Origin of the sequence: Pedobacter sp. D749 (genome assembly GCF_019317285.1) — a bacterium.
GTDB lineage: Bacteria > Bacteroidota > Bacteroidia > Sphingobacteriales > Sphingobacteriaceae > Pedobacter.
Map to the genome: position 1 here is coordinate 2,537,538 of NZ_CP079218.1, position 57,671 is coordinate 2,595,208.

A 57,671-nucleotide genomic window follows, 5' to 3' on the forward strand; every position below is an offset into this window, starting at 1 on the left:
GTAAGCGGTTGGTAAAGCATAAAAACCGCCCAAAATCAAAATCACGATAGGAAAAACGTACAAGCCTTTCCTCAACTTCTTAAAATCCATTTTCTGGACAAGTGAAAGTAAAGCATCGAGTATAATTGCCAACAAAGCGGCTGGAATGGCTCCAGCCAAAATCATATTGGTATTGTTGAGCGAAATACCGCCAAAAATAAACTCGCCCAAGCCTCCTGCGGCAATAAATGAGGCCAAAGTGGCCACGCCCACATTTATTACGGTTGCAGTACGGATGCCTGCCAGAATAACGGGCATAGCCAAAGGTAATTCTACTTTTAATAGTATCTGGCTCTTGCTCATTCCCATTGCCCTGGCGGCTTCTTTAACATGCTGATCAATACCAATAATACCGGTATAGGTATTGCGGATAATCGGTAACAAGGCATAAATGAGCAGTGCAACGATAGCCGGCTTGGCACCAATCCCTAAAACCGGGATCATAAATCCCAATAAGGCAATGCTTGGTATGGTTTGCAACACCCCTGCAATGCCCAAAACTGTTCCTGAAAGTTTTCTCTTTCTCGCAATCAATATACCTAGGGGTAAACCGATTGCAATAGCGAGGATTAAAGAAATAAAGGTTAAACCTACATGCTGTAAAGTTTGACTGAGCAGTTTATCAGACTGCCCTGACATAAATTGCCATAAGGTTTGCTGTTGCTCATTCATGCAGCTGTGCGTTTTGGTATTGGTTAAATCCTTTGGTTAACTGCTCGAAATTGATCGATTTGATTGCCTGATCAGCGCCTGAAACAAAAAGCTCAGACCGGTCATTATTCCTTAATAATTCCATGGCTTCCCATATACTTAAATCAGCAGATTCACTTTCTCCTTCATAAATGGTTTCTTCAGGTAAATAAGTCCAAATATCCTGGATATTAATTACTTTAAACTCTAGTGCCAGCCTTTGTCCAGCGAGAAAATTCCTTGCAAAATCATTTATGGGCCGATATAATAATTCTTTGGGTGTTCCAATCTGAACTACCTCACCTTTATCCATTAAACAGATCCGGTCTGCCAGTTCAAAGGCTTCCTGAACATCATGTGTAACCATTACAATGGTTTTCCTTTTCAACTCTTCGAGTGCTTTAAATTCTTTTTGGATACTGGTACGGGTAACGTTATCTAAGGCTCCAAAGGGCTCATCCATTAACAATACCGATGGATCGATAACCAACGCACGGGCTAGCCCTACACGCTGCTGTTGTCCGCCACTTAACTCATGCGGATACATCGCCAACGTGCTTTCCGGTAGATGAAGTTTTTGGATCAATTCCTGCGTACGGCTTTTAATTTTTTCCTTATCCCATTTCAAAAGTTTAGGTACAAGTGCAATGTTCTCCGCAATGGTATAATGCGGAAAAAGACCAATATTCTGCATCACGTAACCTATCCCCTTGCGCAATACATCAGGATCCTGGTCGGTGATGTTTTCATTATTAATAAAAATCTGGCCTCCATCAGGCTCAATTAAACGATTGATCATTTTTAAAGTGGTGGTTTTACCACATCCACTGGTACCTAACAATACCAATGTTTCCTTTTCGGCAACTTTAAAAGAGACTTGCTTTACCGCCTGGGTATCTCCAAATTTCTTGCTTATCCCTTTTAATTCGATCATATTATTTATAGAGTTTCATAAATAAGTTATTCAGCGATTCGGTATAGGTAGGGTGCGCAAAAACGCAATACCTGATCCTATCGTAAGTAATACCGCCCTCCATTGCCATTTGCAGAACAGACATAATTTCTCCGCCTTCTGAGGCAAGGATAGCAGCACCCAAAATCTCTTTAGTGTCAGCATCTACAACTGCTTTCATCAGCCCCAAAGTTTCGTTGGTTTCGATACCACGCGCAACATTCGAAATTGGCAGAACGGCAACTTTATAATTCAATTTCTTTTCTTTAGCTTCTTTTTCTGAAATGCCAATCCGCCCAAGCTGAGGGTCGGTAAACATGCAGTATGGTACCGGCCGATCGTGAATAGAATATTTCGTTCCTTCAATCAGGTTACGGTAAACAATGGTATAGTCATTATAGGCGATATGGGTAAAGGCAGGCCCACCTTTTACATCACCCAATGCATAAATTCCTTTAATATTGGTTTCCAACTTTTCGTTCACGATTACATGTCCTTTATCATCTAATTTAACACCACAATTTTCGAGGCCTAAATCAGCGGTTTGCGGTGTGCGTCCGGCTGCGATTAATACATGACTTGCCGTAATGTTCTTTTTTGTTTTACCCGATTGGATTGAAAGATGAAGCTGTTTTTTATCCTGACTGATTTTATCAATCTTCACATCCGTAATGATTTCAATCTTTTCATCCGTTAAGATTTCGGTAAGGGCTGATGAAATATCCTGGTCTTCTTTAGCTAAAATACCTGATGATTTTTCCAAAACGGTTACTTTACTGCCAAATCGATTAAACATTTGTCCAAACTCCAGCCCGATGTAATTGCCGCCGATCACCACCAAATGCTCTGGAACGGTTTCTATATCTAAAATTGTTGTGGATGTAAGATAATCAATTTCATCAAGTCCTTCTATATCAGGTATGGCAGTTTTTGCTCCGGTATTGATAAAAATCAAATCAGCAGTTACTTTTTCTTCACCACCATCGTTAAGGGCAATGGTTAACTCTTTTTCAGCGCTGAATTTTGCTGTTCCGAAAATGAGCCGGAGCCCTTTGGTATTGTTAATTCCCTTTTCTGACGATGTCCTAAACTGTTCTACAATATCATCTTTGCGCTGTTTTATCTTCTTGAAATCAATTTTAATGTCTCCTACTTCTACGCCAAGTTCAGTTGCTTTTCTGGCTTGATAAACTGCCCTTGCAGAAGCAATCATGGCTTTTGTTGGTGTACAACCATCGTTGATACAGGTACCCCCAACCAATCTTTTTTCAATTATGACTGTTTTTTTACCTGCTTCAGCAAGTTTTTTAGCCAATGGTGTGCCCGCCTGCCCCGCTCCGATAATTATCGCGTCGTAATGTTTCATTGATAGGATTTGTTTTGTTGTAATGATAACCTGAATAAGTAGATCAATGTTTGACCAGGAATAATTTATTCTTTAACTGGAATATTATTAAATTTTAAATAAAAAAGTTACAAACTATATTCAAAAATCTACGTTAAATAATCATAGACATTAAATTGACAAACATAAATCCCTAATTCATGCAAACTCAAACAACAGAAAATACGAACCTTACTGTTTTTATTCAGGATGATGCTTCTATTGAAGATAAAAGAGATATTTTATTAAACAGTTTGTTAGACGATCTGAACAATCAAACAGAATCTTTCAATTAATAACCATTATTTCTTACTTTTCAGATTAAAAACCTGACCATTAAGAAGTTAAGGTCATTTTAAATTTTGGTTTGTTAAGGTGATGTGAAATTTGAACCTTATCAAGATATTTTCTTAATTCCCTTAAACTCTTAATGGTGGAGAATTACCTGAAATTAATTACGTACAACTCAAAGAAAAGGGCAAACAAATTAATGCTTACCCTTTTCAAATCTAAATTAACGCTCTCGCGACGAAAAGTATAAATTCTCCGTAAACCTGTTTGTAACAAATTTATTTAATTAAACGTTAATGCATGATGATCTGCGCCCGTCTAAGGTTATCGGTAGCCTGCAAAATTTTATCCTTTAGTTTTGGATTGTAATCAGGATGTGATTTTAAGAAATCTTGCAAGATTGCATTTGCTTCTTTTTTATTGTAAGCCGCGAAGGTAGCAGCTAGCCAGGATTGCGGAAAGAATATATCTCCGGTTTGCTGTATTTCTGCTAATAAGTCTAAGCTTTCTTTCAAATAATGAATAGATGTTTTTTGCCTGATGGGGTGATGCAAATAAGATAAAGCCGTAGTTACCCAAGCTTCTTTCTGTCGGTTTTTCCGATTTTTTAAACCATTAAAGAAACGATCTCTTTCCTTAACATTTAGAGATAATGCGGGCATTAAATAAATTAACCGGTTTTTACGGTCTTCATTTTTGGTCCGTTCCAGCTGATCTTTTAAGATCGTATTAGCCGTATCTGTTTTAAGCGCCAACGTTAAGGCTAATGCACTATAATCATCTTCTAACAATTTAATTCCAGTTGGCGCAGTTTGCTTAAGCCAGATATCATACATTCTTTTTCCAGCTTCGGCACTCAGATACACATTTTGATAAGCATTGAACAAAATTTTCCTGTTGTTTTGCATTTGCTGTTGCTCCATTGCGTCCCAAATTGTTTTTTCCATCAACGCATGGATATCCCTTCGTTTTTCGTCAGTTAAAAATGTCCAGTAAATATTGGTCATGTACCCTGTGATCAACCTAAGGTTCATCTCATTCTTTTCCGTTGCTAAACCTTTAAGCAATACATTTAAAAGTGCCTCAGGTTGATTACTTTTATCCGAAAGCATATTTTCATAAGCATTAATATAAGCTGATGCACGTTCTAAAGGATCAGTGATATTATAAAGATTTGCCATCATCTCTTTCTCAATCGGGAAAAGGCCATATCCCGCACCATTTGCATTAAACAAAATATACAGCGGTTTTGGAAGACCTTTCGCTTCATTTAAAACAGTTTGTGCATTCACTGCGTTTACTACCAAAAACTTATTATAGGTTGGATAAACCAGCTTAATTGTAAAAGATTGTGGCCACACCCGGGCCTGCCCCATTTCACTGTTCTGACTTAAGCTTAAGTTACTTATTTTGTCTCCACTGTATTTAATATCATAACTAAAAACAGGTCGGCCTGGTTCATTTACCCAAACTTTATTCCAACTCAGTAGATCACTTTTACTGTATTTACTTAAAATGGCAATCAAATCGTTCCAGGTAGCGTTGCCATAACTGTATTTTTTCAGGTATTCCCTGATCCCTTTTTGAAAGTTTTCTTTGCCCATTAACAGCTCCAATTGACGCATCATAATTGGTGCTTTATGGTAAATAATATTTCCATACATTGATCCAGCTTCTTGTAAGTTATCCAATTGCTGGCGAATGGGATTAGCGCCCAATGTCCTGTCTACGCCGTAAGCTGCCGGATAATGGTCTTGTAAAAACTTAAGATCAAAAGTGTTTTTGCCCATTAACTTTTCAGTTACCTTATCGGCCATAAAATTGGCAAAAACCTCTTTCATCCAAACATCATTAAACCACTTCATGGTTACCAGATCGCCAAACCACATATGCGCCGTTTCATGCGAAATCAGATTTGAACGGGAAATGAATTGATCTTTGGTTGCACCCTGATCTAAAAACAATGCAGATGCTTTATATTGTACCTCACCAGGGTGCTCCATACCGCCAAACTGAAAATCTGGAATGCTGACAAAACCTATTTTCTGAAAAGGGTATTTTATCGCTGTCCAGTTTTCCAAAAAATCGATGGCGTCGCGATGAGCTATAAAAACAGAATCTACACTGAGTTTAATTTTAGCTGAATCAGTTTCTCGGTGAAGAAATTCCATCTCTCGGGTTTTCATTTTCTGATTAACAAGCGTGTATTTCCCTGCAGTAAAAGAGAATAAATAGGTAGGCAATTTATCTGAATGATTAAAATGATAGGTGGTAAAATTATCTTGTACCAACGAATCTCTTTTTACGGCATTAGCCATTACTTTCCAATCGGTTGGAACAGTTAATGAAAGTAAAAAGTTAGCTTTTAAATCAGGCTGATCAAAGCAAGGAAATACCGTTCTCGCATGATCAGGAACAAAAAGGGCATATAAAAAATCTTTATTTCTGTTTAGCGATTCGTTACCGGCAATAAATTCGATTTCGATATGGTTATTACCAACCTTTAAATACGCTTGCTTAATTAAAATATGTTCTGCTTTAAAATCGATAGGTATGGTTTTTCCATTCACCGATACTCGTTTTATGTGGTCTGCATTTTGTTTAAAGTCAACTTGCAGATAAATTAATTTATTTATTTTAAAATCAATGCTTTCAGTCGATTTAATTGATTCTGATTGCGCTGCTGGTATTCTAAAATGAAGCTGATACTGAATGTTACTTATCGCGGCACTTCTGGAGTTTGCCAGGGCAAGAGAAACACCGGGTTCAACAGCAACAGCCTGTGCGGCATGCTGCGCGAAACAGGTGGAATTCAATAGTAAGAAAAGGCAAAGATATTTCGTAATTGTAGTCATGTAAATAAAGATTTATTCTCCTTTAATCATCTGTAAAATGGTTCCGTAACTCATCCAAACCATGGTGATTACCACAGCTAAACCTGTTAGTGTTAACCAAAGTGGTTGTTTATAATTTGCGATAATTTTAGTTCTATAAGCCGCAATAAGCATAATCCCCAATGCAATGGGTAAAATAAAACCATTAATAGCACCCACAGTAAGCAATATTTTTACGGGTTTACCGATCAGGATAAAAATAACACAGGATATGGATATAAAGGCAATGATAATCTCTCTGTTAAACTTTAAGATCAGTGGGTGAAAACTTTTAATAAAAGAGATGGAGGTATATGCCGAGCCCACAACAGAAGAAATTCCCGCAGCCCAGATCACTACACCAAAAATTTTATATCCTATTTCTCCGCTGGCCAATTTAAAAACCGAGGCGGCCGGATTGGATGGATCTAAGGTAAAACCTTTACTTACTACACCCAAAGCAGCAATAAATAATAATAAGCGCATGATAGATGCAAGTCCGATGGCACTTAATGCACCTTTATTTACGGCACCCAAATTTTGGATTCCGGTTTGCTTGGCATCTAATAAGCGATGAGCGCCCGAAAAAGTAATATAACCACCAACGGTTCCACCGACAATGGTTAATACGGCGGTAAAACTAAACTGCGTAGGGTTTACAGCCCTTAATGCGGCTTCTGCCAATGGTGGCGAACTGGTATAGGCAATAATTAAAGCCAGTACAATCTTAATCAACCCCATGGTTTTGGCAAAAACATCCATTGCTTTGCCCGCTTCTTTGTAAATAAAGATCCCTATTGCCATAATAGCGCTGATTACAGCACCCTGCCCTACACTAATGCCAAATAACACATTTAATCCTAAGCCAGCACCAGCAATATTACCAATGTTAAAAGCCAAACCACCTAAAAAAACCAGGAATGAAATAAAGTAACCCAAGCCCGGAAAAACCTTATTGGCTATATCCTGAGCAGGTTTATCAGCAACTGCAATAATCCGCCAAACGTTTAACTGTGCGATGGCATCTAATATGATGGATAGCAATATGACAAAGGCAAAACTAGCACCTAATTGTTGGGTAAAAACTGCTGTTTGTGTTAAAAATCCAGGACCAATGGCCGAAGAAGCCATTAAAAATGCAGCTCCTAAAAGTACACTCCAATTGTATTTAGGCTTCATATTGATGGAGCTTTAATTAAGATGCCTTCTTTTTTTAGTCTTTCAACTATCAATTTAGCAAAAGCAACAGCGTGTTCACCATCACCATGCAAACAAATGGTCTCTGCTCTTACAGCGATACGATTTCCGTTTGCACTCCTTACTTCCTGCTTTAGCGCAAATCCCAAAACCTGATTTACAGCATCTTCTTCGTTGGTAATTAAAGCGTTGTTTGCTGAGCGTGGAGTAAGTAAACCATCATCCTGATAACTACGGTCGGCAAAAACTTCTGATGCGGTAACTATGCCTATTTTTTCAGCTTCAGCTATCATCTTACTTCCTGCTAAGGCATACAAGATCAAACCTGGATCAAAATCGTAAACAGCCTGCACAATCGCTTTTGCTAAAGTGCTATCTTTTGCAGCCATATTATATAGTGCACCATGCGCTTTAACATGATGTAATTTACCACCTGCAGCTTTTACAAAAGCACTTAATGCACCAATTTGATATAAAGTTAGCTGATAAGCTTCATTTGGGCTAATCTTCACTTCTCTTCGACCAAAGCCCTGCAGATCGGGCAAACCAGGGTGTGCACCAATGGCTACTCCTTTTTTTAAGGCTAAAGCTACAGTTCGCTGCATTACAGCCGGATCGCCGGCATGAAAACCGCAGGCAATATTTGCCGATGTAATATAATCCATCAGTTTTTCATCATTGGGCATGGCATAATTTCCGAATGCTTCCCCCATGTCGCAATTAAGATCGATTATTTTCATGTTTTGATATATTTAAGGCTTATTGCAGTGGTAATTAATGATAAATCGTGTTCACGTTCCAGGAAAAGTTCTTCTGCTTCGTCTCTCGAAATTTCAGAAAAATGAATGGTGTCACCGGGTTTTAACTGGGCACATAAAGGCAAATCGACCGCTGCAACATGGGCAATGCGGGGATAACCGCCAGTTGTTTGACAGTCGGCCATGAGTATAATCAAGTCGCCACTTCCGGTGACCTGAATAATCCCGGGAGTTACTGCTGTACTGAGCAATTCCTTTTTAACCTTCCTCACCAATGGTTTTCCAGATAAATGATAACCCATGCGATTACTTCTTCTATCGACGGTGTAAGAATTGGTTAAAAATGAAATAATGGATGCTGCATCAAACCAGCCGATTTCATTGCCCAGCACAACTCTGATGTTTTGCCTTTTCTCTGGCAGCAAACTTTCGCGCGAAATGCGCCAATTTGGATAGCTTAACGACCTATGAATTAATTTGTCTAATATCTCTTTTGATACTTCGCTAATAGTGGTACCACCGATCAAAACATCTGCTTTTTGCAATGCTCTTCCCTTAAAGCCACCAAAAGCAGCAGCAAGAAATGTACTTTTACTTTCCATTAGATCTGGCACATTCCATCCACCGGCAACAGCCAGATAGGTACGCACACCAATTGCATTATGGATCAGCTTTATAACGGAACCAGCCGAAAAAAACAATGGCTTTTCTGCAGGCATTACTTGATCATTATAAACCAGGAAAGCTCCATCACCGGAATAAGCTACTAAAATATCAGTTTCAGCTTTAAACGAAGCATCGGCATAGGTAAATTCTATGGTCGCATTATCATCATTGTTACCAACTGCTTTATTGGCTAAACGGTGAGCCAACTCATCCATAGCGCCAGAAACAGGTACAGCCTGCGAGAGGTATCGGTACCTGCCCAGATCCTGAATAGTACTTAACAAACCCGGCTTAATGATGCTGATTTTCATACTCATATTTCAGCATATGCATTAAACTCATCTATACCAATGGATTTAAAAGTAACAAGGTCACCTCCCTTTAAAAGTGATGGTTGCGAACGGTTTACATCAAATATCTTTAATGGTGTTTTTCCAATAATTTGCCAGCCTCCGGGTGTTTCCATTGGATAAATACCGGTTTGATTGCCTGCAATACCTACTGATCCTGCGGGTGTTTTAGCATTAGGAACTTCTTTTCTAGGCGTTGATAATCTGGTGTCCATCCCGCCCATATAAGCGAAACCTGGCACAAAACCGATCATAAATACAACGCATTCGCCGTCCGTATGGATATCGATTACCTCAGTTTCACTAAGGTTATTGGTGCGGGCTACTATTGAAAGATCCGGACCAAAATTGCCTCCATAACATACCGGAATAACCAGGTTATCAGCTATTACCTTTGATTTTTCTCTTTTTATTTGTGCAATTTTATTTAAATGAGCGGATACCTTTTCGAAGCAAACCTCCCCCGGAAGATCTGATAACATCACACTTAACGGATCAAAGAAAACAGTTAAGGTAGTGTAAGCAGGAACGGTAGTAATAAAACCAGAAAAAGGATTTTGCAACAGCAATTGATTAAAATCAGTAATCAGAAGTAACAAATCGTTATCGATAGCCATTCCGAACGTTATTGTAACTGATTTTTCGCTCAATCCGTAAATTTCTATGGGAATACCTGTTTCAAAACACCCTAACTGCTCATTCATACAAAAACAGTAAGATTTAATAATAAATATTCTTCATCATACGAAACTGACAGCTAAACTGCCGCTATAAAAATGAATATATATTATTAAAATAACAAAGATTTTGAGAATAGGATAAAAAAGCAGAACTATCAGCTTGAAATTACTAAATCACCGATAAAATGTTAATCTAATTTTTCGTCGCTTCAAGGCCTTTTATCAATTTCAATAACTCATCCTGCTCTTCGGCTTCTAATTCGATTATGCCATTAAACATTTCAAAAATTTCATCACGGAGGTTAGAACGCATTAAAAGATCGGTAAGACGTACAATGGTTTTCTTTTGATCGGTATTTAAACTACTAAACAATTTAGGCTCCACTTCATATAATGACTTAATTAAACTAACCAACTCCGGTTTCCTTAATTCTTGCTCTCTTTCGCTGGCATAAACAGGAAATATCTCATCCTCTTCGTAAGTTTCAATCAGGCGGTTGGCATATTCTTTTAAAAACGGTTTACGTTTACTTTTAAGATATTCCGTTAGTGCTTTAATCAAAAATCTATATTCTGCCGAAGATTTAGCTGCACCAAATATGGCCACCTGCCCTTCATTTTCGAAACTCTTAAAATCGAAATCACGAAAAAAATCACTATCAATGTAAACACTATGAAAATAATCGTCGCTCTTTTTATTTAAGGTGGTGTAATCTTTATAAATTTCTTCTCCACTAGCCGAGAAATAGTATTTAGAGAGTTCTTTGTGGAGATTTTCTTTCCAATGGACATATTTAATCTTAAAATTAACGGCAGTATCGGGATAAAAAAGATTAAACTCTTCTACAGTTTTAATATTGCTGCTAAAATCCAATGCTTCACCATTTACAATAATCGAGTAATTTTTGTGTTTATTCAATTCAATAAACCAACAGAATTCGTTTATCAAAAAAGGAATTACTGTTTCTTCTAAATCCTGTTGACTGATCTTCAAATTAGTAAATGAAACGGTTGTTCCAGTTTCTCCAGTATTCTCCGGAACGCTGGAAAAATCATGGCTGTAACTATTTAAAGCACCAGTGTTAATGTGTATTTCGCCAGAACAAAATCCTTTTTCGGATTGGTAAGTGGTTTGCCAAACAGCATTATGCGCAAAGGTAAAAAAGGTAAGTCTCCCCACCCCATTGCGGCCATGCATTTTAGAGGTGTGCTTTGGTGCTACAATCTGAATAGATTTTTCAGATTCGAAAAACGGATCGAATTTTTGTTGTAAGCGATCAAAATTAATTCCATAACCATTATCAGCAATAGTTAACTGCTCCAAAAGGCCAAGCGCATTGGCTACATAATCTATACGGATGGTATTCGCATTGGCGTCAAAACCATTCCATATATACTCCGCAATAGCCTGCTTTTCATTATAGTTCTTAAGTACTTTTTGTATTCCCTTTGAAGTGATATTAACGTTTACCGACATACTTACTAAATTAATTAGCAAATATATCATTATATTTTAATCATTCAGGATGTTAATATAGTAAGTTTATACACGCACATTAAACGGCTTCTTTTAGCGTATTTAAATATACTATCAGCCAGCCATTTATCATTAAACGATTGCCAGACTTGTATGAGATGATTTCTCTAATCCAGCTTCTCTTCTATCAATAATTTAATAATCCCATCAGCCATTCCAACTTTAGGTACATAAATCTGTTTTATACCCGTCCACTTCATTAAAGTTAAATAAATTTCGCAAGCGGGGATAATTACATCCGCACGATCGGGATTTAAGCCCAAGGTATTGATCCTTTCTTTCAATGAATAACTGGTTAATTTATTATACATCGAATTTAATTTCTGTAACGATAAAGGCGCATTTTCCTTCTCATCCGACATGCGGAACAATTTATTAATATTGCCACCGGTGCCTATACCAGCTAAGTGTTTATATTCTTTTGTATGCTCTTTTACCCAATCTTTCATCTCTTCCCAGGTTTCTTCCTTATCCTGATTGTCGAGCATTCTGATTGTACCAATATTAAATGATCTTGATACTTCCGGAGTACCCTTTACAAAAACAGATAATTCGGTGCTACCCCCACCCACATCAATATACAGGTAGTTTTTATTTTCGTCTAATTCTTCTTCAATATGGTTGGCATAAATAATATTCGCTTCCCGTTGTCCCTCGATAATTTCCAGGGTAACGTCTGTTTGCTCCTTAATCAGTTTTACAATATCCTGTCCGTTGCTGGCTTCACGCATGGCTGATGTTGCACAAGCCAAATATTCAGAAACATGATACACATCCATCAGGTTTTTAAAAGCTGTCATGGTTTTTACCAGGTCTGCAGATTTTTTCTCCGAAATATATTGATCCAGGAACGCATCATCTCCCAAACGGAGTGGCACACGTATCAGGGTGTTCTTTTTGTATTTATATTTTCCGTCCTGTTTGCTAATATCTGCAATGAGTAACCTCACCGCATTCGAACCGATATCTATAGCTGCGTATCTTAACATTATGATTGATGCTTGGTTTTTAAATAGTTGTAGATGTCTACCTGTGCCCTTATTTTTTTACTTAATCTGTTTTTATGGTATTTGTTATTGTTTAAGGCATTAATTTGCCTCGATTTGGTATTGTCTTGCAGCTGCAGGTCAATAATGTCTTGGATCTCCTGTTTAACATCATGATCCAGAACTGGAAAACCTACTTCCACGCGGTGCTCGAAATTTCTGCTCATTAAATCTGCAGAGGATAAATACATATCGTTTTTACCATTATTACCGAAGATATAAACCCGGGCATGCTCCAAAAACTTATCGATAATACTAATAGCAGTGATATTTTCGCTAAAACCTTTCACGCCTGGCACCAGGCAGCAGATACCGCGTATAATAAGCTGAATTTTAACCCCGGCATTGCTCGCATCGTAAAGTTTGGAAATAATGCCTTCATCAGCTAAACTGTTTACCTTTAACATGATATATGCAAGTTTACCTTGTTTAGCATTTCTGATTTCGCGGTTGATAAAATTAACCAGTTTAGAGCGGCTCTCCAGTGGAGAAACAATTAAGTGCCTGAAGCCTTTGGTTACCGTACGCTTGCTCAATGCATCAAAAAGTTTGACCAGATCATTGGTAATCTCTTTCTTTGCCGTAAAAATGCTATGATCGCAGTATAAACCTGCAGTTTTCTCATTAAAATTCCCCGTAGCTAAATTGGCGTAGTAAACCGGCTTATCCTTTTCAATCCGTTTAACCAGACAAATTTTAGAGTGTACTTTGTAATCTGTTAAACCGTAATTTACTTTAACCCCCTCTTCCATTAAACGGCTTGTCCAGTAAATGTTGGCCTGTTCATCAAAGCGGGCCTTAAGTTCTAATAAAACAGAAACAGCCTTTCCATTTTTAGCAGCGTTAATTAAGGCATTGATTACTTTCGAGTTTTCAGCTAAGCGATATAAAGTAATCTGTATCTCCGTAACCTTTGGATCAAGGGCTGCCTCACGCAAAAATAAAATGATATAATCGTACGATTGGTATGGCAAATTCACCAAATAATCGCGCTGAGCAACTTTATTGAACATGCTTTGGGTTCTATGCAGATCGTGCACCTTAAGCGGTACGTTCGGTGCATATTCCAATTCTTTTTTACCCACATTCGGGAAAGCGATAAAATCGCCAAACTTATGGTAACGGTTACCTGGGATTAAACTATCTGCCTCTAGCTTGAGTTTGTTTACCAAAACGGTAAGCATATTAAGTGGCATGGCCGAATCATAAAGCAGGCGCATTGGTTTGCCTTTTTTGCGTTTCTCTAAACTGCTTTTTAAATCTTCGATAAACTTATCATTAATGTTTTTATCAATATCCAGTTCGGCATCCCGTGTTAACTGGATCGAATAAGCCTCTAAATTATCGTAAGTAAAAACATAGAAGATATCATCTAAACAATACCTGATGATATCTTCAGCAAGAATAATAAACTTTAGGTCGTTTGTTTCCGGCAGCACCAAAAACCGGGGTAAATTAGGCGGAATTTCTATTAATGCATACTTTTCTCTAACTTTTGTATCCTTTTTAGAAAGTTTAACAAAGAAATATAGATACCGGTCTTTCAGTTCTGGAAATGGTTTATCCATATCCAGCATAATCGGAACCACATTTGATAAAATCTTATCCCTGAAATGATTTTTAACGAATTCTCCCCTGCTTACATTCAGTTGAGTATCGTTTAAAATAAAAATCCTGTTTTGAGCAAGTTCGTTAATTAAAGTAGCCTGAAAAAGCTGGTCGAACTTTCTTTCCTGTTTTACAACAATATTTTTAATCTCATTCAGAATTTTCTTTGGATTAAATCCCAAAAGTGCCTTAGCCTTATCGTTCAGATTGGTTAACCGGGTCATGGTAGCCACCCTAACACGATAAAACTCTTCTAAATTGGAAGAAAATATAGATAGAAATTTAATCCGTTCAATCAGCGGAACTGTTTCATCGGCCGCTTCTTGCAATACACGTTCATTAAAGTAAAGCCAACTGATTTCGCGGTTAAAAAATGGAATCTTCTTATTACTCATTTAAAAAAATAAAAAATCCCTGCCAAACAGGGATGTTCAAAACTGCACATTAATTTGTTAAATCGATGTTAATTCATTTACATGTTAACGTTAACAAATTTATTTTCCGGCAGGATTTTTTACTACTTTCTTAACCGCAGGGGCAGCTTTCGCAACCGTTTTTTTAACAACCTCATTAGCCGTTTCCGGCGCTTTACTTACTGCTTTTTTAGCTACTTTAGTGGCTTCTTTAACAGCCTCTTTTGCTGTCACCACTGATTTTGCCAATACCTTTTCTGCTTTTTCTTCAGTTTCTATTGCGGCAACTTTAATGCTTTGCACTACTGGTTTTGCCTTCGCAACAGCTTTTTTAACTACTTTTTCAGCAGATTTTTCAGATTTACTTATCGCTTTGGCAGCAGGTTTTTCCGCTGCTTTTGCTTTCTCTTTAGATGCATGTAACAAATCATCAATTTTTTGTCCCACATCTGCTTTTACAATGGTAAATTTTTTGGTTAATTTTTTAGCCACCCGCTTACTTGCCTTCCCAACCTCCGTACTAATTTCCGATACATCATGACCTAAACTTTTAATTACTTCTAAAAACTTATCCGTGATAGACTGCTCAAGTTGTTTTTTAACTTCTTTTTTCGTGATCTTTTTTTGAGAATTTGGTTTAGTGGTTTTCATATTATTTTTCGTTTTTTTGTGAGGATGGATTAATTTCTATTAAATCTACTTATTTTTTTACTTTAAAGCTAAAACCATGCCTTCTTTTGATATTGTAAGTAAAGTTGATGCGCAAACATTAGACAACGCCATTAACAATGCTAAAAAAGAAATCCTTAACCGATTCGACTTTAACGGATCGAAAAGCACCATCGATCTGGATAAAAAAACAAATGTGGTAACCATTGTTACTGAAGATGATATGCGATTAAAAGCAATCGAAGATTCCATTATTTCGCGGATGATGAAACAGAATTTAGATCCAAAAAGTTTAGACTTTGGCGACGAGCATCAGGCCTCAGGCAACATGATCAGAAAAGAAATCAGCATAAAAGAAGGATTGGATAAAGAAGCAGCGAAAAAAGTGGTGGCGAAAATCAAAGCCAGCGGCTTAAAAGTTCAACCATCTATTATGGATGATCAGGTTCGGGTTACCGCAAAGAAAATTGATGACTTGCAGGCCGTGATCAGCCTTTGTAGAAATGAAGATTTTGATCAGCCACTGCAGTTTATTAATATGCGTAACTAGAAAGGCTTAATTATCTGAACTGGTTAATCGGTTAACTGCGGAAGAAGCTTAGAAAACTTAGCTAATTCTTAAAGTGAATTTGAAAGAATTCACTCCTTTAATCATTCAAAACGCAATCATTAATCAAAATGGAAATCAGCGAAAACGGTTTTATATTTTCAGATAAAAAGGAGCTTTTAGATCCTGAAGCCATACATCATTATTTAAGTGTAGAATCTTATTGGGCAAAGGGCATTCCGCTGGATACGGTAAAACGTTCTATAGAAAATTCGCTATGTTTTGGAATTTATAAAGACCAGGAACAGGTAGGTTTTGCGCGATGGATAACCGATAAGGCTACTTTTGCATGGCTTTGTGATGTTTATGTCAAAGAAAACTACCGCGGCTTGGGTCTATCGAAAAAACTGATGTCGTTTATGATTTTTCATCCTGATTTACAGGGATTGAGGTCATATCGCTTAGGCACTTTGGATGCACATGGATTGTACAAGCAATTTGGTTTTGAACCAGTGGAAAATCCGGAGCGTTTAATGGCTATTGTTATCAAAAATCCATATGGAGTAGCACAATAACCCTTACAACAAAAACCTTTTTCCAATGCTCTTGTTTCTAATCTATTAAATATAGAGAAAACATGAAAAAGATATTTTTATTGTCAACAGCTTTTGCCTTGGCACTTTCCTTTCAGGCTTGTCAAACTGCAGATAAAAAATCGGCTACTACAAAAGACAGCGTTTCTGGCGATACCACCATGGTAAATGGTAACCACGTTGCTGGTTCCGAAAGTACTGAATCTGGCATTGATGAGGCAGGCGCTACCTTTTTAAGAAAAGCAGCTGTAGGTGGTATTATGGAAGTTGAAGCAGCGAAGATTGCAGCAAAAAATGCGAAAAGTACCGAAGTAAAAGATTTCGCGGCTAAAATGCTTGCCGACCATACCAAAGCGAATGCAGAATTAAAAGCGTTGGCAGTAAACAAAAAAGTGATTACTCCTGATGCACTGCCTGCCGATGAGCAGATCCATTTGGATGGAATGAAAAAAATGACCGGTACAGCATTTGATAAACATTATATGGCTATGATGGTTACCGATCATGAAAAAACAGTGGCATTATTTAAACAGGGGATTGAAAACCGTGACCAAAGCATTAAAGAATGGGCTACGAATACTTTAAAAGTAATTGAATCACATGATGAAATGGCTAAGAAGATTGCAGCCGGATTAAAATAGAGTAAGGTAATTTTTTTTAGATCGGTCGTCATTTCGAGCGGAGTGCAATAAGGTCGAGGAATCTGTTCAGATAGATCTCCCCACTCTTTGGTGCTCGGATCGAGGTGACGGCTTTTTTTATTAAAAACTGCTAATAAAGCTCAGCAATAAAATAGCTGGAAAGCATTAAATTTTAATAGAATTTCTTTCAATAAAAAAATTAAAATTAACTTTCACCGTTTAATACAAAAATACATAAATGAATAAGAGTAGAATTTTTAGCGCGCTATTAAGCATTGCGTTCGTAAGTGCAGTACCAACTTTGGCCAATGCGCAAAAAGCCAATTGGCAAAACCTTGATCTTAAAAGTGATAGCACTTTCGGAATCAGCACCGAAAAAGCATATAAAGAACTTTTAAAAGGTAAAAAATCTGTTAAAGTAATTGTAGCCGTAAATGATGGCGGTGTAGAAGCTACACACGAGGATTTAAAACGGATTATGTGGGTAAATACCAAAGAGATAGCTGGCAATGGTAAGGATGATGACAAGAATGGCTATATCGATGATATTAATGGCTGGAACTTTATTGGTGGCCCTAAAGAATCTGTAAACTTCGAAACTTTAGAATTAACCCGTTTAGTTCGTCGCGACCAGGTACGTTTTGCCAATACCACAGATGCGAATGTAGCAGAAAAAGATAAAAAAGATTTCGAGGTTTTTAAAGCAGAAAGAGCCGATTTAGAAAAACAATTAGCGGAAGCTAAAGGAAATTTGGCAGGTATTACTGGTTTTAAAAATGCTTTAGATGCAGTAGTAAAGAAAATCGGTAAAGAAAATCCAACCGCAGAAGATTTTAAAAACTTTAAACCAGCTACTGAGGTTGAGGGCAGGATCCAAAATGTACTAAGTCAACAATTAGAAAAAGGCAGTTTTAAAGATTTTTACGAAGATCAAATTGTAGAAGGATTCGATTATTATACACGCCAGGCCAAATACAACTTAAATATTGATTATGATCCACGCTCCATAGTTGGCGATGATCCAAACAACCCTAAGGAAAAATTTTATGGCAATAACGATGTTGCAGGTCCTGATGCTATGCACGGCACGCACGTTGCTGGTATTATTGCAGCTGACAGAACCAACAAACTTGGTATTTTAGGTGTAGCAGATAATGTTGCCATTATGGGAGTTCGTTGTACGCCAAATGGTGATGAAAGAGATAAAGATGTGGCAAATGCAATCCGTTATGCGGTTGATAATGGCGCAAAAGTAATTAACATGAGTTTTGGTAAAGCTTATAGCTGGGATAAAGCTATCGTTAACGAAGCGATGAAATATGCTGCATCTAAAGATGTACTGATTGTTCAGGCTGCAGGTAACGAAAACAAAAATATCGATGTCGAAAATAATTTCCCTAACCATAAAGATTTAGATGAAAAAACCATTGCTTCATGGATTACCGTTGGTGCTTCAGGTCCTCAAGACGATGAAACACTAAAAGCCAGTTTCTCTAACTTTGGTAAAACACAGGTTGATGTTTTCGCTCCTGGTGTTCAGATTTACTCTACCGTACCGGGTTCTAAATACAAAAACTTAGATGGAACGAGTATGGCCTCTCCTGTTGTGGCTGGTTTAGCCGGATTAATCCGTTCTTATTACCCTAAATTGACGGCGGCGCAAGTAAAAGAAATTATCGTTAAATCGGTTACTAAAGTGAACCACAATGTAGAATATGCTAAAGGCGAAGGACCAGATGCCGAAAAAGTTTCTGTTCCTTTTTCTGATCTTTGTATCAGTGGCGGAGTTGTAAACACTTACAATGCATTAAAATTAGCGGCAACTTATTCAGGTAAAGCAGTTGCTAAATAATCTTTCTGTTATCCTAAACGAGTTTAATATTTAGAGAAGTCAAGTTTTAAAAACTTGACTTCTCTTGTTTTAAGCCAATACTTTATCTGTTATCTGCGCGGAAATTATCATAAAATATAACGCAACACACCAACCATTATTAGGTAATCAGATTAGAACTTTTTCCCTTTTAAAACCCTGATTTCTGATCCTTCTGCAAGAATTACAGAATCGGGAGTAGCATTATTTAAGAAAGCGAAATCATCACCATAATTAATTCCAAAATCCACATTAATTTTATAATCCTTGATGGGATATGCTTGCCAGCGCGGATGTTCAACACCATATTCAGAGGTTTTATTTACTCCGATTTTGGTATAACCCCAATAATGTTCAGTAATAAATTCTTCCTCGCTGCCAGCCAAAATATCCTCAGCCTTTGATGTAGCAGTAACCTCAAAACTATTCCAATTTCTGTTTTTCCAGGAATACGCTACTTCCAGTTGATCTTTCTGTTCAACCCAAAGGTGTTTCATGGCCAGTGTTTGATAGTTTTCTTTATAAAGGGCATTGGCTACAAAAGTGATAGCAGGCTTTGGTACAAATTCTTTAATAAATACAACGCCTCGTTTCCAAATGCCGCCATCTTTAAATTTGACGTAAAACCTCAGGTTAACTTCTTCAAAGTTAGTATGGAAAGGGATATTAAAACCACGCAATTTTACATCCACAAACATAAATCCCACTAAACTCACGTAATATTTGCCCTGCCAATCATCCAGTATGGTATGCGGAGGCAGGTAATTCGAAAGTATTTCTTTATCTACCGCATACTGTGCCAAAGCTAGTTTGCGCCATTCAGCAGTAAGAAAAACTTTCGGATTATTCAAAATTACAGTATGGCTTGTCTGATTCTAATCAGTTTGGTTAAAGTTTCTTCCAGCAGGTCTAAATGAAGCATATTTGCTCCATCTGATTTTGCATTTGCAGGATCAGGATGCGTTTCGATAAATAAACCATCTGCACCAACTGCAATTGCTGCTTTGGCAATGGTTGAGATCAACTCTGGTTTACCTCCGGTTACACCGCTACTTTGATTGGGTTGCTGTAACGAGTGTGTACAATCCATCACTACAGGAACGCCAAAACTTTGCATCTCTGGTAATCCACGATAATCAACTATCAGGTCCTGATAACCAAAAGTATTACCTCTATCAGTCAAAATGACTTTGTCGTTCCCAGCTTCTTTTACTTTTTCTACTGCAAATTTCATTGAACCTGCAGAAAGGAATTGGCCCTTTTTAACGTTAACTACTTTTCCGGTTTCTGCAGCGGCAATTAATAAATCGGTTTGGCGGCATAAAAACGCTGGGATTTGCAATACATCTACATAAGCAGCGGCCATTGCCGCCTCAGCGCTTTCATGGATATCGGTAACAGTTGGAACACCAAATTCTCTACCGATTCTTTCTAAAATGCGCAAAGCTTTTTCATCGCCAATACCTGTAAAAGAACTTCCTTTACTTCTGTTTGCCTTGCGGTACGAACCCTTAAAAATATATGGGATCTGCAGTTTATCGGTAATCGTAATGATTTTTTCAGCAATTCTCATGGCAATATCCTCGCCTTCAATAGCACATGGACCCGCCATTAAAAAGAAATTCCCTGAATCTGTATTTTTTAATTTATCTAAATAGTTTAACATGTAAAATGTATTATGGAAGATGGAAAATGTATAAACTAAAATCTATAATAGAAAATGGGACGGATAAGCAGATACATCATCCATCTTACCTCTCCCATCTTCCATCAATCTTTAGTTTCCTAATTCTGACATGAATTTAATGCGCATCAATTGAATTTCTTCTCGGGTATAATCGGTTTCGCCCAATTCATTAAGTGCTTCATCTATAGAATCGCTTTCTGCTGCCCTGAAATAATCAAAAACCTCATCCTGTCTGTCATCATCAATTACCTCATCAATGAAATAGTTAAGGTTAAGTTTAGTACCAGAGTTTACAATCGATTCTACTTCTTTCAGGATTTCTTCGTAAGTAATGCCTTTCGAATCAGCAATGTCTTCCAAGCCGATCTGTCTGTCGATATTCTGAATGATCGAAACTTTCATTTGCGATTTATTGGCCTGAGTTTTAATAATCAGATCAATAGGACGTTCGATATCATTATCCTCGACATATTTTTTGATCAATTCGATAAAAGGCGTACCGAATTTCATCGCTTTACCTGAACCTACACCAGAAATCTGGCGAAGTTCTTCCATGGTAATCGGGTAATGTGTACACATTTCCTCTAACGATGGGTCTTGAAAAACGACAAACGGCGGAACACTTTTTTGCTTCGCAATTTTTTTACGCAGCTCTTTAAGTAAGGATAAAAGATGGGTATCTAAAGCTCCGGTGCCATGTTTTACATCATCATCATCATCGTCGGCACCATTCTCTATTGGTTCATTCAGGATGAATTTAAGGCTATAAGGATTAACAATAAAATCTCTCCCTTGCTTGGTTAACTTTAATAAACCATAATTATCAATATCCTTAAACAGGTAATTATTTAAAACAGCCTGGCGGATAATTGATTTCCACATCAACTCACCTTCTTCTTTGCCAATTCCAAATTCAGGAACCTTACTATGTTCGTATGCAATGGTTTGTGCCGTTTCTAAGCCTAAGAAAACGTTTAGCAAGTGTGCATCGTCGAATTTTTCTCCCGATTTCTCAATAAACTTTAATACAGTTGATAACTGGCTTTCAGCATCAAATTGTTTTTTAGGCTTTTTGCAGTTATCACACATGCAGTTACAGCCTGTTTCGTTAAAGTTTTCGCCGAAATAATGAAGGATCTGCTTACGGCGGCAAACGCCAGATTCTGCATAATCTATCACTTCCTTTAATATTTGTGTGCCAATTTCTCTTTCCGAAACCGGCTTATCTTTCATAAACTTAGCCAGCTTATCTACATCTTTTTGAGAGTAGAAAGCAATACACACGCCTTCGCCGCCATCACGCCCGGCCCTGCCAGTCTCCTGGTAATAGCCTTCCATACTTTTAGGCACATCGTGGTGAATTACAAAGCGAACATCAGGTTTATCGATCCCCATACCAAAAGCGATAGTTGCCACAATCACCTCAGCATCTTCCATCAAAAATTTATCCTGTGTTTCAGCCCGTATTTTTGGATCTAAACCAGCGTGATAAGGCAAAGCACTGATTCCATTTAGGTTTAAAGCTTCGGCCACCTCTTCAACCTTTTTACGGCTAAGGCAATAGATAATCCCCGATTTACCCGGATTAGATTTTATGTATTTAATAATCTCTTTTGCAATGTCTCTTTTAGGGCGGATTTCATAAAATAAGTTCGGCCTGTTAAATGATGATTTAAACAACGTTGCCTCCATCATTCCAAGATTCTTCATAATATCCTGTTGAACCTTGGGAGTAGCAGTGGCAGTTAGTGCAATAATTGGAATGTTATTTCCTAATCCAGCAATAACCTGTTTAATTTTACGGTATTCTGGTCTGAAATCGTGCCCCCATTCAGAGATACAATGAGCTTCATCAACAGCAACAAAAGAAATTTTAATCAGATTTAAAAATTCAATATTGTCCTGCTTCGCCAGAGATTCGGGCGCAACATACAACAATTTAGTCTGCCCGCTTAAGAGGTCAGATTTAACTTGAGTAATTTCAGATTTGTTTAAGGATGAATTAAGAAAGTGAGCAATACTGTCATTTCCACCGAAAGCCCTTAACTGGTCTACCTGGTTTTTCATCAATGCGATTAGTGGAGAGATCACAATTGCTGTTCCCTCGCTCATTAAAGCGGGTAACTGATAGCATATAGACTTCCCTCCGCCTGTAGGCATAATAACAAAAGTATTGTTGCCCTCTAAAATATTGGTAATGATCGACTCCTGATCACCCTTGAAATTATCAAACCCAAAGAAATTTTGAAGGTTATCAAATAACGACTTTTTCACGTCCATTTTGTGTAATAAAATATGCGATGCTATTTTTGTATCCAAAATAACATAATTTTACAAGAATTTCAAGTATTAACAAACAATTATTTTCTCTTTGAAAAGTAAAAAATCAATAATCCAATCAGCTATAAGCACATTAGAGCTTGAAGCAGCAGCCATATTAAATGTTGCTAAGAACATAAACGCTGATTTTGAAAAGGTCGTATCAAGCATCTTACATAGTAAAGGGCGGGTAATTGTTACAGGTATAGGGAAAAGTGCAATCATTGCTCAAAAAATGGTGGCCACTTTTAATTCAACTGGTACACCTGCTATTTTTATGCATGCTGCAGATGCTATTCATGGCGACTTAGGGATGATCCAGCTTGATGATATTGTAATTTGCCTGTCTAAAAGTGGAAATACGCCAGAAATAAAAGTGCTTACCCCCTTGTTAAAAACAGCTGGCAATCTTTTGATCGGGATGGTTGGAGAATTGAATTCTTTTTTAGCAGAGCAAGCCGATCTGGTTTTGAATACTTCTTTCGAAAAAGAAGCTTGTCCGCATAATTTGGCGCCCACTACCAGTACAACGGCTCAATTGGCCTTAGGTGATGCTTTAGCGATCTGTTTATTGGAATGCCGGGATTTTAACGAATCAGATTTTGCAAAGTATCACCCGGGAGGATCACTGGGAAAAAAATTATATTTAAAAGCCAGGGACCTTGCCCTATCAAACGAAAAACCTTCCATACATCCATCAGCTCCGGTTAAAGATGTGTTAATAGAAATTAGTAAAAACCGTTTGGGTGCTGTTGTTGTTGTTGATAACGATGAGAACGTGCTAGGCATTATTACCGATGGTGATATCAGGAGGATGTTAGAAAATAACAATTCTATTGCAAACCTAAAAGCCGAAGATATAATGGGCAAAACACCAAAGAGCATACAATTCGATGCTTTAGCGGTTGATGCATTAGACATTATTAAGCAAAATAACATCACACAATTGCTAGTTCTGGAACAAAATACTTACTTTGGCATCATCCATTTACACGATCTCCTGAACGAAGGAATAGTGTAATTTTTAAAATAAAAAATGAATAAAGATTATTATGCATTAATTATGGCTGGCGGTGTGGGAAGTCGCTTTTGGCCAGTAAGTAGAACAGAATATCCAAAACAGTTTATCGATTTTTTCGGTGTTGGAAAAACCCTGATTCAAAGCACTTACGAAAGATTTCTAAACATCTGTCCTCCTGAAAATATATTTATCGTTACCAACGAAATTTATGCAGATTTAATTAAAGAGCAATTACCTCAGTTATCAGATAACCAGATTTTGGCGGAACCTTTAATGAGAAATACAGCCCCCTGTGTTGCTTATGGAAGTTTAAAAATTGCTGAATTAAACCCGAATGCAACTATTGTGGTTGCTCCATCAGATCATACCATTGCGAATATTGATGGATTTGTAGCATCTATTGAGCAATCTCTAGAAGCTGCATCAAAAAATGATTGTTTAATCACATTGGGTATTAAACCAAATCGCCCGGATACAGGTTATGGTTATATTCAGCACACTGATTATGTTCTCAATACTGATACCGATCTGCATAAAGTTAAAACCTTTACCGAAAAGCCAAATTTAGAACTGGCAAAATCATTTTTGCAGAGCGGCGATTTCTTGTGGAATGCCGGAATCTTTATCTGGTCGGCTAAGGCGATATTAAATGCTTTCGAGAAACACCTCCCAGACATGTATGAAATATTTAATATTGGCAGGTCTGAATTAAATAAAGCTGGTGAAAAAGAATTTATAAATAACGCTTATTTCCAATGTACCAATATTTCAATAGATTTCGGAATTATGGAAAAAGCAGAAAATGTTTATGTGCTTCCGTCTGATTTCGGCTGGTCTGATTTAGGAACCTGGGCCTCAATTTATGAAATGGCTGATAAAGATTATGTGGGTAATGCTGTTATTCCTTCAGATCAGGTTCTGATGTTCGATTCATCGAACTGTATGGTGAATGTTCCAAAAGATAAACTGGTTATCCTACAAGGACTGCATGATTACATCGTGGTTGAAAACAACAATATGCTCATGATTTGCCCAAGAAACGAAGAGCAAAGGGTTAAAGAGTTTGTAGCAGAGGTAAAATCCAGATTTGGAACTAAATTCATTTAATAAATAATAGGAGTTGTAAGATGGATGGTGCTGAGCAGTTTCCGCATCATCCATCTTACATTTCCCATCTTATCCTATTGTAGATAGCTTCTGAAACAAGTTAATTGTTGTCCGGTTAAATCTAAACCAATTTACAGAAACGCTACTATTAAGCTAAAAGCACCGTTTAATATCGCATTTGAAAAGGTAAGCCACCTGTTTTCCCATTTTAAAAATTCTTATCAAAATCCGGATGTCCGATTAAAACTATTCATTTATTGAAGTTTGAAAGACGTTTATAAATTGATAGTGATTTCGCGTAGCATCCTGTCTGTTAGGTTTTAAAATTCACTATGGATATTAGAATTATTGCTTCAAACGGTATTTATTGTTACTTTTGAATATGAAAGCATTTATTTGTGAATATGAAAGCATTCGTTCCTGAAAGTGATGACGATCTTCTAAATGCTTTCCATTCAGGAAATAAAGAGGCCTTCGAAATCATTTACGACCGTTACTGGCTGCTGCTTATTCGCCATGCCAACCACATGCTGAATGATGAAGAAGAAGCAAAAGATGTGGTCCAGGAAGTGTTCACCGCCCTGTGGTCAAGATCTGACAGCCTTCCCTCCTATCCCAATTTAGCAGCTTTCCTCTATGCAGTTACGCGTAACAGAATCTTAAACCGCCTGAAACATTTTAAGATAGAAGCTAAATATTTAGCACAGGTAGAGCATATTATTCAGCAGCCTTCGCAAATGCCTGACAGCAGAATGCGGGAACAGGACCTTAAACGTGTGATTGAAGAGGGATTAAACAGCCTGCCACCAAAAATGCGCGAAGTGTTTGAATTGAGCAGAAAACAGCATAAAACACATAAAGAAATTGCTGAACAATTAAATATCTCTGATAAAACTGTAAAAAAGCAAATAAATAATGCTTTGCGCATTCTTAAAAGTAAAATGGGTGATTCATTTAATATTTTCTTAACTTTTTTTTAATTCTGTCTACTACCAAGCCCTTCTTTAGTTGTTATCACTGTAATTAGCCACAGTAAGCGCAAATAAAGGATGGAAAATCATCAGAATGACCACAATAATTTACTTAAAAAGTATCAACTGGGAATTTGCACGCCAGAAGAGAAGGAAATTATTGAATATTTATATGTTTTTTCGGCCAATTCTGCAAAAAAGGAAGGAAAATTTATTGAGGATGGTCCGCTTCGCAATGAGATCTGGAGAAGAGTGCTATCTGTTAATGGCATAAAAGATTTTGAGAAACAAAATACGGTAACATCTCCACAAATACGTAGACCTGCGCTGTGGAAAAAAATATCCATTGCGGCAGCATTATGTATTGCGGTTGGAACTGCAATTTTTTATGTAGTAAAAACGCAGCAGAAGCAACAACAGGTAGTTTATACCAAAGATATTGGACCCGGAAAAAATAATGCTACACTTACACTCCCTGATGGAAAAGTCATCATACTTTCTGATGCCCATACTGGTGAGTTAGCAAAAGAACAAGGGGTAGTTATCCGCAAAACCAGCAACGGAAAAATTGTGTACGAAGTAGTTGACCAGGGTACAGTCGGTAACAATCAAATCAATACCCTGTCTACTTTACGCGGACAAAATTATGAAGTGCGTTTGCCTGATGGAACCAAAGTGATCCTAAACGCGGCTTCTTCCATCAAATACCCTTCATCCTTCCTCGGGGCACTCAACCGTAAAGTAGAATTAACAGGGGAAGCATATTTTGAGGTAGCAAAAGATAGAGTCCATCCCTTTCTTGTATCCAGTAAAGGACAAACGGTGGAAGTATTGGGTACCCACTTTAATATTTCGGCCTATCCTGATGATCATCTTTCTAAAACTACACTCCTGGAAGGAAGCGTAAAAATCAACAACCAGTTACTAAAGCCCAATGAGCAGTTTATACGCTCGGCCACAACAGAACAAATTGTAGCTGTAAACACTGATGAGGCCGTTGCCTGGACACAGGGCTACTTTATGTTTAATGATGAACCCCTGGAAAATATCCTGTCAAGAATTTCCCGATGGTACAATGTGGAGATCATTTATAAAAACCAGGAGATTAAGAAAAAGAAGTTCCTGGGTAGTATAACCAAGTACGACCAGCTCTCTAAAACATTGAACCTTCTGGCCAAGACCAAAGATGTATCATTCGAAATTACCGGAAATAAGGTTTTCGTTGATCATTAAAAGGCTTGCAATATCACCAATCAACTAATCAATCAACCAAACCAACATGAATAACCGCCATCACGATCCTTAAGAAGGAACCGACGAAAAGGTTTTTTAGCATATTGATCTTTCAAAAACAAAGTAGCCAAGGATGGTGGAACATCCCTGGCCGTGTTTTGCTAAAACCTCATCTTATCAGGTAATGAATCAATTCAATTTTAACAGATATCAAATGTATAAAAATTATAATAAGATTTTATGCAAGCCTTTGTGCTGCTTTTATAAAATATTGTTTATCATGAAGTTAACAACTATCATACTCTTAACAACGTTGCTTCAGGTGAGCGCCACCGGATTCGCCCAAAAGGTTACTTTTGTGCAGAAAAACAGTACGCTCAAAGAAATTTTCGGAGCGATTAGAAAACAGACAGGTTACGATGTCGTAGCCTCTTCAGATCAGCTTTTTCAAACGGTAAAAATAGATGCAGGATTCAGGAACGCTCCGCTGGAAAAAGTACTGGAAAAATGTCTGGAAAATCTCCCGTTCAGTTATGCGATAGACGAACATTCGGTGATTATCAGCAGGAAAGAAAAGTCTGTAGCCGAAAAAATTATCAGCTTATTCACCCCTAAAATAACAGTAAGCGGGGTGGTGAAAGTAAAACAGGGACCGCTCGGGGGCGTATCCATAATGGTAGAACGTACACACAGGGTGAGCCGGACAAAAGATGATGGTAGTTTTTTGATCGAAGGGCTTGAAAAGGAAGATGTACTGATCGTGAGTTATATTGGCTATCAGCAGCAGAAAATACGTGTGGCAGATGTTGAAGGGGTAATTAATATTGAACTGAAGCCCAGCACCAATGTCCTTGATGAAGTGCGGGTGCTGGCTTATGGACAAAAAACTTCCCAAAGAACAAATACCGGATCTACAGTCTCTATAGATGCAGCTGTATTGGAGAAAACACCCACTTCAGATCCTATTGCTGCATTACAGGGCAGGGCCGCAGGCCTGTTGATTACCAATAACAGTGGCTTGCCTGGCGCACAAGTTAGTGTGCAGATAAGGGGGATCAATACATTGAATCTTGATGGAAAAGCCAGAATGCCACTCTATATCGTAGATGGGGTACCTTTTACTTCAAGTTCTATTGCTGGTTTAACCAATCTTGGTATATTGACTAATGGATCAAGTGAAAGTCCATTTAAAAGTATAGATCCCAGTTCAATTGCAAATATCGAGGTCCTTAAAGATGCGGATGCGACGGCGATCTACGGCGCGCGCGGAGCCAATGGAGTGATCCTGATTACGACAAAAAGAGGTAAAGCGGGCCAGATACAAATCGGGGCCGATGTTTACGCTTCTATTGCTAAAATTCCACATTACATTGATATGCTGAATACGGAACAATATCTTGACATGCGCAGACAGGCTGCAATCAATGATGGGATAGAAATCACCGAAGATGCATTCCCTGATTTAACCAAGTGGAGCCAAACGAAATATACCAATTGGCAAAAGGAGTTTTTTGATAAAACGGCGTTGACGCAAAATGCAGAGCTGAATATCACTGGTGGAAGTAATCAGACCCGTTTTTTGCTGGGAGGAGGATATAGAAATGAGAAAACGGTATACAATACGAAGGATGGACTAAAAAGTGGAAATATAAGGTTCAATGCCGATCACAATTCGAAAAATAATAAATTGAATCTTGCCTTGACCCTCAGCTATTCAGGTGATAGGAACACGGCTATCGCCCTCGATCCTGTTGCTTTTTACGCTCTGCCACCCAATTACTCCTTATATAATGAGGATGGCTCTTTAAACTGGGGAGTGCCTAATCCGATTGCCACTTCATTAAGCAAGATGGAAAGCAAATCTAAAAGTGCCATCACCAATTTTGTGGGAAGTTACAAAGTATTGCCTGACCTGACGCTGAAAGCCAGTGTAGGTTATACTGATTTACGGATCAGGCAAATGATGTTAACGCCTATCGCCGCACAAGACCCTAAATCATCTGATCCTCAAGGCTACACCTATTACGCAAATAACAGAAACAACTCATTCACCTTTGAGCCCCAGGCAGATTATGTGCTTCACCGTGGAAACAGCACTTTCCGCGCCTTACTTGGCGGTACCTATATTGATAACAGATCTTCAAATTATGCCTTAAATGCTTATGGCTTTACGGATGATACTTTGTTAGGCAATGTCTCAGCAGCACAAAGGTCTGATACCACGCAACTTGGAAGTCAGTATCGCTTTCTTTCAGCCTTTACCCGTATAGGCTATGAATATCAGAATGAATTGTTCGTGAATGCAACATTAAGACGTGATGGTTCCTCTCGTTTCGCACCCGGTAAACAGTTCGGTGATTTCTGGTCGCTCGGTGCAGCCTGGATTTTTACAGAACGCCAATGGATGAAATCGGCAATGCCCTTCTTAAGCATGGGTAAACTGAGGGCAAGTTACGGATTGAGCGGTAATGACAATATTGGTGATTACAGTTATTTCGTGAACTACGAAAAAACCTTCAACAAATATCAGGGAACCGGACTTTATCCTAAAAACCTTTTTAACAGTGATTATCAATGGGAAGAAAATAAAAAATTCGAAGCCGCAATAGAACTTGGTTTCCTGAACGATGCAGTGATGCTTACCGTAAACTATTACCGGAACCGTTCAGGTAACCAGCTGGTAGCGTATCCTTTGGCTTCACAGGTTGGAGTGGGCGAAGTAAATCAGAATATGGATGCAAAGATCCAGAATAGCGGATGGGAATTTATGTTGAACACTTCGCAGATTAAACACAAAGATTTTAGCTGGACCTCAAGCTTTAATTTAAGCGTTGGAAGAAATAAATTGCTATCGTTCCCTGACCTGGAAAATTCCTCATATAAGGATCTATATGCCATCGGCAAATCCTTATCATTGTTCTGGGGATTCGACTTTCAGAAAATAGATCCTCAAACCGGTAAACCTGTGTACAGGGATGTGGATGGAAATGGCATTATAGAATATCCGAATGATAATGTTCCGTTAAGTAACCTTTTGCCAACATTTTACGGAGGTTTTACTAATAATTTCTCTTATAAGCGATTTGACCTGGATATTTTCCTAAGCTTTAAAAAGAGCGGACGAAATAGTCTCCTGAATTTGAGCCCAGGTGCTTCTTTGAGTAACCAACCTGTAGAAGTACTCGACAGATGGCAAAGCTCGGAAAATCCGGGTAGCCGCATCGCTTATACTACAGATGGTGCCCTGATATACACGTATAATTCAAGTTTGGCCACTGCCTTTAATAATTCTTACATCAGGCTTTCGAATGTTTCACTTGGATATAACTTCTCAGAAAAACAAGCTGGGAAATTGGGGATGAAAAATTTGCGTGTGTACGCGATGGGTAATAATGTGTTTACGCTGACCAACTATCCTGGCTTTGATCCTGAAACAGGTATCAGTATGCCTACCCTGCGGTCGTTTACTTTTGGTCTGAAAACAACTTTTTAAAATTATACAATGAAAAATTTGATATACCGCATAGCTTTCCTGCTGATGCTGACTGTTGTTAGCACATCGTGTAAAAAAATATTAGAAGTAAAACCTGAGTTCATCAGAACTACCGAACAAGTATATGCCAATGATAAATCTGCAGACAGTGTAGTGGTTGGTATGTATGCTCAATGGGCAAGTAACAGTGGTTTATTTGATATCCCTGTGGCCGGAGGGCTTTCTTCTGATGAATTGAAGCCAGGATCATCATTAGACGACGACTTCCTGAATATGTACCATAACCGGCTAGACCCTGTCAACTCCTCTACCAAAACCTATTGGTCAGATTATTACAGTGTAATCTATACCGCAAATTCGATTATAGAAGGTGTTGCAACTTCGAAAGGCATGACTACTTCAGGGAAACAAAAAGCTACCGGTGAGGCATTATTTATGCGTGCTTTTTGTTATTTCTATCTCGTCAATTTTTTTGGCGATGTGCCATTGGTAACCAGCACAGCTTATAAAGAAACTAAGAATTTTCCCCGTACACCAGTCGCTAAAGTATACGCACAAATACTGGAAGACCTGCTAAAAGCCGAGAGTTATCTTGGTGATCAATATCCTACCGCTGGTCGTGTAAGGGCAAATAAATGGGTGGTTAAAGCATTGCTGTCGAGAGTATATTTATATACCGATGACTGGAAGAATGCCAGTCTTAAAGCTTCCGAAATTATCGAAAATCGTAATCAGTATAGCCTTGGTGTGATGGAAGGAACCAGCGCAGATGATGCGGAGATGGATATTTTTCACAGCGATAATAAAGAATCTATCTTTCAAATGTGGAATGAAATTGGGTATGGTATAGGGGGGCAAACCCTGGGTGATGGTGCTTATGTCGCCGTTGCGGATGAAGGTAGCAATAGTCTTATCGATGCTTTTGAAGACGGCGATAAACGCAGATGGAATTATATTAATGAAGAAACCGGCGGTTACAGGATCTACAAATATAGATTAGACGTTGAAAATCCAGCATACAAGGAATATACTGTAGTTTTCAGGCTTGCGGAGCAATATCTGATTCGTGCAGAAGCCTTAGCTAAACTTGGCCAAACTGATGCTGCCGTTCAGGATGTGAATACTATCCGTAACCGTGCGGGGCTTGAAAATCTGGATGATGGACAAACCGAAAGCTCGATTCTTGATGCTGTAGAACAGGAAAGAAGAGTGGAGTTGTGTTTTGAATGGAGCGATCGCTGGTTTAACCTGCGCAGACTTGGACACCTTGACCAGGTAATGTCAGAAAATAAACCCACCTACTGGAAGTCTACCGCTGCCCTATACCCGGTACCAAGGGTAGAAATACAAAATAATCCAAAATTGACACAAAACCCAGGTTACAACTAAATCTATAAGAATGAACACATATTATCACAGATCGATCCAATTTATACTTTTTCTGTTGCTGATTACAGGCAGCACTGTGTCTTTTGCGCAAAAGAAAGCTCCGAATTACACATTAAAGGGAAAAATAACAGGCATGAAACCCACTGATAAAGTGACTGTATACCTTGAACGTTATATAGGCGATGACATGCAACAGGATTCTGTCCTGGTAAAAAACGGAACCTTCAGTTTCCGCGGGAACGTAAAGGATCCGGTATGGTCAGTCCTTTCTTATTCCCTAACCTCTAAAGGAAAGAATCAGAAAGACGAAGCTGTGCGCCCGTCCTTTCAATTGTTTATTGAGAAAGGGGTTTTGAACATCTCTTTTCCCTTGGGAAACATTACACAACCCATATTTTCAGGTTCTCCATTGAATATAGAAAAGGTAGCTTATGAAAATAAAACAGCGGCACTTACAGAGGCTTTGAGTGATGCGAGGTCTGCTTATTTCAACATTGAGGACCTGATGAGTGACAGCACACAAAATAAGGAAAAGCTCAGACAGCAGATGAAGACAATAGAAAAGGCATCAGATTCGCTGGATCAGATAAAAATCACAACAGACAGTTCATATATAGCCCGTCATCCCTCCAATTATTTCAGTCTTTACCTTTTATCAGAGTCTTTCAGGCACGGAATGCCTTTTGAAAAAACCATGGACTTGTTTAAACAAATTATGGCCCCTTTGAAACTGACTGCAGTTGGAAAAAAACTGACTGCAGACCTTAAACTTGCACAAAAAGTAAGTGTTGGGATGGTGGCACCAGAATTTTCCCTACCTGATTCTACCGGAAAGTTAGTCAGCTTATCTTCCTACAAGGGAAAATATGTGCTTGTCGATTTCTGGGCCAGCTGGTGTGTGCCTTGCAGGCAGGAAAATCCTAATGTAGTTGCGGCCTATCAAAAATTTGCTGCACACAATTTTAACGTACTGGGCATCTCTTCAGATTTTGATAAAGGCTCCTGGATGACCGCCTTGCGTGAGGATAAATTATCCTGGCCAAATCTACAGGATGTTGGCTCCAAAGTCGGTAAACTGTTTGATGTGACTATGATCCCGTCGAATTTCCTGATTGACCCGAACGGCAAGATTATCGCAAAAAACCTAAGGGGAGCAGCACTGGAGCATAAACTGGCAGAAGTGCTTCCCCACTAAATCAGGCAGATCACAGCTCACAGCACAGCGCAGTATAGCTGATGAAAAACCAGCATTATAAATTTTATTACCCATATGAAAATCTACAAAATTAATATAGCCCTGCTTATCGCAGGCAATTGCCTGCCTTTGCTTGCGGGAGCACAACACAAGCCTGCTAAATCCACTGTTGCCGTTCACCATACTGTTCGGCCGGGCACAAAACTGATTCCGCTGGATCCCTCGGTGCGTACCGGGAAGTTGGCTAATGGTTTTACCTATTATATCCGCTATAACAATGAGCCTGAGCACCGTGTAGTGATGTATCTTGCCAATAAGGTAGGATCTATCCTGGAGACAGATGAGGAGCAGGGACTTTCACATTTCCTGGAGCATATGAGTTTTAATGGAACGGAGCACTTTCCCAAAAGTGAGCTGATCAATTATCTCCAGAAAGCCGGTGTAAGGTTTGGTGCCGATTTAAATGCCTACACCAGTTTTGATGAAACAGTTTATCAGTTACCGCTGCCGACAGATGATCCTGCGGTAATGAAAAACGGGCTGCAGATTATGCGCGATTGGGCACAAGGACTAACACTTGAGACTGCCGAGATTGAAAAGGAGCGCGGTGTGATTATGGAAGAAGAAAGGTTGGGTAAGGGCGCTGAAGATCGCATATTAAGACAAACCCTTCCGGTGATGGTAAATAACTCGCGTTATGCCTCACGTTTGCCTATTGGTAAAGCAGATGTAATCCTTCATTTTAAACCAGAAGTGATTCGCAATTATTACCATAACTGGTACCGTCCTAACCTGCAGGCCCTTATTATTGTAGGTGATATCGACGTGGCAAAAATGGAACAACTGATCCGGCAAAAATTTGCTGACCTGAAAAACCCGCCAAATGAAAAACCAAGGGTAAAGTATAGTTCTTCCTTAACAGGAAAAAACCAGTTTCTTGCGGTAACGGATAAAGAATTGACCAATACGGTTATAGAAGTTAATTCCAAGCATAAAGAGCAGAAAATTTATACAGAGAATGATTACCGTGCTTCACTGCTGAGAAATCTGTTCAACGGAATGCTGAGCAGGCGTTACATGGAATTATCACGGCAAGCCAATCCTCCGTTTTTAGAAGGTGGTGCCGCAATTCGTGAAGTTATGCCAGGACTGGAAGCATTTAAACTTTATGTTAGCTGCAGGCCCGGAGAAGTGGAGAGTGGATTTAAAGCGGTGTGGAGGGAAACGGCCAGGCTGCAGCGGCTGGGCTTTTCTAAAACAGAGCTTGAGCGTTCCAAAAGGGAGTATCTGAATGATATGGAAGCGATGATGCAGGAAAAGGATAAAATGACTTCCAATACCTATGTAAATGCTTATATGAACCATTTCCTTTATGGCGGGGCCGCTCCTGGATTAAGCAAACAAAATGAAATGGTAAACCGGTTTATTCCTACAATTACGCTTGCAGAGGTAAATGCACTAGCCAAAGAATACATCAGGGAAACCGACAGGGATATCATTGTGACCGCACCTGAAAAGGATAAGGCAACTTTACCGGCCGAATCTGCTGTTTTAGCCTGGATAAAGGAAGTCAATGCAGAAAAGATGGATGCTTTTAAAGACGATGTAAGTACGTTGCCCTTACTGGCTCATATGCCGGTACCCGGAAAAATTGTGAAGGAGGAGAAAGATGCCAAAACCGGACTTACTTTCCTTACCCTCAGCAATGGTGTAAATGTGATCCTGAAGAAAACAAACTTCAAAAATGACGAGATTGTTTTCCAGGCTTTTACCAATGGGGGAACATCCTTATACAGTGATGCGGATTATGAAAGTGCAGCTAATGCCTCAAATATTATCTCTTCAGCAGGTGTAGGGAATTACAATGCCAGTCAGCTGGAAAAATATCTCTCAGGTAAACAGGTATCGGTTTTTCCTTTTATAGATGAGCGTATGCAGGGCTTTATTGGGAGTACAAATGCCAAAGATATGGACAGTGCCTTTAGTTTGCTGTATGCATACGCTACAGAACCGCGTAAAGATGAGCAGATTTTCAAAGGGATTATCTCCAATGCAAAAGCGGCCCTGGTGAACAAAGACGATGATCCTGAATCGGTTTTCAGTGATACAATGACTACAGTTTTGGGGAACTACAATGTCCGCCGTACGCCTGCTAACCTGGAGAAGATTGCACAGATCAGCCTTAATCGCGCATATTCGATATATAAGGAGAGATTCGCCAATGTAACAGGGATGAAATTTGTCCTTGTAGGAAATATAGACGAGGCAAAATTAAAGCCTCACCTGGAAAAATACATCGCTTCCCTTCCTGCAAACGGAAGCATAGAGGCAGCAAAAAATCTGGACATCCATGTGCCTGAAGGCTTGATATCCAAAACAGTATATGCTGGTAAGGAAGATAAGGCTATGGTTTACCTGATTTTTTCTGGAAAGTTTGATTATGATTACGCGAGTACCCTGAAGATGCAGGCACTAAAAGAAGCTTTGGAAATCCGTTTACTGGAAAGATTGCGGGAGGAAGAAAGTGGGGTTTACTCTCCTGCAGCGGAAGTAAGTACCCGTAAATTGCCTGATGGCAGATATGGTATATCTATCTATTTCGGCTGTTCACCAGCAAATGTAGAAAGGATGATTGCCTCTGCGGTGGATGAGGTTGAAAAGTTGAAGAAAGCTGGCCCGGCACCGGAAAACATTGAAAAGTTTAAGGCAGAAGACTTACATACGATGCAAACCACGATGAAAACAAATAATTTCTGGCTGGATTACCTGACTGGACAACTCAGCAATGGTGAGCCGCTGGACCAGATCAGCGACTACAACCAGATCATCAAAGGAATGACTGCAAAAGAGGTAAAAGATATTGCAGATAAATACCTGACCGGCAAGAATTATATCAGATTGGTACTGCTGCCAGAATCGGCTAAAGCAAAATAATTAATCACCCCTGCCCTTTCCATCTGTAAATACAGAACAAAGGGCAGGGTAATTATCTATATTATTAAAATGTACTATGAATACTCTATTTTGCATAATAATTAAGAATCGTAGTAGGTGTTTCCATTTCACATCATACATTCTTACATCATCCATCTTACATCCGCTCTGGCGAAGTAATTCCTAAAATCAACATTCCGGCATGAATGATATCGGCGGTTTTTTTGCTCAGGTTTAAACGGAACTGTTTCGCTTCACCTTCTTCCGTTTTTACAATTGGCGGTACCTCATGGTAAAATTTGTTAAACAGTTTAGCCAGTTCGTATAAATAGTTAGCCAAACTCGCCGGACTGTAAGCTTTTGCAGCAATAGCAATCTCTTCAGGATATTTTGCCAATTGCAGAATCATTTCCAACTCCACATCGCTTATCCCGCTAAACGCCAAACTCCCAACGCCAAACTTATAATCTGATTTGCTCAGCAACGATTTAATCCGCGCATGCGTATATTGAATAAACGGCCCGGTATTCCCCTGAAAATCGATACTCTCAGCCGGATTAAACAATAAACGTTTTTTCGGTTCAACCTTTAAAAGGAAATATTTTAAAGCGCCCAAACCTATATTTTTATATAATTCTTCTTTATCTGCTTCACTAAAATCGTTGGTTTTACCCAATTCTTCTGTTTTTTCACGGGCGGTGGTTACCATGCTCTCTATTAACTCATCGGCATCTACAACGGTTCCCTCGCGGCTTTTCATTTTACCATTTGGTAAATCGACCATTCCGTATGATAAGTGGTATAAACCTTTTGCCCAGCTTTTGCCCAGTTTTTCTAGAATCAGGAACAACACTTTGAAATGGTAATCCTGCTCATTTCCGACCACATAAATCGACTCATCCATATTGAAATCGTCGTGTTTCATTTCAGCAGTACCTAAATCCTGCGTAATGTAAACTGAAGTTCCATCCGCACGCAAAACCAGTTTCTGGTCTAAGCCATCTGCAGTTAAATCGATCCATACCGAACCATCTTCTTTTTTAAAGAAAACGCCTTTGGCCAAACCTTCATCAACCGTACCTTTTCCTAACAGGTAGGTATTGCTTTCGTAATAAAACTTATCAAAATCTACCCCAAGGTTTTTATATGTTACATTAAAACCAGCGTAAACCCACTCGTTCATGGTTTTCCAAAGCGAAACTACCTCTTCATCCCCTTGCTCCCATTTCAACAGCATTTGTTGTGCTTCTTTAATTAATGGTGCATTTTTCTTGGCTTCTTCTTCAGTTTGTCCTTCCGCTTTTAAAGTATCAATCTCTTTTTTATACTCTTTATCGAAAATTACATAGTATTTTCCAACCAGGTGATCGCCTTTTAAGCCTGTGCTTTCAGGCGTTTCGCCATTGCCCCACCTTTGCCAGGCCAGCATCGATTTACAGATGTGGATCCCACGGTCGTTAACCAGGTTTACCTTCACTACATCGTAACCGTAAGCTTTAAGCAGTTCAGAAACCGAGTAACCCAACAGGTTATTACGCACATGCCCCAGGTGAAGCGGTTTATTGGTATTTGGCGACGAATATTCTACCATTACCTTTTTACCATTCGGTGCATATACGCCAAAATCAGGCGATAAAATTTCTTCATTAAATTGTTTTAAGAAATAACTTTCAGCAATGCTTAAGTTTAAAAAGCCCTTAACTACATTAAATTTGGTAATATCAGCTACGTTAGCGACTAAATATTCGCCAATTTCAGTGGCCGTTTGTTCTGGCGATTTTTTCGAAATTTTAGTGATGGGAAAAACAACAATGGTTGCCTGTCCTTCAAATTCTTTACGGGTTTCTTGTATGTTGATTACACTTTCGGCTACTTCTTCCTTATAAAGTTCAAAAATGGCTTTCTGTGTTTCGGCAATAATAAAATTCATGTGCCAAAAATAGAGAAAAAAGTCCGAAGTCGGGAGACCGAAGTCTGAAGATTTTTTTAGCCTAAATTTCAATTTTCATCGTTTTTAAAGGGTTTGGAAAGCTAAGCAGTGCTAGTCGGTACCGATAGTCCTTCTTTCCGCTATAGTCCCGATTGAAGGAATCGGGAGCTGCCGCTTCAATAAGGTTTATTTGGCTGGTTCTGTGTAAAAAAAGTCAGAGGTCCGAGGTCGGAAGACAGGGTGCTTATAACATAAAACTTATTAGTCTTCAAAATTTTTGACTATGTACTTTCAAACTATATCTTCCGACTTTCGGACATCGGACTTTCGGACTCTCAAAAATTCTGATAGATTTGCAATAACTAACTTTTTTATGAGCGAGCAGAACCCCAATTTTAAAGTGAGCGTAACCACCGAAATCGGCAGATTGCGTAAATTATTAATACATAGTCCTGATAGTGGATTAGGCAAAGTAGTACCCTCAAAGGCACAAGATTGGCTTTTCGAAGATATTGTCCATTTAGATACCATCCGTAAAGGCGAATACGATTATTATATTAAACTGTTGATGTATTTTCTTGATCCTGATAAGATTAAAGGAAAACTGGCTGAAATAGATTCAGAAGCATCCAACCGTAATTATTATAAACCTAACCACCCCGATTTTCATAATTCTAAATCGGTAATCGAGATTCAGAACCTGTTAAGTGAAATGCTGGAGGACGAATCCATCCGTAAAAAACTGGTTGCTGCTGTTTGTGCGATTGAAGGTTGTACTTATAAAGTTCAATTGGAATTAACCAATACCGATCCGAAACAATTGGCAGAGATTTTTATCTCCGGAACATTGGCCAACGATACCATGATTTTTGCGCCAATCCCTAATTTAATTTTCACCAGAGATGTGGGCATAACCATTAACAACCACATCCTGTTAAACAAACCGGCAAAAAAAGCTCGTGTGCGCGAAACACTTTTAATGCGTTATATTTTCTTCAACCACCCTTTGTTTGAAGGTTACCGCAATAATATTCTCGAAATTCCAGATGTGACCATGCACTTTTTACGTCCGGGCGATGAACCAGCTTTCAGCACCACTTTAGAAGGTGGCGACGTGATGATGGTAAGCCCTAATCATGTATTAATTGGCTGTAGCGAAAGAACCTCTGAACATGGTGCCAATGAAGCGATTAAACTGTTGTTCGATCAGGATGTGGTAGAAAAAGTTACCGTGGTAAAAATACCAAGCAAACGCGATTATATGCACCTGGATACTGTTTTTACACAGGTTAAACGCAATACCTGGGTCATTTTGAATTCCATTGCCCATTCACCAAAATATAATCCTTACGAGCCGATCAACTTTTTAAAAGAACCAGAAAAATTAGAGGCCACCACTGCTATCCAGTTTACTAAAGCCAATCCACAGGAACCTAAACATTTCGAACACGTAGAAGCTTTATTAAACGATATTAGCCAGAACGACTTAAAAAGCACTGAACCCACTCAGATTATCTACAGCGGAAATAACCAGTTCCCTTACGATTCGAGAGAACAATGGACGGATTCTTGTAACCTTTTAGCGATTAAAGAAGGTGTGGTTTTAGGCTACGATAGAAACGATAAAACTGTTGAAGCCTTTAAAGCTGCCGGCTTTGATATAGTGGATGTGAAAGATTTGATCCAGGATTTAGAAAGCGGCAAAATAAGCGCCGAAACCATAACCGATACCTTGATTTTAATGCCATCGGCAGAATTATCACGCGCCCGTGGTGGTTTTCATTGTATGAGTTTACCTGTTTTGAGAGACAATTTATAGCATGTAAAACGTAAGATGGTAAATGGATGACGGGCAATCGCCCGGAACAGTTAACCAATTAACCGGTTTAAACAATTAACCCAAAAATGCAGACGACCAATCACATTTTAATGATCCGCCCCGTTGATTTTAAATTCAACGAGCAAACGGCAGGAAACAATAAATTCCAGGTTGCTTCTACCGAAAGCAATGTACAAACAGCTGCGCTAAAAGAGTTTGATGCTTTTGTTGCCTTATTGCAGCAAAATGGCGTAGATGTTACCGTGATAGATGACACTTTGGAGCCTGAAACACCGGATTCTATTTTTCCGAACAATTGGGTTTCTTTCCACGATGATGGCTCAGTATATCTTTATCCTATGTTTTCTGAAAACCGCAGGTTAGAGCGCAGAAATGAAATATTAGAAGGATTGAAAGACCATTTTGAAGTTAACCATATCAGCGATTTAAGCTTTTACGAACAACAACATGCGTTTTTAGAGGGTACCGGAAGCATGGTACTAGATCGTATCAACAAAATTGCTTACGCCTGCTTAAGTGTGCGCACAGACGAAGAAGTGCTAAACAATTTTTGCATGCTTACCGGATACGAGCCAGTTGCTTTCCAGGCGGTAGATGGATCAAATTTCCCGATTTACCATACCAATGTGATGATGTGCATTGGTGATCGTTTTGCAGTAATCTGTCTGGATTCGATAAAAGATCCTGAGGAGAAATTAAATGTAACCATCAGTTTAAAAAGCACTGGCAAAGAAATCATCGAAATCAGTCTGGAACAGATGAATAAATTTGCAGGTAATATGTTACAGGTAAGTAATGCCGAGGACGAAAGTTTATTGGTGATGTCCGAACAGGCTTTTTTATCTTTAACTGCTGAGCAGATTGCTGCGCTTGAACAATATAGCAGAATCATTTATGCACCACTTTACACCATTGAAAAAAATGGTGGTGGCAGCGCGAGGTGTATGCTGGCTGAGATACATTTACCTGGTAAATAGGCTATTACCTAATATCCTTGGCAGGTGGCGCACCAGCCAAGCCAAATAATATACATGAGGTTGATGAGCCACCAACCTTGGGATTGTGAACCTGCTTTCTCCTCGCCATGGTTCGTGTCTCCACGAACCATTATATTTTTGCCACGGAAGCTCGGAGCGCACGGAAAACCCATCTGACAAATGCACACTCGCTATTAAGCCTCAAATAGCAGCACCAGCCTAATTTAATAAACCTGATCGGAACGAACACGAGTGCAACGAGTAAAGTGGAGAGCAGGGCTACCCAAACCGATAAAAAAGCAACCTGCTTTCCAAATGATCAGCAAACATTCCTCGCCGTGTTTCGTGTCTCCAAGAACCATTATATTTTTGCCACGGAAGCCCGGAGTGCACGGAAAAACCATCTGATTAATGCACACTCGCTATTCAACCTCAAATAGCAGCATCGGCCTAAATACATAAACCTGATCGGAACGAACACGAGTGCAACGAGTAAAGTGGAGAGCAGGGCTACCCAAATCGATAAAAAAGGAACCTGCTTTCCAAATGATCAGCAAACATTCCTTTCTATTAAACCTAAATATAAATATTTCTCCACTGCGGTCGAAATGACGATCCGCGTGATTCCAATTAGTTTTATTACTTTCGCCAAAAATCCAGTATCAAGATGTCTTTAGCACAAGAATTACAGACCCGTTCGGGCAATAAATGCGAATTATGCACCGCTGAAACCAATTTATCAGTGTACGAAGTGCCGCCAACCAGCAATGCCAATAGTGATAACAGTATTTTAGTTTGTAAAACCTGTTTAGACCAGATTGAAAAAACAGAACAGCTTGCACCAAACCATTGGAAAATATTAACAGAAACCATGTGGTCGGAATTTGCCCCGGTACAGGTTGTTGCCTGGAGAATGTTGAGCAGATTAAGAAATGAAGGCTGGGCAGCAGATAGTCTGGATATTTTATACCTGGAAGATGAAACTTTGGACTGGGCTAAAAAAACCGGCGACCACGAGCAAGACGGAACAGTAGAATTCCATCAGGACAGCAACGGTACGCGATTATTTGAAGGCGATACCGTGGTTTTGGTTAAAACGTTAGATGTTAAAGGCTCTACTTTGAGCGCTAAATTGGGTACTGTTGTTAAAAACATCCGATTAGTTCATGATAACATTGAACAGATTGAGGGTAAAGTAGAAGGACAAACCATTGTAATTTTAACCAAATATCTCCGCAAAGGATAAAGCGCTATTTGGTGCTTGATTAGACTACTTGCTACCAAACCCAAATAACAGCACGGTCCTTTTCAACTAAACTTGATCGGAACGACACGAGTGCAACAAGTAAAGTGGAGAGCAGGGCCAACCCAAACCTATAAAAACAGGAACCTGCTTTCCAAATCTTAAAACTTAAATATATTATCAATAACTGTTTTACAGACCATTAACAAAATAAAACCATCTACGTTCAATCCAAAACAACTTCTCGTCGTTTTTTGTAATCAGGCTAAACGTTTCCTTACAGTAAAAATATTTTCAATACCGTTTAATTCTCGATTTAAAATTACATTTTTGCAAAAATTATTTAAAAGTAAATGCAGAGTTACTCAGAATTTCTCGATCTAAGCGTTGGTTTTCCACAGGAAGGCTTTGATGTTATAGATGATGAGTTATATTTTCAGGATTTAAACCTGATGGAAATGATCGAAACTTACGGTACTCCCCTACGTTTCACGTATTTACCGATGGTAAGTAAGAAGATTCAGCAGGCGAAGATTCTTTTCCAAACCGCTATTTTAAAGAACAATTATCGTGGCGATTACAAATATTGCTACTGTACAAAAAGCTCGCATTTTAAGCATATTGTAGAAGAAGCGTTAAAAAATAACATCCACCTGGAAACTTCTTCGGCTTTTGATATGCCAATGGTTGATGCCCTGGAGAAAAAAGGTGTATTAACGAAAGATACCACTATCATCTGTAATGGTTTTAAAACCTACCAGTACAAACAATATATCATTGATATGTTGCACGATGGTTATACCAATATTATCCCGGTTTTAGACAACAAAGAAGAGTTTAATCTTTTTGATGACGAGGTTGATATTGATACTCCTTGTAATTTAGGTATCCGTATTGCCGCTGAAGAGCAGCCTGACTCGCAGTTTTATACTTCGCGTTTGGGTGTACGTATGGAAGATATTATCGATTTTTATAACAACAAAATCGTTCACAACCCTAATTTCAGGGTTAAGTTGTTACACTTTTTCATTAACTCGGGTATTACCGATTCGCCATATTACTGGAACGAGTTAGAGAAATATGTAACCCTTTACTGCAAGTTCAAAAAAATCAATCCTGATTTAGATACGCTGGATATTGGTGGTGGTATGCCATTTAAAGATTCGCTGGTGTTCGATTTCGATTACGAATACATGGTAAACGAAATTGTGAAAAGGATTAAAGAAATCTGTGCTATCCACGAGGTAATGGAACCAGATATTATTACCGAATTTGGAAAATATACCGTTGCTGAGGCATCTGGTATCCTTTATAAAGTACTGGGGCGTAAACAACAGAACGACCGTGAGCGTTGGTTGATGTTAGATGGTTCTTTCATCACCAATTTACCTGATGTTTGGGCCTTAAATCAAAAATATATTTTATTGCCGATTAACAATTGGGATGCAGAGTACGAACGGGTGAACTTAGGTGGCATTACCTGCGATGGACAGGATTATTACAACCAAGAAGCACACATGAACAGTGTATTTATGCCTAAAACACGTAAGGTGCAGTATTTAGGTTTCTTCCACACGGGTGCTTACCAGGAAGTGTTGAGTGGTTATGGTGGTATTCACCACTGTTTGTTACCAAGTCCGAAACATGTGTTGATCCGCAGAAACCGCGACGAAAGTTTCAATTTTGAGGTTTTTGGAGAAGAACAAAATAGTAAACAGGTGTTGAAGATTCTGGGTTACTAAGTCAGTTTCCAATTGGCAATTTTCAATTCTCAGTTTTAGGTTATGGAAACTATTAACTTTCCACAATAAGCTAAAGCAAAGAACAAGTTTCTTATTTTTACAATATATAAATACCTTAGTTGAATAAGCTAAGGTATTTTTTTGCCTTAAACCTTTTACCTTACACCTAAAACCTAAAAAAATGCAATTCGGTAAAGTAGACGATCCTTCGATTATAGATTATACCCTTCCTGCTGATGCTCCTGAAACAGCAGCAATTTTAGCAGCAAATAAAGCTAAACAATCTTTCCAGGCTTACGTGGGTTGCGCTAAATGGAATAAGGCCGATTTAAAAGGTTTTTATCCAAAAGGGACCAAGGATGAATTAACTTATTATTCTACCCAGTTTAATTCGATTGAATTGAATGCCACTTTTTACGGCATGCCTACCCGCGAGCAGGTAATTACGTGGACGCAAAAGACACCTGTAGATTTTAAATTCTTTCCTAAACTAACCAATACCATCAGTCACTTTAAAAGGTTGATCAATGTTAAGGAACCCGTAGAGCAGTATTGTGATGCCATCAGTAATTTCGAAGATAAGCTGGGAATGGCTTTTCTCCAATTGCACGATAACTTTAAACCGAAAGATTTTGAGAGGTTAAAAATCATGATCAACGAATTTCCAAAGGTAATTCCACTGGGTGTTGAAGTGAGAAATACGGAATGGTTTACCAATCCCGCCATTGCGAATGAATTTGCAAAACTTTTCGAAGATAATGGTATAACCAACATCATTGTCGACACTTCGGGCAGAAGAGACATGTTACACATGCGTTTAACTACGCCAACTGCTTTTGTACGTTTTGTAGGAGCCAATGATGATAAAATTGATAAAAAACGTTTAGATGATTGGATCGAAAGAATTGTGGTATGGAAAGAGCAAGGTTTACAAAACCTTTATTTCTTTGTACACCAAAATGTGGAACTTTCGTCTCCACTATTTTCAGCCTATTTTATCGACAAACTGAATAAAGCGGTAGGCACTGATTTAAAGATCCCGGTAATGGCGAATCAGGCTTCGCCAAGCTTGTTTTAATCGATCCAAAACCTGCGAGGTTTAAAATAATGTTAGTCGAGATTTGCAATCTCGACTGAAAGAGTTGTGGATTTATAATCCACTTAAGGGTTCTCAAGTCGGGATTACAAATCTCGACCAACAATATTTAATTTCTCTTATAAACCGTTTCAGTAGCTTTCGCTTCTTCGCCTTCTGGCGAAACGTTATAAGCCGTTAATACGATTTCATTTTCGTTAATTATTTCAAGCGTGGTTCGCCAGCCCCAAAGCTGTTCACCATATTCCGGACTGCCGTATTCGCCAAAAACAGAAAAACCGTTTGTTGTAGCCACACCGCTCGAAAGCATAATCTGCGTGCCCATGTGAAAACTATCAACCCAGCTTGTTGTAAATCTTTGGTAAGGAATATCGAAACCGACAATCATTTTGCCTTCAAAAGCTTTTCCTTCCAAACTTCCCTGGTAATCAAGAGAAATAAAACGGTTACCCAAAATAGAAGTAATTTTTGCTTCAGTTGGAGATTCATCTGCCAGCACATCTTTTTCAAACCAGGTTTTGGTTATCCCACTCCAGGCACCAATTAAACTTTGAAGCTTTTGGTGAGCACCATCAGCTAAAGATTGCTCAAATTTACTTTTCGCCATAATCCAAACTTATAAAATTTAAGTAGCATTGTTAATTGTTTACATAGAAGATTTTGAATTGAAAATTGTAAATTGTTAACTGAAAACTATCGATGTATGCTAAAGGCTTTAGATCTCAATCAGGTAATGGTTATCGATATAGAAACTGTTCCACAATATCCATCTTTTCAGGATGTACCACCCCATTTCCAGGAACTTTGGGAGCAGAAAACTCATTATCAGCGAAGTTCTGAACAAAGTCCGGAAGAATTTTATGAAAAAGCCGGCATCATGGCCGAATTCGGTAAAATTATCTGTATCAGTCTGGGTATTTTCAGTATTCAAGGCAAATCCTGTTCATTACGCATCAAATCCATTTTTGGCCATGATGAAAAAGAAATGCTGCACCAGTTTTCTGCTTTATTAAGCAAACAAATGCCCACTTTGATGTTCTGTGCGCACAATGGAAAGGAGTTTGATTTCCCCTATATCTGCCGCAGATTACTAGTTAATGGCATAGAAATTCCTGTTCAGTTACAGCTTTCAGGTAAAAAACCCTGGGAGATTAACCACATCGATACGATGGAGCTTTGGAAATTTGGCGATTACAAGCATTTTACTTCCTTAAACCTTTTGGCCGCTATTTTAGATATCCCAACACCTAAGGATGATATCAACGGTGCGCAGGTTAGACAAGTTTATTATGAAGAAAAAAATCTTGATAGAATTGTTACCTATTGCCAGAAAGATGTAATTACTACCGCCCAGGTATTGTTAAAATTTAAAGGTATGGATATAATTCCGGCAGAAAACATTACCATTGTAACCTAATGTTAAACGTTGAGCATTTAAATATCGATTTTTATAACCAGGATGAAAAAACCTGGTTTAAAGCCGTAAAACAGATCAGTTTTAATGTAAAAAAAGGAACTGTTTTAGGTATTGTTGGCGAGTCAGGCTCTGGAAAATCAGTTACCTCTTTCTCCATTATGCGTTTGCATGATGAAGGTGCGGCAAAAATTACCGGAGAAATAGATTTTGAAGAGATTAGCCTGCTCAATCTCAGCTCGAACGAAATCCGCCAGATCAGGGGAAACCAGATCTCGATGATTTTTCAGGAACCAATGACATCGCTTAACCCCGTTTTTACCTGCGGATACCAGGTAGCAGAAGCCATCATGTTACATCGAGAGGTAGATAAAGCAGAAGCGAGAAAACATACCATTGAACTGTTCAACGAGGTACAGCTACCCCGCCCAGAGAAAATATTTGATAGCTACCCACACCAGATATCAGGCGGACAAAAGCAAAGGGTAATGATTGCTATGGCTTTAAGTTGCGATCCAAAATTATTGATAGCCGATGAGCCCACTACAGCATTAGATGTAACCGTTCAGAAAACGATTTTACAGCTCCTGTTAAAACTCAAACAGGAACGGAATATGGCGATGATCTTCATTTCGCACGATTTAGGCGTGGTAAACGAAATTGCCGATGAAGTTGCTGTAATGTACAAAGGCGAAATTGTAGAGCAAGGCCCGGCAAAATCTATTTTTGAAAATCCGCAACATCCATATACCAAAGGTTTGCTTGCCTGTCGCCCCTCACCTGGCCTACAATTAAAAAAATTGCCTGTGGTGGCCGATTTCCTTACCGGAAAAATTGATGATGCTTCGGCACATTTACAGGCTTCAAACCAACTAACAACAACTGAAATAGCCGCAAGGAGGGAGAAACTTTACGCCCAGAAACCTTTGCTTCAGATTAAAGACCTGTGTACGTGGTATCCTATCAACAACGGTCTTTTTGGCAAAACGACTGATTATGTTAAAGCCGTTGACCAGTTGAATTTTGAGGTTTTTCCTGGCGAAACCTTAGGTTTGGTTGGTGAATCAGGTTGTGGTAAAACCACACTGGGCCGCACCATTTTAAGATTAATCCAGCCAACATCCGGCGAAATCATATTTAATGGCGAAGACATTACACACATTTCAAGAAATGACCTGCGCAAATTAAGGAAAGATATTCAGATCATTTTCCAGGATCCTTATGCTTCATTAAATCCAAAATTAAGCATCGGTCAATCGATTTTAGAGCCGTTACAAGTGCATAAATTGTATGGTAACGATAAAGAGCGTAAGCAAAAAGTATTGGAATTGCTTGATAAAGTAGGCTTAAAAGAAGAACATTTTAACCGATATCCGCATGAATTTAGCGGCGGACAAAGGCAGCGTGTAGTGATTGCCAGGGCTTTGGCTTTGCAACCTAAATTTATCATTTGCGATGAATCGGTATCTGCTTTAGATGTCTCCGTTCAGGCGCAGGTTTTAAACCTCATCAAAGATCTTCAACGCGAATTTGGACTCACTTATATCTTCATTTCTCATGATCTAGCTGTTGTAAAACATATTTCAGACCGTATTTTAGTGATGAATAAAGGAAAAATAGAAGAAGAAGGTTTTCCAGAGCAGATATTTTATGCGCCAAAAGCAGCTTATACCAAAAAACTGATCGAGGCTATACCAGGACATCAATAATAGAAAATGTTTAGATCTCTTTCAATTGTTTTTATACTGATTTTTCTTTCTTTAAACGTTTCTGCGCAAAAAGTGGAAATTATTCAGTCGACTACTATTTTTGAAAAGGCTCCATTTGAGGCTTGTCACGCCTCTACCCTGGTTGATTTAGGCAAAGGAAAAATAATGGCAGCCTGGTTTGGCGGTAAACATGAAGGCAGTAAAGACGTTGCAATCTGGTCGTCAATAAAAACCGGAACACAATGGAGTCAACCAATCCAAATCGCAAATGGGATAATAAACGATACGAGCCAGTTTGCCTGTTGGAATCCTGTTCTTTTCAAAACAAAAAATGGCACCTTATTTTTACATTATAAGGTCGGTGCAAATCCCAGAACCTGGTGGGCAGAATATAAAACATCTGTTAACAACGGGAAAACATGGTCTAAAGCACATAAATTGCCAAAAGATTTTTTAGGACCAATTAAAAACAAACCTTTCCAATTACCTAATGGAACAATTCTTTATCCCTCAAGTACAGAAAGTTTAGATGAAAAAACATGGGCAATCCATATTGAAAAATCGGACGCTGATGGTAAAAACTGGAAAAAGATTAATATTAATTGCGATACTTTTGGTGTAATCCAGCCCTCTATTCTCACCTATCCTAATGGGAGACTCCAGTTATTGTGCAGAAGCAGGCAGAATGTGATTGTAGAAAGCTGGTCGGATGATAATGGCGAAACCTGGTCAAAACTTAAGGCTACTCAATTGCCTAATCCAAATTCGGGTAGCGATGCCGTAACGCTAAAAGATGGCCGGCAATTACTGGTTTACAATCCGTTAACAGCAGGCAAAAACTGGTGGGAAGGCAGATCGGTATTAAAACTGGCCCTATCAACTGATGGTGAAAACTGGGAAGACATTTATACCTTAGAAAACCACGATAAAGGCGAGTATAGTTACCCGGCCATTATTCAGGATAAAAAAGGGAACATACATTTAAGCTACACTGCCGAAAGAAAGAAAATTACTTATGTGGAGATCAGCGTAGTCCATAATCCATAGTCCATAGTCCATAGTCCATAGTCCATAGTCCATAAGATGGAATGAATGCTAAAAATAAGGTTTAATCTGGGATATTATTTATTTGGTTCATGGTTAATCGTTGATAGTCAGTAGCAATTTTCCCTAACCAGTCTTGGCTATTAACTATGAGCTATTAGACCATCAGCCAGGTAGCCTGTTTGCTGTACTAATGAACCAATGGCCAATGAACTATTGAACGATAAACCATCATTCATTTTACATATTATACCCTATATTTTCCATCCTGAGCATCTTTTCTGTATCTTCGGTAAATTCAGTTTAGTATATGGCAAAGAAAAAATCGGCAAGTATAAAATTAGTTCTGAATCAATTGGTTAGTGATGTTTTTGAAAAAAACAATAATCAGCTGCTTAATTACAAGCAGGTTTCGGCCAAATTAAATTTGAACGATCAGGAATCAAGAGAAACCATTCTCGAGATCTTAAAAGAAGGGAAAAGTGCAGGGATTTTCTTAGAACCAGAAAAAGGTAAATTTAAACTTAAAGAACTGCAGAACTTCATTATCGGTACGGTTGATATGACTGCCGATGGATCAGCATACATCATTCCGGAAGATGAATTTGAGAAAGATGTTTTTGTAGCTCCACGAAAACTCAAAAATGCATTGCATGGTGATACTGTAAAGGCTTATGTTTTTGCAAAGAAAAGCGGTCGTAAAAACGATGGAGAAGTTGTCGAAATCCTTAAAAGAGCAAAATCAGATTTCACAGGTGTTATCAAGATATCAGATCGCTTCGCATTTGTAATTGCGGACGATAAAAAAATGATGCATGATATTTTTGTGCCCCTGGCCGATACCCACGAAGCCAAAAACGGTCAGCGTGTATTGGTAACCTTATCAGATTGGCCTGAAAGTGCAAAAAATCCAATCGGAATTGTTAAACACGTACTGGGTAACCAGGGCGAGAACAATACCGAAATGAATGCTATTTTAGCACAGTATGGTTTTCCATTAGAATTTCCACCACAGGTAGAACGCGAAGCCAATGCCATTCCTGAAGAAATTCCTGCAGCAGAAATTGCAAAAAGAAAAGATTTTAGAAAAGTATTAACTTTTACCATAGATCCGGCAGATGCGAAAGATTTCGATGATGCCATCTCTTATCAAAAACTTCCTAACGGAAATCACGAAATTGGGGTACATATTGCTGATGTTTCACATTATGTAATCCAGGGAACTGATTTAGATAAAGAAGCATATAGTCGCGCCACTTCCGTTTATCTTGTCGATCGCGTAATCCCCATGCTACCTGAGCGCTTAAGCAACGGCGTATGTTCACTTCGCCCCCATGAAGATAAATTGTGTTTTGCAGCCGTTTTTGAACTGGATGAGCAGGCGAACATCCAGTCTGAATGGTATGGCAGAACAGTAATCCACTCAGACAGAAGATTTAGTTACGAAGAGGCGCAGGAAGTAATTGAGAATAAGGAAGGTGATTATGCTCAGGAAATATTAAAACTTAACGAATTAGCCTATATCCTTCGCGACCGTAAATTCAAAAACGGCGCCATCAGTTTCGAAAGTACCGAAGTTAAATTCAAACTGGATGAAGCGGGCAAACCCATTGGTGTTTACGTAAAAGAGCGTAAAGATGCCCATAAACTGATTGAAGACTACATGCTTTTAGCCAACCGTAAAGTTGCCGAATTTATCGCCAAGAAAACTAAAGGAAAAGACAAACTGACCTTTGTTTATCGTGTGCACGATTCGCCAAACATGGAAACTTTAAATACTTTTGCAACTTTTGCTTCGCGCTTCGGTTACAAAATCAACACCAAATCGGATAAAGAGATTGCCAAATCGCTGAACAATTTAATGGCCGATGTGGAGGGCAAAAAAGAACAGAACATTTTAACTTCGCTGGCCATCCGGTCAATGGCAAAAGCAATTTATTCGACTAAAAAAACCAGTCATTATGGTCTGGCTTTCGAATATTATACCCACTTTACTTCCCCTATCCGGCGTTATCCCGATGTAATGGCACACAGGCTTTTACAAACTTACTTAGACGGCGGTAAATCAGCCGACATGGAGTTTTACGAAGTCGCCTGCGTACATTCTTCGGCTATGGAGAAGAGGGCCGCAGATGCCGAACGAGCCTCTATTAAATATAAACAAGCCGAATACTTAGAAAATAATATCGGTACGGAGTACAAAGGGATTATTTCTGGCGTTACCGAGTGGGGAATGTATGTAGAAATTGAAGAGAATAAATGTGAAGGCATGATTCGTTTAAGAGACATATCAGATGATTTTTACGTACTTGATGAGAAAAACTACTGTATTGTAGGCCAACGCAAAAAGAAAAAATACCAACTTGGAGATGAAGTGATGATCAGGGTGAAAAAAGTAGATCTTTCCAAACGTCAAATCGATTTTACCTTAATTCCTGATTAAAAATTAAGACATTTGTGCCCGAAAACACAATGTTCAAACAAAACAATGCATACTACAGAACAATTACAGCAGATTTTAGATAACGCAATACAAAATTTAAAGCTTCCGGATCATCCTAAGCAGCTTTACGATCCGATTACTTATATCATTAATCTTGGAGGAAAAAGGATAAGGCCATTATTGGTTTTAATGGCGACAGAGTTATTTGGCGAAGATGCTAACGAATCAGTTCACGCAGCGATGGCCATCGAGATTTTTCATAATTTTACGCTTGTTCATGACGACATTATGGATAATGCGCCATTGCGCAGAGGCCAGGCTACCGTGCATGAAAAATGGAGCGCTAACGTGGCTATTTTAAGTGGCGATGTAATGATGGTAGAGGCCAATAAAAATCTGGCTAAAGTAAATCCGATCTTTCTTAAAGATGTGTTGGATACTTTTAATGCTACAGCTCAGGGAGTTTGCGAGGGCCAACAGTTGGATATGGAATTTGAAAGCCGTGATGATGTGAGTATTGAAGAATATATCAATATGATCAGGTTAAAAACTGCGGTGCTTTTGGGCGGTGCGCTAAAGCTTGGAGCAATTATCGCCGGTGCTTCAGAAAAAGATGCAGACTTAATTTATCAGTTTGGCGAAAATATCGGCATTGCTTTTCAGCTACAGGATGATATTTTAGACGTTTACGCTGATCCGGAAAAATTCGGAAAACAGGTTGGTGGTGATATTATAGCCAACAAAAAAACATTTCTGCTATTAAAGGCATTCGAGCTTGCCGATGGAGAAACCAGAGCATCATTAGATACCTGGACAGCATCCAAAGAATTTAACACCCAGGAAAAGATAGATACAGTGCGCCAGGTTTACGATACCTTGGATATTCAGGATATCGCTAAAGAAAGCATGAACAATTACCTCAGCAAAGCGCTGGCCGTATTTGCGCAGATTAGTGTGAGTAAAGAAAGAAAATCAAATCTCTTAACGCTTACTGATCAGTTAATGGCAAGAGAGCATTAAGGTATTCGTCATTTCGAGCGAAGAGCAACGAAGCCGAGAAATCTATATCTAAAGATCTCTCCATTTCGCTGCGCTTCATCCGATAGCTATCGGATCGAGATGACGTACTTCATATATTTCCTTAAGCTTTCACCAATTTATATTTAATCCAAAAATCAGCAGATTTAGCAGCTAATTCGCCACCTACCGTTGGTCTCTGACCACCACCCATTTTTCCTCCGCCTCCCATACCGCCATGACCACTTCTGCCCATGCCGCCGCCTCCCATTCCGCCTCTGCCTCCAGATCTTCCACCACTTCTGTTTCCTCCTTCAGGAGTACCTTCTCTTTTAAAACTGGATTTACCAGGTTCATTTATTTTAATATTGTAAACAATCGGTTTTTTAAGATCCAGGCCAACCTGTAGTTGCGCTAATGGAATGCTCAGTTCGTAAATCAGATCCCTATTTGGATGAATGCTCATCCCCGTTTCAATGCCATCTTGATTTATCGCCGGCAACTCACCATCAGGAATATTTTTAAATCCTGCAACCTTAATACTTTTATTCATCATCGCCTGATCATGCATCTCTTTATCAGGGGATAAAGCATTATGCTCATGATGTTCTTCCCCTTCTTTCGGCATTGGTGGTCTTTCCATCAGCGGAAAAGTTAATTTCATCCCGTCCTTCTTTTTCCCTGCTGTATTAATATTTAAAGTAATGCCACCTCTTAACACACTAAAAGTAGTCTGAGGATCCAATGATTCTATAATAATATATAAATTTTTGTCATCGTTGGCCAAAGCGAAGGCTAGTTTGGTAGCATCGTTATATTCATTTAGTGGTTCGTTCCATTCATTCGATACACCATCGGCCTTAAATGGTTTTACCATGCGGATATTTTCTTCTACCTCCTGTGCATACAATAACCGGCCAGAAATAAGCGATAGAATTAATAAGGATATTTTTTTCAGATTCATTTGGATTAATTTTTAAATCAATGCCCAAATCTAATGGTCGCAAATGTTAATTTTTGTTATTTAACAGGGTTTAACACATTAGTCCGGAGTCGACGGTCCGGAGTCCGAAGTCTAATGATCGATTTTCTTAGATGTGTCATCCTGAGGAGGGATTATTATATAAAAATTAATATAAATGAAATAAAAGCTTAAGTATAGAGCTTCCTCAAGCTATCGTCATTTCGAGCGGAGTGCAACGCAGTCGAGAACCACAGAGTGCTCAGCGAAGCTAAATCTGACTATATAGATCTCTCCATTTCGCTGTGCTACAGTCGAGATGACGATCATTCTATTGGAATGGTAACGGAGTTGAAAGGCAATTAAGCAGTCTGAAATTGAGTGCTTGCCGTTTAGAAATAACCGATTTGACCAATGAACGAATGGCAAATGAACCAGTAAACCATATCTAAACAAAAAAAGTTCCGATTTGCATCGGAACTTTTAATTATAAGTTCGTTACTAATTATTCTGCAGGTGCAGCTTCTTCAGTAGTTTCGTCTTTTTTAGCAGCTTTTTTAGCTGGTGCTTTTTTAACTGGAGCAGCTTCTTCAGCTACAACTTCTTTCTTTGCAACCGCTTTTTTAGCAACTGGTGCTTTCGCTATTGCTGCTTCGATTTCAGCTTCAGTGATAGGAAGGATAGAAACATAAGATTTGTTATCTTGTTTCTTTCTGAAAATTACAGTACCATCAACTAAAGCAAATAAAGTGTGGTCTCTACCAATACCAACACCTTTATCAGGGTGGTGTTTTGTTCCACGTTGACGTACTAAAATGTTTCCAGCGATAGCTAATTGCCCACCGAAAATTTTAATACCTAAACGCTTACTATGCGATTCACGTCCGTTTTTCGAACTACCGGCTCCTTTTTTGTGTGCCATGATTTTATATTTTGTAACTCGCTAAAAAGCGAATTATTGGGTTAACAATTAATTATAGAGTGATGTCAGAAATCTGAATCTTAGTGAAAAACTGGCGGTGACCATTTTTCTTTTTGTAACCTTTTCTACGTTTTTTGTGGAAAATAATTACTTTATCACCTTTTAAATGAGATACGATCTTAGCTGAAACTTTAGCACCTTTAACTGCAGGAGCACCTACAGTAATTGCACCACCGTTGTCAACCAACAATACATTATCAAATTCAATACTAGCGCCTTCATCTCCTTGTAATCTGTGTACAAAAAGGTGCTGGTCTTTAGCAACTTTAAATTGCTGCCCTGCTATATTTACTATTGCGTACATTGTTTAAATATTAGTTTTTTAATTTTTATTTAACGAGGTGCAAATATAGAACAAATTCAATTAACACACAAATAGATATCGAAAATATTTTTAAGTAAAATCATATAGAATCAGAATTAGGAAGATTTAAGGATTTCAACATTGATTTGACGACTATGTTAATTGCATTTTTCGAAAATCATGCTTCAATAATTCCCTGGCTAAGCCCACCCTACTGCTTATTGTAGCGAGCAATTATATTGGAGCGCAGCGCCAGTACAAAACACTGAGTTTCTTCCCGTTTTACGCTTATACGCTTCGCTTCCTCGTAACTCGTTGCTGTAGGGTATCGCTTCAACCGGGGCTAATTGGCTACGACAGCATTTCATTTTTGTGGTTGCAGCGTGCGGAACCCGTGTCCCTAAACCCGATCCGATAGCTAGCTATCTATCTAATGCAGCGAACATCCCGATTTTTTCCACCGGGATAAAGCTTAAAGGACTGAAGCCAACCAAGAACCACCATCCGCTCATTTCCAAACATTTTACTGATAGTATTCCTTCAAAGTTAACTGTCATTCTGAACGCAGTGAAGAATCTTTACTTAATAGACGTAGAACCTAAGTTCAGCCCAGAGAGATTCTTCATTACATTCAGAATGACAAATTATTCTTTCCGCTTAAGATAATACGAATAATTCTCCGTGTTAATCTGTGCCTCTGCAGCTAAAGATCCTATTTATTTTCCTTCGTTAAAAAATGTTAAAACACTTTTTAATCTACGAATAATTCGTAGATTTACGAAAATTAAATAAACAACTTAAAACCCAAACCCATGAAACCAATCTTAATTATCTGTTTAGCAACAGTACTAAGCTTTTCAGTAAAAGCCCAAAACCCTGATAAAGCCATGGCAAGAATAAGATACACTTTTATCCACATAAGTGATACTACCCAAAGGGATAAACCACACACTGAAAATATGCTGCTTGTAACCGGAAAAAATGCTTCTGTATACACCAGTTATGATAAGCTTAACCAAGCGTTAAATACCCAGAAGCAGATTCAGGAACAAATGAAAAATCAAGCAGGCAACTCCAATATCAAAATCGAGGTGAAAAGCGAAATGAAAGTTCCATTAACACAGGAAGATTATTTCTTTTTTGCAAATGAGCATAAAATGATTACCAAAGAGCGCTTATTTAATAATTACCTGATTGAAGAAACTGCTCCACAAATTGACTGGAAAATTTTAAAAGACACCATGAGTTTTTCAGGGATAGCCTGCCAGAAAGCAACAGCAACCTTTAAAGGTAGAAAATGGGTTGCCTGGTTTGCCACAGAAATACCTTTTCAAAGCGGTCCGTGGAAATTAAACGGGTTGCCAGGTTTGATTATAGAGGCTTATGATGAGAAAAAAGAAGTAAAATTTACCTTCGCTGGTCTTGAAAACGTAAAAGACGATGCCAACCAAACAAACTCAGGTGAAGATGGCAAAATTGTAACGCCCAATGGCACAGGTGTGGTAAAAATGGTGGGGATAGATATAAGTACCGCATATCTGGGATCAGAGATTAAATTACCTGTGGATGCCATAAAAACTACCCGCAAGGAGCTGGACAAACTTAAAGCCGCAAGAGATAAAGACCCTCAAGGTTTTATGCAGACCCAAATGGCCGCAAGTGGCATGCAAGGTTCTTTTAAGGCTAATCCTGCTCCACGCCCGACTGGAGGTACAGCTGTCGGTAAACCAGAGATCAACAACCCAATCGAAATTCCAGGGAAGAAATGAGAAGCTATGTAATAATGCTGACGTTTTTGCTCACAGCTTTTTCGGCTCTGGCACAAAAGCCAATCAAAGGTTTGGTTAAGGATAGCTATGGAAAAGCGATTGAACTGGTTAATGTAAGCCTAAAAGATCCTGAAGGGAATATCATAAACTTTACGCGAACCAACCGGAATGGAGAATTTAATATCCCTTTAAAAAACGACCAGATTACGGGCTACAAAATTGAAGCCTCGAGCATTGGTTATAAAAAACTGAGCACGGTTATAACGGATGTAACCAAAAGTTACGAACTAATTATGCAAAACAGTGAAACAGCACTTGAAACCGTGACGGTAAAAAACCGTCCATCCTTAACGGCAAATGGTGATACCTTAAATTACAGGCCATCTGACTTTGCCGATAAACAAGACAGAAGTATTGGTGATGTGCTCAAGAAAATGCCGGGAATCGAAGTTGCTGAAGATGGCAAAATCAGCTACAACGGTAAATCGATTTCGAACCTCTATGTAGATGGCGATAATTTATTAGACGATAAATACAATATTGGCACCAAAAGTATTCCTCATGGCGCAGTTGATAAGGTACAGGTGATTCAAAACGATCAACCCATTAAAATGATGCGTAAAAATAACATGAGCGATGATGTTGCCTTAAACCTGGTGATTAAAGATGAAGCCAAGCTTAAAGTAATGGGCGATGCTACCGTTGGCGCCGGCATCCCTAAACGCTTTGATGAAAACCTTACGGCCATGCTTTTTAATAAAAAACTCAAATTTATCAATAACATCAAAGGAAACAACATCGGCAGCGATCCGGATATTGACCTTACCTCGCACAACCTGGCTGATTACTTAAAAAAGCTAGATAATGACAGACCAGGCGGCCTGCTTTCTACCGGAGCCGCGGGAGTGCCCTCCTTGCCACAAAGCAGGTACCTTTTTAATAAGGCAGGATTACTTAACTTAAACAATCTGTACAAGTTCAATCCCGATCTTCAGTTAAGGGCCAATATTTCATATTTGTATGATCAGCGGCATCAGGAGTACAGCA

The 57,671-nt window shown here is 38.7% G+C and carries 45 protein-coding genes (2 of these 45 cut by a window edge); 25 read left to right on the forward strand and 20 right to left on the reverse strand.

Annotation, left to right across the window (positions count from 1 at the left end):
• The 3 genes in view from KYH19_RS10185 to KYH19_RS10195 are tightly spaced (at most 1 nt apart) and all read right to left on the reverse strand, a layout consistent with a single transcriptional unit that may run on beyond the window.
• Window positions 1-711, reverse strand: the start of a protein-coding gene (locus tag KYH19_RS10185) for an ABC transporter permease/substrate-binding protein (protein ID WP_219078615.1). The gene continues 861 nt to the left of window position 1, outside the view; 711 of the gene's 1,572 nt are visible here — the first part of the coding sequence; the start codon lies at window positions 709-711; its stop codon lies beyond the left edge, outside the window.
• Window positions 704-1,663: an ABC transporter ATP-binding protein gene (locus KYH19_RS10190; RefSeq protein WP_219078616.1), complete on the reverse strand. Its 960-nt coding sequence runs from the start codon at window positions 1,661-1,663 to the stop codon at window positions 704-706. Before KYH19_RS10190 ends, KYH19_RS10185 begins: the two co-directional genes overlap by 8 nt.
• Window position 1,664: 1 nt before the next feature.
• Window positions 1,665-3,047 carry a mercuric reductase gene (locus tag KYH19_RS10195; RefSeq protein ID WP_219078617.1) on the reverse strand — a complete coding sequence of 461 codons (1,383 nt, stop codon included), beginning with the start codon at window positions 3,045-3,047 and terminating at the stop codon, window positions 1,665-1,667.
• A 179-nt stretch (window positions 3,048-3,226) separates the two neighbouring features.
• On the opposite strand from KYH19_RS10195, the gene KYH19_RS24205 reads away from it, so the two are divergent.
• Window positions 3,227-3,361: a hypothetical protein gene (locus KYH19_RS24205; RefSeq protein WP_255562611.1), complete on the forward strand. Its 135-nt coding sequence runs from the start codon at window positions 3,227-3,229 to the stop codon at window positions 3,359-3,361.
• Window positions 3,362-3,649: 288 nt separating this feature from the next.
• Here KYH19_RS24205 and KYH19_RS10200 read toward each other — a convergent pair whose 3' ends face one another.
• The 9 genes from KYH19_RS10200 to KYH19_RS10240 form a co-directional block, all read right to left on the reverse strand.
• A complete protein-coding gene (locus KYH19_RS10200; RefSeq protein ID WP_255562612.1) occupies window positions 3,650-6,211 on the reverse strand; it encodes a M1 family aminopeptidase in 2,562 nt (853 codons plus the stop codon).
• A gap of 12 nt (window positions 6,212-6,223) precedes the next feature.
• A complete protein-coding gene (locus KYH19_RS10205; protein ID WP_219078618.1) occupies window positions 6,224-7,408 on the reverse strand; it encodes an NRAMP family divalent metal transporter in 1,185 nt (394 codons plus the stop codon).
• Window positions 7,405-8,166: a 5-oxoprolinase subunit PxpA gene (locus KYH19_RS10210; protein WP_219078619.1), complete on the reverse strand. Its 762-nt coding sequence runs from the start codon at window positions 8,164-8,166 to the stop codon at window positions 7,405-7,407. Before KYH19_RS10210 ends, KYH19_RS10205 begins: the two co-directional genes overlap by 4 nt.
• Window positions 8,163-9,161 (reverse strand): biotin-dependent carboxyltransferase family protein, encoded by a 999-nt coding sequence (locus KYH19_RS10215; RefSeq protein ID WP_219078620.1) that lies wholly within the window; start codon window positions 9,159-9,161, stop codon window positions 8,163-8,165. Before KYH19_RS10215 ends, KYH19_RS10210 begins: the two co-directional genes overlap by 4 nt.
• Before the next feature lie 2 nt (window positions 9,162-9,163).
• Complete coding sequence (pxpB, locus tag KYH19_RS10220) at window positions 9,164-9,904, reverse strand: 5-oxoprolinase subunit PxpB (protein ID WP_219078621.1); 741 nt, start codon at window positions 9,902-9,904, stop codon at window positions 9,164-9,166.
• Window positions 9,905-10,073: 169 nt separating this feature from the next.
• Complete coding sequence (locus KYH19_RS10225; protein ID WP_219078622.1) at window positions 10,074-11,357, reverse strand: ATP-binding protein; 1,284 nt, start codon at window positions 11,355-11,357, stop codon at window positions 10,074-10,076.
• Between the two features lie 167 nt (window positions 11,358-11,524).
• On the reverse strand, window positions 11,525-12,406 hold the full coding sequence (locus KYH19_RS10230) for an exopolyphosphatase (protein ID WP_132397933.1): 882 nt from the start codon (window positions 12,404-12,406) through the stop codon (window positions 11,525-11,527).
• Window positions 12,406-14,466, reverse strand: a complete 2,061-nt coding sequence (gene ppk1 / locus KYH19_RS10235; protein WP_132397935.1) for a polyphosphate kinase 1 — start codon at window positions 14,464-14,466, stop codon at window positions 12,406-12,408. The genes KYH19_RS10230 and ppk1 overlap by 1 nt, the downstream gene beginning before the upstream one ends.
• Window positions 14,467-14,565: 99 nt before the next feature.
• Window positions 14,566-15,135, reverse strand: coding sequence for a hypothetical protein (locus tag KYH19_RS10240; RefSeq protein WP_219078623.1), 570 nt, complete (start codon window positions 15,133-15,135; stop codon window positions 14,566-14,568).
• 76 nt (window positions 15,136-15,211) lie between these two features.
• On the opposite strand from KYH19_RS10240, the gene KYH19_RS10245 reads away from it, so the two are divergent.
• The 4 genes from KYH19_RS10245 to KYH19_RS10260 all read left to right on the forward strand — a co-directional run bounded on the left by KYH19_RS10245 (window position 15,212) and on the right by KYH19_RS10260 (window position 18,786).
• On the forward strand, window positions 15,212-15,703 hold the full coding sequence (locus tag KYH19_RS10245) for a YajQ family cyclic di-GMP-binding protein (RefSeq protein ID WP_132397938.1): 492 nt from the start codon (window positions 15,212-15,214) through the stop codon (window positions 15,701-15,703).
• Window positions 15,704-15,831: 128 nt separating this feature from the next.
• Window positions 15,832-16,275 carry a GNAT family N-acetyltransferase gene (locus tag KYH19_RS10250; protein ID WP_219078624.1) on the forward strand — a complete coding sequence of 148 codons (444 nt, stop codon included), beginning with the start codon at window positions 15,832-15,834 and terminating at the stop codon, window positions 16,273-16,275.
• A 62-nt stretch (window positions 16,276-16,337) separates the two neighbouring features.
• Window positions 16,338-16,934, forward strand: coding sequence for a DUF4142 domain-containing protein (locus tag KYH19_RS10255; RefSeq protein ID WP_121284956.1), 597 nt, complete (start codon window positions 16,338-16,340; stop codon window positions 16,932-16,934).
• Between the two features lie 238 nt (window positions 16,935-17,172).
• Window positions 17,173-18,786 (forward strand): S8 family peptidase, encoded by a 1,614-nt coding sequence (locus KYH19_RS10260; RefSeq protein WP_219078625.1) that lies wholly within the window; start codon window positions 17,173-17,175, stop codon window positions 18,784-18,786.
• A 152-nt stretch (window positions 18,787-18,938) separates the two neighbouring features.
• Here the strand turns inward: KYH19_RS10260 and KYH19_RS10265 are convergent, their stop codons facing one another.
• The 3 genes from KYH19_RS10265 to recQ form a co-directional block, all read right to left on the reverse strand.
• Complete coding sequence (locus KYH19_RS10265) at window positions 18,939-19,655, reverse strand: YqjF family protein (protein ID WP_219078626.1); 717 nt, start codon at window positions 19,653-19,655, stop codon at window positions 18,939-18,941.
• A 2-nt stretch (window positions 19,656-19,657) separates the two neighbouring features.
• Entirely contained in the window at window positions 19,658-20,470 is an 813-nt protein-coding gene (gene kdsA, locus KYH19_RS10270; protein ID WP_193420913.1) for a 3-deoxy-8-phosphooctulonate synthase, read from the reverse strand.
• A gap of 111 nt (window positions 20,471-20,581) precedes the next feature.
• Window positions 20,582-22,771, reverse strand: a complete 2,190-nt coding sequence (gene recQ, locus KYH19_RS10275) for a DNA helicase RecQ (RefSeq protein ID WP_219078918.1) — start codon at window positions 22,769-22,771, stop codon at window positions 20,582-20,584.
• Window positions 22,772-22,862: 91 nt separating this feature from the next.
• On the opposite strand from recQ, the gene KYH19_RS10280 reads away from it, so the two are divergent.
• The 8 genes from KYH19_RS10280 to KYH19_RS10315 all read left to right on the forward strand — a co-directional run bounded on the left by KYH19_RS10280 (window position 22,863) and on the right by KYH19_RS10315 (window position 36,153).
• Window positions 22,863-23,831: an SIS domain-containing protein gene (locus KYH19_RS10280; protein ID WP_193420915.1), complete on the forward strand. Its 969-nt coding sequence runs from the start codon at window positions 22,863-22,865 to the stop codon at window positions 23,829-23,831.
• Window positions 23,832-23,846: 15 nt separating this feature from the next.
• Window positions 23,847-24,938 (forward strand): mannose-1-phosphate guanylyltransferase, encoded by a 1,092-nt coding sequence (locus KYH19_RS10285; protein ID WP_193420917.1) that lies wholly within the window; start codon window positions 23,847-23,849, stop codon window positions 24,936-24,938.
• A 404-nt stretch (window positions 24,939-25,342) separates the two neighbouring features.
• Entirely contained in the window at window positions 25,343-25,918 is a 576-nt protein-coding gene (locus KYH19_RS10290; RefSeq protein WP_219078627.1) for an RNA polymerase sigma factor, read from the forward strand.
• Window positions 25,919-25,987: 69 nt separating this feature from the next.
• The gene (locus KYH19_RS10295) at window positions 25,988-27,142 is read left to right on the forward strand and encodes a FecR family protein (protein ID WP_219078628.1); all 1,155 of its coding nucleotides are present in this window, start codon (window positions 25,988-25,990) and stop codon (window positions 27,140-27,142) included.
• A gap of 280 nt (window positions 27,143-27,422) precedes the next feature.
• On the forward strand, window positions 27,423-30,635 hold the full coding sequence (locus KYH19_RS10300) for a SusC/RagA family TonB-linked outer membrane protein (RefSeq protein WP_219078629.1): 3,213 nt from the start codon (window positions 27,423-27,425) through the stop codon (window positions 30,633-30,635).
• A 9-nt stretch (window positions 30,636-30,644) separates the two neighbouring features.
• Window positions 30,645-32,024, forward strand: a complete 1,380-nt coding sequence (locus KYH19_RS10305) for a RagB/SusD family nutrient uptake outer membrane protein (protein ID WP_219078630.1) — start codon at window positions 30,645-30,647, stop codon at window positions 32,022-32,024.
• Window positions 32,025-32,034: 10 nt separating this feature from the next.
• Window positions 32,035-33,219, forward strand: coding sequence for a TlpA disulfide reductase family protein (locus tag KYH19_RS10310; protein ID WP_219078631.1), 1,185 nt, complete (start codon window positions 32,035-32,037; stop codon window positions 33,217-33,219).
• Window positions 33,220-33,294: 75 nt separating this feature from the next.
• Window positions 33,295-36,153, forward strand: coding sequence for a pitrilysin family protein (locus tag KYH19_RS10315; RefSeq protein ID WP_219078632.1), 2,859 nt, complete (start codon window positions 33,295-33,297; stop codon window positions 36,151-36,153).
• 157 nt (window positions 36,154-36,310) lie between these two features.
• Here the strand turns inward: KYH19_RS10315 and argS are convergent, their stop codons facing one another.
• Window positions 36,311-38,083 (reverse strand): arginine--tRNA ligase, encoded by a 1,773-nt coding sequence (gene argS / locus KYH19_RS10320; protein WP_219078633.1) that lies wholly within the window; start codon window positions 38,081-38,083, stop codon window positions 36,311-36,313.
• A 373-nt stretch (window positions 38,084-38,456) separates the two neighbouring features.
• On the opposite strand from argS, the gene KYH19_RS10325 reads away from it, so the two are divergent.
• From KYH19_RS10325 to KYH19_RS10345, 5 genes are all read left to right on the forward strand, one after another.
• Window positions 38,457-39,902, forward strand: a complete 1,446-nt coding sequence (locus KYH19_RS10325; RefSeq protein WP_219078634.1) for an arginine deiminase family protein — start codon at window positions 38,457-38,459, stop codon at window positions 39,900-39,902.
• 86 nt (window positions 39,903-39,988) lie between these two features.
• On the forward strand, window positions 39,989-40,900 hold the full coding sequence (gene ctlX, locus KYH19_RS10330) for a citrulline utilization hydrolase CtlX (protein WP_219078635.1): 912 nt from the start codon (window positions 39,989-39,991) through the stop codon (window positions 40,898-40,900).
• 667 nt (window positions 40,901-41,567) lie between these two features.
• Entirely contained in the window at window positions 41,568-42,146 is a 579-nt protein-coding gene (locus tag KYH19_RS10335; RefSeq protein WP_219078636.1) for a PhnA domain-containing protein, read from the forward strand.
• A 350-nt stretch (window positions 42,147-42,496) separates the two neighbouring features.
• A complete protein-coding gene (locus KYH19_RS10340) occupies window positions 42,497-43,885 on the forward strand; it encodes an arginine decarboxylase (protein WP_025146786.1) in 1,389 nt (462 codons plus the stop codon).
• A gap of 181 nt (window positions 43,886-44,066) precedes the next feature.
• Window positions 44,067-44,963, forward strand: a complete 897-nt coding sequence (locus tag KYH19_RS10345) for a DUF72 domain-containing protein (RefSeq protein WP_219078637.1) — start codon at window positions 44,067-44,069, stop codon at window positions 44,961-44,963.
• 127 nt (window positions 44,964-45,090) lie between these two features.
• Here KYH19_RS10345 and KYH19_RS10350 read toward each other — a convergent pair whose 3' ends face one another.
• Complete coding sequence (locus KYH19_RS10350; protein ID WP_219078638.1) at window positions 45,091-45,588, reverse strand: DUF1579 domain-containing protein; 498 nt, start codon at window positions 45,586-45,588, stop codon at window positions 45,091-45,093.
• A 96-nt stretch (window positions 45,589-45,684) separates the two neighbouring features.
• Here KYH19_RS10350 and KYH19_RS10355 point away from each other — a divergent pair, with 96 nt between their 5' ends.
• The 5 genes from KYH19_RS10355 (at window position 45,685) to KYH19_RS10375 (ending at window position 52,611) form a co-directional block, all read left to right on the forward strand.
• Window positions 45,685-46,398, forward strand: a complete 714-nt coding sequence (locus tag KYH19_RS10355) for a 3'-5' exonuclease (RefSeq protein WP_219078639.1) — start codon at window positions 45,685-45,687, stop codon at window positions 46,396-46,398.
• Complete coding sequence (locus KYH19_RS10360; RefSeq protein ID WP_219078640.1) at window positions 46,398-48,104, forward strand: ABC transporter ATP-binding protein; 1,707 nt, start codon at window positions 46,398-46,400, stop codon at window positions 48,102-48,104. The genes KYH19_RS10355 and KYH19_RS10360 overlap by 1 nt, the downstream gene beginning before the upstream one ends.
• Before the next feature lie 6 nt (window positions 48,105-48,110).
• On the forward strand, window positions 48,111-49,151 hold the full coding sequence (locus tag KYH19_RS10365; protein WP_219078641.1) for an exo-alpha-sialidase: 1,041 nt from the start codon (window positions 48,111-48,113) through the stop codon (window positions 49,149-49,151).
• A gap of 307 nt (window positions 49,152-49,458) precedes the next feature.
• A complete protein-coding gene (gene rnr / locus KYH19_RS10370; RefSeq protein WP_132397006.1) occupies window positions 49,459-51,591 on the forward strand; it encodes a ribonuclease R in 2,133 nt (710 codons plus the stop codon).
• 45 nt (window positions 51,592-51,636) lie between these two features.
• Window positions 51,637-52,611, forward strand: a complete 975-nt coding sequence (locus KYH19_RS10375; RefSeq protein ID WP_219078642.1) for a polyprenyl synthetase family protein — start codon at window positions 51,637-51,639, stop codon at window positions 52,609-52,611.
• Between the two features lie 121 nt (window positions 52,612-52,732).
• Here the strand turns inward: KYH19_RS10375 and KYH19_RS10380 are convergent, their stop codons facing one another.
• From KYH19_RS10380 to rplU, 3 genes are all read right to left on the reverse strand, one after another.
• Window positions 52,733-53,572, reverse strand: coding sequence for a hypothetical protein (locus KYH19_RS10380; protein WP_219078643.1), 840 nt, complete (start codon window positions 53,570-53,572; stop codon window positions 52,733-52,735).
• A 502-nt stretch (window positions 53,573-54,074) separates the two neighbouring features.
• Window positions 54,075-54,491 carry a 50S ribosomal protein L27 gene (gene rpmA / locus KYH19_RS10385; RefSeq protein ID WP_121284982.1) on the reverse strand — a complete coding sequence of 139 codons (417 nt, stop codon included), beginning with the start codon at window positions 54,489-54,491 and terminating at the stop codon, window positions 54,075-54,077.
• A gap of 52 nt (window positions 54,492-54,543) precedes the next feature.
• Entirely contained in the window at window positions 54,544-54,855 is a 312-nt protein-coding gene (rplU, locus tag KYH19_RS10390; RefSeq protein ID WP_025146774.1) for a 50S ribosomal protein L21, read from the reverse strand.
• 812 nt (window positions 54,856-55,667) lie between these two features.
• Between rplU and KYH19_RS10395 the strand changes: the two genes are divergently transcribed.
• Window positions 55,668-56,624 carry a GLPGLI family protein gene (locus KYH19_RS10395; RefSeq protein ID WP_219078644.1) on the forward strand — a complete coding sequence of 319 codons (957 nt, stop codon included), beginning with the start codon at window positions 55,668-55,670 and terminating at the stop codon, window positions 56,622-56,624.
• Window positions 56,625-56,638: 14 nt separating this feature from the next.
• A protein-coding gene (locus KYH19_RS10400) for a TonB-dependent receptor (protein ID WP_219078645.1) crosses the window boundary here: on the forward strand, window positions 56,639-57,671 show its 5' end (the start). It continues 1,610 nt past the right edge of the window; only the first 1,033 of its 2,643 coding nucleotides appear in the window; it begins with the start codon at window positions 56,639-56,641; its stop codon lies beyond the right edge, outside the window.

What these genes read in the sequence shown, in the direction of transcription:
- KYH19_RS10190 (WP_219078616.1), bottom strand. Translation starts at nt 1,663, where the DNA reads ATGATCGAATTAAAAGGGATAAGCAAGAAATTTGGAGATACCCAGGCG.
- KYH19_RS10195 (WP_219078617.1), bottom strand. Translation starts at nt 3,047, where the DNA reads ATGAAACATTACGACGCGATAATTATCGGAGCGGGGCAGGCGGGCACA.
- KYH19_RS24205 (WP_255562611.1), top strand. Translation starts at nt 3,227, where the DNA reads ATGCAAACTCAAACAACAGAAAATACGAACCTTACTGTTTTTATTCAG.
- KYH19_RS10200 (WP_255562612.1), bottom strand. Translation starts at nt 6,211, where the DNA reads ATGACTACAATTACGAAATATCTTTGCCTTTTCTTACTATTGAATTCC.
- KYH19_RS10205 (WP_219078618.1), bottom strand. Translation starts at nt 7,408, where the DNA reads ATGAAGCCTAAATACAATTGGAGTGTACTTTTAGGAGCTGCATTTTTA.
- KYH19_RS10210 (WP_219078619.1), bottom strand. Translation starts at nt 8,166, where the DNA reads ATGAAAATAATCGATCTTAATTGCGACATGGGGGAAGCATTCGGAAAT.
- KYH19_RS10215 (WP_219078620.1), bottom strand. Translation starts at nt 9,161, where the DNA reads ATGAAAATCAGCATCATTAAGCCGGGTTTGTTAAGTACTATTCAGGAT.
- pxpB (WP_219078621.1), bottom strand. Translation starts at nt 9,904, where the DNA reads ATGAATGAGCAGTTAGGGTGTTTTGAAACAGGTATTCCCATAGAAATT.
- KYH19_RS10225 (WP_219078622.1), bottom strand. Translation starts at nt 11,357, where the DNA reads ATGTCGGTAAACGTTAATATCACTTCAAAGGGAATACAAAAAGTACTT.
- KYH19_RS10230 (WP_132397933.1), bottom strand. Translation starts at nt 12,406, where the DNA reads ATGTTAAGATACGCAGCTATAGATATCGGTTCGAATGCGGTGAGGTTA.
- ppk1 (WP_132397935.1), bottom strand. Translation starts at nt 14,466, where the DNA reads ATGAGTAATAAGAAGATTCCATTTTTTAACCGCGAAATCAGTTGGCTT.
- KYH19_RS10240 (WP_219078623.1), bottom strand. Translation starts at nt 15,135, where the DNA reads ATGAAAACCACTAAACCAAATTCTCAAAAAAAGATCACGAAAAAAGAA.
- KYH19_RS10245 (WP_132397938.1), top strand. Translation starts at nt 15,212, where the DNA reads ATGCCTTCTTTTGATATTGTAAGTAAAGTTGATGCGCAAACATTAGAC.
- KYH19_RS10250 (WP_219078624.1), top strand. Translation starts at nt 15,832, where the DNA reads ATGGAAATCAGCGAAAACGGTTTTATATTTTCAGATAAAAAGGAGCTT.
- KYH19_RS10255 (WP_121284956.1), top strand. Translation starts at nt 16,338, where the DNA reads ATGAAAAAGATATTTTTATTGTCAACAGCTTTTGCCTTGGCACTTTCC.
- KYH19_RS10260 (WP_219078625.1), top strand. Translation starts at nt 17,173, where the DNA reads ATGAATAAGAGTAGAATTTTTAGCGCGCTATTAAGCATTGCGTTCGTA.
- kdsA (WP_193420913.1), bottom strand. Translation starts at nt 20,470, where the DNA reads ATGTTAAACTATTTAGATAAATTAAAAAATACAGATTCAGGGAATTTC.
- recQ (WP_219078918.1), bottom strand. Translation starts at nt 22,771, where the DNA reads ATGGACGTGAAAAAGTCGTTATTTGATAACCTTCAAAATTTCTTTGGG.
- KYH19_RS10285 (WP_193420917.1), top strand. Translation starts at nt 23,847, where the DNA reads ATGAATAAAGATTATTATGCATTAATTATGGCTGGCGGTGTGGGAAGT.
- KYH19_RS10290 (WP_219078627.1), top strand. Translation starts at nt 25,343, where the DNA reads ATGAAAGCATTCGTTCCTGAAAGTGATGACGATCTTCTAAATGCTTTC.
- KYH19_RS10295 (WP_219078628.1), top strand. Translation starts at nt 25,988, where the DNA reads ATGGAAAATCATCAGAATGACCACAATAATTTACTTAAAAAGTATCAA.
- KYH19_RS10300 (WP_219078629.1), top strand. Translation starts at nt 27,423, where the DNA reads ATGAAGTTAACAACTATCATACTCTTAACAACGTTGCTTCAGGTGAGC.
- KYH19_RS10305 (WP_219078630.1), top strand. Translation starts at nt 30,645, where the DNA reads ATGAAAAATTTGATATACCGCATAGCTTTCCTGCTGATGCTGACTGTT.
- KYH19_RS10310 (WP_219078631.1), top strand. Translation starts at nt 32,035, where the DNA reads ATGAACACATATTATCACAGATCGATCCAATTTATACTTTTTCTGTTG.
- KYH19_RS10315 (WP_219078632.1), top strand. Translation starts at nt 33,295, where the DNA reads ATGAAAATCTACAAAATTAATATAGCCCTGCTTATCGCAGGCAATTGC.
- argS (WP_219078633.1), bottom strand. Translation starts at nt 38,083, where the DNA reads ATGAATTTTATTATTGCCGAAACACAGAAAGCCATTTTTGAACTTTAT.
- KYH19_RS10325 (WP_219078634.1), top strand. Translation starts at nt 38,457, where the DNA reads ATGAGCGAGCAGAACCCCAATTTTAAAGTGAGCGTAACCACCGAAATC.
- ctlX (WP_219078635.1), top strand. Translation starts at nt 39,989, where the DNA reads ATGCAGACGACCAATCACATTTTAATGATCCGCCCCGTTGATTTTAAA.
- KYH19_RS10335 (WP_219078636.1), top strand. Translation starts at nt 41,568, where the DNA reads ATGTCTTTAGCACAAGAATTACAGACCCGTTCGGGCAATAAATGCGAA.
- KYH19_RS10340 (WP_025146786.1), top strand. Translation starts at nt 42,497, where the DNA reads ATGCAGAGTTACTCAGAATTTCTCGATCTAAGCGTTGGTTTTCCACAG.
- KYH19_RS10345 (WP_219078637.1), top strand. Translation starts at nt 44,067, where the DNA reads ATGCAATTCGGTAAAGTAGACGATCCTTCGATTATAGATTATACCCTT.
- KYH19_RS10350 (WP_219078638.1), bottom strand. Translation starts at nt 45,588, where the DNA reads ATGGCGAAAAGTAAATTTGAGCAATCTTTAGCTGATGGTGCTCACCAA.
- KYH19_RS10355 (WP_219078639.1), top strand. Translation starts at nt 45,685, where the DNA reads ATGCTAAAGGCTTTAGATCTCAATCAGGTAATGGTTATCGATATAGAA.
- KYH19_RS10360 (WP_219078640.1), top strand. Translation starts at nt 46,398, where the DNA reads ATGTTAAACGTTGAGCATTTAAATATCGATTTTTATAACCAGGATGAA.
- KYH19_RS10365 (WP_219078641.1), top strand. Translation starts at nt 48,111, where the DNA reads ATGTTTAGATCTCTTTCAATTGTTTTTATACTGATTTTTCTTTCTTTA.
- rnr (WP_132397006.1), top strand. Translation starts at nt 49,459, where the DNA reads ATGGCAAAGAAAAAATCGGCAAGTATAAAATTAGTTCTGAATCAATTG.
- KYH19_RS10375 (WP_219078642.1), top strand. Translation starts at nt 51,637, where the DNA reads ATGCATACTACAGAACAATTACAGCAGATTTTAGATAACGCAATACAA.
- KYH19_RS10380 (WP_219078643.1), bottom strand. Translation starts at nt 53,572, where the DNA reads ATGAATCTGAAAAAAATATCCTTATTAATTCTATCGCTTATTTCTGGC.
- rpmA (WP_121284982.1), bottom strand. Translation starts at nt 54,491, where the DNA reads ATGGCACACAAAAAAGGAGCCGGTAGTTCGAAAAACGGACGTGAATCG.
- rplU (WP_025146774.1), bottom strand. Translation starts at nt 54,855, where the DNA reads ATGTACGCAATAGTAAATATAGCAGGGCAGCAATTTAAAGTTGCTAAA.
- KYH19_RS10395 (WP_219078644.1), top strand. Translation starts at nt 55,668, where the DNA reads ATGAAACCAATCTTAATTATCTGTTTAGCAACAGTACTAAGCTTTTCA.